Annotated in this window: 54 protein-coding genes (2 of these 54 cut by a window edge); 23 read left to right on the forward strand and 31 right to left on the reverse strand. The window is 40.4% G+C overall.

Annotated features, from left to right (window positions below):
• The 3 genes in view from FLM47_RS08050 to bioB are tightly spaced (at most 14 nt apart) and all read right to left on the reverse strand, a layout consistent with a single transcriptional unit that may run on beyond the window.
• Positions 1 to 520, reverse strand: partial view of a methyltransferase domain-containing protein gene (locus FLM47_RS08050; protein WP_178956112.1) — the 5' portion only. 314 nt of this gene lie to the left of the window's left edge; 520 of the gene's 834 nt are visible here — the first part of the coding sequence; its start codon is at positions 518 to 520; the stop codon falls past the left edge of the window.
• Positions 517 to 1,671 carry an 8-amino-7-oxononanoate synthase gene (locus FLM47_RS08055; RefSeq protein WP_178956113.1) on the reverse strand — a complete coding sequence of 385 codons (1,155 nt, stop codon included), beginning with the start codon at positions 1,669 to 1,671 and terminating at the stop codon, positions 517 to 519. The genes FLM47_RS08050 and FLM47_RS08055 overlap by 4 nt, the downstream gene beginning before the upstream one ends.
• 14 nt (positions 1,672 to 1,685) lie before the next feature.
• A complete protein-coding gene (gene bioB, locus FLM47_RS08060) occupies positions 1,686 to 2,726 on the reverse strand; it encodes a biotin synthase BioB (protein WP_010390068.1) in 1,041 nt (346 codons plus the stop codon).
• A 95-nt stretch (positions 2,727 to 2,821) separates the two neighbouring features.
• Here bioB and bioA point away from each other — a divergent pair, with 95 nt between their 5' ends.
• From bioA to FLM47_RS08090, 6 genes are all read left to right on the forward strand, one after another.
• Positions 2,822 to 4,123, forward strand: a complete 1,302-nt coding sequence (gene bioA, locus FLM47_RS08065; protein WP_178956114.1) for an adenosylmethionine--8-amino-7-oxononanoate transaminase — start codon at positions 2,822 to 2,824, stop codon at positions 4,121 to 4,123.
• A 179-nt stretch (positions 4,124 to 4,302) separates the two neighbouring features.
• Entirely contained in the window at positions 4,303 to 5,115 is an 813-nt protein-coding gene (locus FLM47_RS08070; protein ID WP_178956115.1) for a hypothetical protein, read from the forward strand.
• Positions 5,116 to 6,156, forward strand: coding sequence for an ABC transporter substrate-binding protein (locus FLM47_RS08075; RefSeq protein ID WP_178956116.1), 1,041 nt, complete (start codon positions 5,116 to 5,118; stop codon positions 6,154 to 6,156).
• Positions 6,156 to 7,655: an iron ABC transporter permease gene (locus FLM47_RS08080; RefSeq protein WP_178956117.1), complete on the forward strand. Its 1,500-nt coding sequence runs from the start codon at positions 6,156 to 6,158 to the stop codon at positions 7,653 to 7,655. Before FLM47_RS08075 ends, FLM47_RS08080 begins: the two co-directional genes overlap by 1 nt.
• A 13-nt stretch (positions 7,656 to 7,668) precedes the next feature.
• Positions 7,669 to 8,679 carry an ABC transporter ATP-binding protein gene (locus tag FLM47_RS08085; protein ID WP_178956118.1) on the forward strand — a complete coding sequence of 337 codons (1,011 nt, stop codon included), beginning with the start codon at positions 7,669 to 7,671 and terminating at the stop codon, positions 8,677 to 8,679.
• 30 nt (positions 8,680 to 8,709) lie between these two features.
• Positions 8,710 to 9,339 (forward strand): Vat family streptogramin A O-acetyltransferase, encoded by a 630-nt coding sequence (locus tag FLM47_RS08090; protein WP_178956119.1) that lies wholly within the window; start codon positions 8,710 to 8,712, stop codon positions 9,337 to 9,339.
• A 3-nt stretch (positions 9,340 to 9,342) separates the two neighbouring features.
• Here FLM47_RS08090 and FLM47_RS08095 read toward each other — a convergent pair whose 3' ends face one another.
• Positions 9,343 to 9,777 carry an ATP-binding protein gene (locus FLM47_RS08095; RefSeq protein WP_008113825.1) on the reverse strand — a complete coding sequence of 145 codons (435 nt, stop codon included), beginning with the start codon at positions 9,775 to 9,777 and terminating at the stop codon, positions 9,343 to 9,345.
• A gap of 286 nt (positions 9,778 to 10,063) precedes the next feature.
• On the opposite strand from FLM47_RS08095, the gene asnS reads away from it, so the two are divergent.
• Positions 10,064 to 11,461, forward strand: a complete 1,398-nt coding sequence (asnS, locus tag FLM47_RS08100) for an asparagine--tRNA ligase (protein ID WP_008113822.1) — start codon at positions 10,064 to 10,066, stop codon at positions 11,459 to 11,461.
• Positions 11,462 to 11,587: 126 nt separating this feature from the next.
• Here asnS and FLM47_RS08105 read toward each other — a convergent pair whose 3' ends face one another.
• The 3 genes from FLM47_RS08105 to FLM47_RS08115 form a co-directional block, all read right to left on the reverse strand.
• Complete coding sequence (locus FLM47_RS08105) at positions 11,588 to 12,667, reverse strand: acyltransferase family protein (protein WP_178956120.1); 1,080 nt, start codon at positions 12,665 to 12,667, stop codon at positions 11,588 to 11,590.
• Between the two features lie 185 nt (positions 12,668 to 12,852).
• A complete protein-coding gene (locus FLM47_RS08110) occupies positions 12,853 to 13,779 on the reverse strand; it encodes an electron transfer flavoprotein subunit alpha/FixB family protein (RefSeq protein WP_178956121.1) in 927 nt (308 codons plus the stop codon).
• A complete protein-coding gene (locus FLM47_RS08115) occupies positions 13,780 to 14,529 on the reverse strand; it encodes an electron transfer flavoprotein subunit beta/FixA family protein (protein WP_109874613.1) in 750 nt (249 codons plus the stop codon).
• A gap of 220 nt (positions 14,530 to 14,749) precedes the next feature.
• Between FLM47_RS08115 and FLM47_RS08120 the strand changes: the two genes are divergently transcribed.
• The 5 genes from FLM47_RS08120 to FLM47_RS08140 all read left to right on the forward strand — a co-directional run bounded on the left by FLM47_RS08120 (position 14,750) and on the right by FLM47_RS08140 (position 20,501).
• Entirely contained in the window at positions 14,750 to 16,396 is a 1,647-nt protein-coding gene (locus FLM47_RS08120; RefSeq protein WP_109874612.1) for an electron transfer flavoprotein-ubiquinone oxidoreductase, read from the forward strand.
• A 101-nt stretch (positions 16,397 to 16,497) separates the two neighbouring features.
• Entirely contained in the window at positions 16,498 to 16,962 is a 465-nt protein-coding gene (locus FLM47_RS08125; RefSeq protein WP_008113812.1) for an acyl-CoA thioesterase, read from the forward strand.
• 245 nt (positions 16,963 to 17,207) lie between these two features.
• Entirely contained in the window at positions 17,208 to 17,777 is a 570-nt protein-coding gene (locus tag FLM47_RS08130; RefSeq protein ID WP_178956122.1) for an outer membrane beta-barrel protein, read from the forward strand.
• A gap of 165 nt (positions 17,778 to 17,942) precedes the next feature.
• The gene (gene tsaA / locus FLM47_RS08135; protein WP_054200984.1) at positions 17,943 to 18,647 is read left to right on the forward strand and encodes a tRNA (N6-threonylcarbamoyladenosine(37)-N6)-methyltransferase TrmO; all 705 of its coding nucleotides are present in this window, start codon (positions 17,943 to 17,945) and stop codon (positions 18,645 to 18,647) included.
• Positions 18,648 to 18,776: 129 nt separating this feature from the next.
• On the forward strand, positions 18,777 to 20,501 hold the full coding sequence (locus tag FLM47_RS08140) for a proline--tRNA ligase (protein ID WP_178956123.1): 1,725 nt from the start codon (positions 18,777 to 18,779) through the stop codon (positions 20,499 to 20,501).
• Between the two features lie 192 nt (positions 20,502 to 20,693).
• On the opposite strand, the gene FLM47_RS08145 is transcribed toward FLM47_RS08140, so the two are convergent.
• Genes FLM47_RS08145 through FLM47_RS08155 form a run of 3 tightly spaced genes read right to left on the reverse strand, consistent with a single transcriptional unit; the run spans position 20,694 to position 23,492 of the window.
• Positions 20,694 to 21,902 carry an ABC transporter permease gene (locus FLM47_RS08145; RefSeq protein ID WP_178956124.1) on the reverse strand — a complete coding sequence of 403 codons (1,209 nt, stop codon included), beginning with the start codon at positions 21,900 to 21,902 and terminating at the stop codon, positions 20,694 to 20,696.
• Positions 21,895 to 22,683 (reverse strand): ABC transporter ATP-binding protein, encoded by a 789-nt coding sequence (locus tag FLM47_RS08150; protein WP_075169185.1) that lies wholly within the window; start codon positions 22,681 to 22,683, stop codon positions 21,895 to 21,897. Before FLM47_RS08150 ends, FLM47_RS08145 begins: the two co-directional genes overlap by 8 nt.
• Positions 22,680 to 23,492, reverse strand: coding sequence for a DUF3025 domain-containing protein (locus FLM47_RS08155; RefSeq protein WP_178956125.1), 813 nt, complete (start codon positions 23,490 to 23,492; stop codon positions 22,680 to 22,682). The genes FLM47_RS08150 and FLM47_RS08155 overlap by 4 nt, the downstream gene beginning before the upstream one ends.
• 107 nt (positions 23,493 to 23,599) lie before the next feature.
• On the opposite strand from FLM47_RS08155, the gene FLM47_RS08160 reads away from it, so the two are divergent.
• Together FLM47_RS08160 and FLM47_RS08165 are read left to right on the forward strand one after the other, a co-directional pair.
• Positions 23,600 to 25,225 (forward strand): M28 family metallopeptidase, encoded by a 1,626-nt coding sequence (locus tag FLM47_RS08160; protein WP_178956126.1) that lies wholly within the window; start codon positions 23,600 to 23,602, stop codon positions 25,223 to 25,225.
• An 88-nt stretch (positions 25,226 to 25,313) separates the two neighbouring features.
• Positions 25,314 to 26,483 carry a putative manganese transporter gene (locus FLM47_RS08165; protein ID WP_178956127.1) on the forward strand — a complete coding sequence of 390 codons (1,170 nt, stop codon included), beginning with the start codon at positions 25,314 to 25,316 and terminating at the stop codon, positions 26,481 to 26,483.
• 79 nt (positions 26,484 to 26,562) lie between these two features.
• Here FLM47_RS08165 and FLM47_RS08170 read toward each other — a convergent pair whose 3' ends face one another.
• From FLM47_RS08170 to seqA, 6 genes are all read right to left on the reverse strand, one after another.
• Positions 26,563 to 28,137 carry a dihydrolipoyllysine-residue acetyltransferase gene (locus FLM47_RS08170; protein WP_178956128.1) on the reverse strand — a complete coding sequence of 525 codons (1,575 nt, stop codon included), beginning with the start codon at positions 28,135 to 28,137 and terminating at the stop codon, positions 26,563 to 26,565.
• 8 nt (positions 28,138 to 28,145) lie between these two features.
• Positions 28,146 to 29,123: an alpha-ketoacid dehydrogenase subunit beta gene (locus FLM47_RS08175; RefSeq protein ID WP_010390106.1), complete on the reverse strand. Its 978-nt coding sequence runs from the start codon at positions 29,121 to 29,123 to the stop codon at positions 28,146 to 28,148.
• Positions 29,123 to 30,337: a thiamine pyrophosphate-dependent dehydrogenase E1 component subunit alpha gene (locus tag FLM47_RS08180; RefSeq protein ID WP_178956129.1), complete on the reverse strand. Its 1,215-nt coding sequence runs from the start codon at positions 30,335 to 30,337 to the stop codon at positions 29,123 to 29,125. The genes FLM47_RS08175 and FLM47_RS08180 overlap by 1 nt, the downstream gene beginning before the upstream one ends.
• Positions 30,338 to 30,602: 265 nt before the next feature.
• On the reverse strand, positions 30,603 to 31,655 hold the full coding sequence (astE, locus tag FLM47_RS08185; protein WP_075169178.1) for a succinylglutamate desuccinylase: 1,053 nt from the start codon (positions 31,653 to 31,655) through the stop codon (positions 30,603 to 30,605).
• 82 nt (positions 31,656 to 31,737) lie between these two features.
• Positions 31,738 to 33,375, reverse strand: coding sequence for a phosphoglucomutase (alpha-D-glucose-1,6-bisphosphate-dependent) (gene pgm / locus FLM47_RS08190; protein ID WP_109874605.1), 1,638 nt, complete (start codon positions 33,373 to 33,375; stop codon positions 31,738 to 31,740).
• 9 nt (positions 33,376 to 33,384) lie between these two features.
• A complete protein-coding gene (seqA, locus tag FLM47_RS08195) occupies positions 33,385 to 33,969 on the reverse strand; it encodes a replication initiation negative regulator SeqA (protein ID WP_010390110.1) in 585 nt (194 codons plus the stop codon).
• 221 nt (positions 33,970 to 34,190) lie between these two features.
• On the opposite strand from seqA, the gene FLM47_RS08200 reads away from it, so the two are divergent.
• The 5 genes from FLM47_RS08200 to fur all read left to right on the forward strand — a co-directional run bounded on the left by FLM47_RS08200 (position 34,191) and on the right by fur (position 36,722).
• Positions 34,191 to 34,958 (forward strand): alpha/beta fold hydrolase, encoded by a 768-nt coding sequence (locus FLM47_RS08200; protein ID WP_178956130.1) that lies wholly within the window; start codon positions 34,191 to 34,193, stop codon positions 34,956 to 34,958.
• A 95-nt stretch (positions 34,959 to 35,053) separates the two neighbouring features.
• Complete coding sequence (locus FLM47_RS08205) at positions 35,054 to 35,275, forward strand: DUF2788 domain-containing protein (RefSeq protein ID WP_008113777.1); 222 nt, start codon at positions 35,054 to 35,056, stop codon at positions 35,273 to 35,275.
• A gap of 2 nt (positions 35,276 to 35,277) precedes the next feature.
• On the forward strand, positions 35,278 to 35,556 hold the full coding sequence (ybfE, locus tag FLM47_RS08210; RefSeq protein ID WP_008113775.1) for a LexA regulated protein: 279 nt from the start codon (positions 35,278 to 35,280) through the stop codon (positions 35,554 to 35,556).
• Between the two features lie 13 nt (positions 35,557 to 35,569).
• Complete coding sequence (gene fldA, locus FLM47_RS08215) at positions 35,570 to 36,097, forward strand: flavodoxin FldA (RefSeq protein ID WP_008113772.1); 528 nt, start codon at positions 35,570 to 35,572, stop codon at positions 36,095 to 36,097.
• A gap of 181 nt (positions 36,098 to 36,278) precedes the next feature.
• On the forward strand, positions 36,279 to 36,722 hold the full coding sequence (gene fur / locus FLM47_RS08220) for a ferric iron uptake transcriptional regulator (RefSeq protein ID WP_010390113.1): 444 nt from the start codon (positions 36,279 to 36,281) through the stop codon (positions 36,720 to 36,722).
• Positions 36,723 to 36,787: 65 nt separating this feature from the next.
• On the opposite strand, the gene glnS is transcribed toward fur, so the two are convergent.
• Entirely contained in the window at positions 36,788 to 38,452 is a 1,665-nt protein-coding gene (gene glnS / locus FLM47_RS08225; RefSeq protein WP_178956131.1) for a glutamine--tRNA ligase, read from the reverse strand.
• 216 nt (positions 38,453 to 38,668) lie between these two features.
• On the opposite strand from glnS, the gene FLM47_RS08230 reads away from it, so the two are divergent.
• A complete protein-coding gene (locus FLM47_RS08230; protein WP_178956132.1) occupies positions 38,669 to 39,739 on the forward strand; it encodes a DUF3083 family protein in 1,071 nt (356 codons plus the stop codon).
• Between the two features lie 89 nt (positions 39,740 to 39,828).
• Here the strand turns inward: FLM47_RS08230 and sucD are convergent, their stop codons facing one another.
• From sucD to sdhC, 8 genes are all read right to left on the reverse strand, one after another.
• Entirely contained in the window at positions 39,829 to 40,701 is an 873-nt protein-coding gene (gene sucD / locus FLM47_RS08235) for a succinate--CoA ligase subunit alpha (protein ID WP_010390118.1), read from the reverse strand.
• Positions 40,701 to 41,867 (reverse strand): ADP-forming succinate--CoA ligase subunit beta, encoded by a 1,167-nt coding sequence (gene sucC / locus FLM47_RS08240; protein WP_008464053.1) that lies wholly within the window; start codon positions 41,865 to 41,867, stop codon positions 40,701 to 40,703. The genes sucD and sucC overlap by 1 nt, the downstream gene beginning before the upstream one ends.
• Positions 41,868 to 42,043: 176 nt before the next feature.
• Positions 42,044 to 43,561, reverse strand: a complete 1,518-nt coding sequence (gene odhB / locus FLM47_RS08245) for a 2-oxoglutarate dehydrogenase complex dihydrolipoyllysine-residue succinyltransferase (protein ID WP_008112094.1) — start codon at positions 43,559 to 43,561, stop codon at positions 42,044 to 42,046.
• Between the two features lie 3 nt (positions 43,562 to 43,564).
• Positions 43,565 to 46,384, reverse strand: coding sequence for a 2-oxoglutarate dehydrogenase E1 component (sucA, locus tag FLM47_RS08250; RefSeq protein WP_075169173.1), 2,820 nt, complete (start codon positions 46,382 to 46,384; stop codon positions 43,565 to 43,567).
• Between the two features lie 87 nt (positions 46,385 to 46,471).
• Positions 46,472 to 47,188, reverse strand: a complete 717-nt coding sequence (locus FLM47_RS08255; protein WP_010390121.1) for a succinate dehydrogenase iron-sulfur subunit — start codon at positions 47,186 to 47,188, stop codon at positions 46,472 to 46,474.
• 10 nt (positions 47,189 to 47,198) lie between these two features.
• Positions 47,199 to 48,971 carry a succinate dehydrogenase flavoprotein subunit gene (sdhA, locus tag FLM47_RS08260; RefSeq protein WP_008112088.1) on the reverse strand — a complete coding sequence of 591 codons (1,773 nt, stop codon included), beginning with the start codon at positions 48,969 to 48,971 and terminating at the stop codon, positions 47,199 to 47,201.
• A complete protein-coding gene (sdhD, locus tag FLM47_RS08265) occupies positions 48,972 to 49,319 on the reverse strand; it encodes a succinate dehydrogenase, hydrophobic membrane anchor protein (RefSeq protein ID WP_055012091.1) in 348 nt (115 codons plus the stop codon). It lies immediately after the preceding gene.
• Positions 49,310 to 49,687 carry a succinate dehydrogenase, cytochrome b556 subunit gene (gene sdhC, locus FLM47_RS08270; RefSeq protein WP_010390126.1) on the reverse strand — a complete coding sequence of 126 codons (378 nt, stop codon included), beginning with the start codon at positions 49,685 to 49,687 and terminating at the stop codon, positions 49,310 to 49,312. The genes sdhD and sdhC overlap by 10 nt, the downstream gene beginning before the upstream one ends.
• 406 nt (positions 49,688 to 50,093) lie before the next feature.
• Here sdhC and FLM47_RS08275 point away from each other — a divergent pair, with 406 nt between their 5' ends.
• From FLM47_RS08275 to FLM47_RS08285, 3 genes are all read left to right on the forward strand, one after another.
• The gene (locus tag FLM47_RS08275) at positions 50,094 to 51,380 is read left to right on the forward strand and encodes a citrate synthase (protein ID WP_138606097.1); all 1,287 of its coding nucleotides are present in this window, start codon (positions 50,094 to 50,096) and stop codon (positions 51,378 to 51,380) included.
• A gap of 114 nt (positions 51,381 to 51,494) precedes the next feature.
• Positions 51,495 to 52,721 (forward strand): aminotransferase class V-fold PLP-dependent enzyme, encoded by a 1,227-nt coding sequence (locus FLM47_RS08280; RefSeq protein ID WP_178956133.1) that lies wholly within the window; start codon positions 51,495 to 51,497, stop codon positions 52,719 to 52,721.
• 12 nt (positions 52,722 to 52,733) lie between these two features.
• Positions 52,734 to 53,150, forward strand: coding sequence for a SufE family protein (locus tag FLM47_RS08285; protein ID WP_178956134.1), 417 nt, complete (start codon positions 52,734 to 52,736; stop codon positions 53,148 to 53,150).
• Positions 53,151 to 53,185: 35 nt separating this feature from the next.
• On the opposite strand, the gene tcdA is transcribed toward FLM47_RS08285, so the two are convergent.
• The 6 genes in view from tcdA to msbA are tightly spaced (each overlapping or abutting the next) and all read right to left on the reverse strand, a layout consistent with a single transcriptional unit that may run on beyond the window.
• The gene (gene tcdA, locus FLM47_RS08290; protein WP_178956135.1) at positions 53,186 to 53,983 is read right to left on the reverse strand and encodes a tRNA cyclic N6-threonylcarbamoyladenosine(37) synthase TcdA; all 798 of its coding nucleotides are present in this window, start codon (positions 53,981 to 53,983) and stop codon (positions 53,186 to 53,188) included.
• Entirely contained in the window at positions 53,984 to 54,664 is a 681-nt protein-coding gene (locus FLM47_RS08295) for a TIGR01621 family pseudouridine synthase (protein ID WP_178956136.1), read from the reverse strand.
• A complete protein-coding gene (kdsB, locus tag FLM47_RS08300) occupies positions 54,661 to 55,422 on the reverse strand; it encodes a 3-deoxy-manno-octulosonate cytidylyltransferase (RefSeq protein WP_178956137.1) in 762 nt (253 codons plus the stop codon). The genes FLM47_RS08295 and kdsB overlap by 4 nt, the downstream gene beginning before the upstream one ends.
• The gene (locus tag FLM47_RS08305; protein WP_138606085.1) at positions 55,410 to 55,607 is read right to left on the reverse strand and encodes a Trm112 family protein; all 198 of its coding nucleotides are present in this window, start codon (positions 55,605 to 55,607) and stop codon (positions 55,410 to 55,412) included. Before FLM47_RS08305 ends, kdsB begins: the two co-directional genes overlap by 13 nt.
• Positions 55,597 to 56,577 carry a tetraacyldisaccharide 4'-kinase gene (lpxK, locus tag FLM47_RS08310; RefSeq protein ID WP_178956138.1) on the reverse strand — a complete coding sequence of 327 codons (981 nt, stop codon included), beginning with the start codon at positions 56,575 to 56,577 and terminating at the stop codon, positions 55,597 to 55,599. Before lpxK ends, FLM47_RS08305 begins: the two co-directional genes overlap by 11 nt.
• Positions 56,574 to 57,671, reverse strand: partial view of a lipid A export permease/ATP-binding protein MsbA gene (gene msbA / locus FLM47_RS08315; RefSeq protein WP_041709516.1) — the 3' portion only. It continues 648 nt past the right edge of the window; the window shows 1,098 of its 1,746 coding nt (coding positions 649-1,746); the start codon falls outside the window, past its right edge — the gene reads right to left on this strand; its stop codon occupies positions 56,574 to 56,576. The genes lpxK and msbA overlap by 4 nt, the downstream gene beginning before the upstream one ends.

A 57,671-nucleotide genomic window follows, 5' to 3' on the forward strand; every position in this document is an offset into this window, starting at 1 on the left:
CAAACGCCGTTTTTATTTCATGTAGTGAGCCTTCAACCACCATACTTATGTACGCCTGCCCGCCAGGCTTTAAAGCTGAATGTAATGAATACATTAGCATTTCAAAATTAGCCGACCACTGCATCGCAAAATTACTAAATACCACATCAATACTATTTTGTTGAAATGGTAAGTTATCCATGTCGGCGCAAATACGCGGGGCGTTTACTGCACTATTTTTAAGCATGGTAAGGCTTAAATCCATGGCAATTACCTGTTTATATATTCCTTGTAACTCTTCGGTATTCACTAACGGCCCCGCGCCTAAATCAACACAGTGTTTGTGCTTTGTGCTCACATCAAGCTTAATGAGTTTAATTAAATCAATTGCGGCTTGTTTTTGCACATGTGCGTGGGCTACATATTGGCTTGCCGCCGTTGAAAACTTGCGTTGCGTTACCTGCTTTAAACTATTAACAGCTAAACAAGCTAACGGTGACTTTATACGCGAGTTCGTATTTGCAGCGTGTGCGCTTATCATGCAATGGCCTTTTTTAAACAATTTACCAATGTTGTAATATCTTGCTCGGTATGGGCGGCGGTTAAAATAACGCGTAGCCTTGAGGTATTATGCTGCACCGTGGGCGGACGAATAGCGGTTAGCCAAATCCCCTGTTGTTTGAGCTGCTCACAGGCTTTTAAAGTCTGTTCGGCACACCCTAAAACTAAGGGTTGAATGGCAGTGGTCGAATCCATTAAGGCAATTTTGTGCTCATTGGCTAAACGTTTAAATAAAGCAATATTGGCGTTTAATTTTGCTCGCTTGTCGTTAGCATCACGTATGGTTTTAATTCTTGATAATGTATGCGAAGCAATAAAAGGCGACATTGCGGTCGAATAAGTGTAATCGCGGTTAAACTGCAGCATGTAATCAATAAATTCACTCGAACCTAATACACACGCCCCGCTACTTGCCACCGTTTTACCAAAGGTGATCACTAAAATATCTGGCAAATTCTCTGCCGCTATAAGTGGCTCACAGCTCCCCAAACCCGATTTACCCAGTACGCCAAAGCCATGCGCATCGTCTATCATTAACCAGGCGTTATGTGCTTTAGCTAAACTCAGTAACTCAATTAAAGGTGCTTGGTCGCCATCCATCGAGAATACACCCTCACTCACGATCAATTTATACTTAGCATTGGACTTTTCGAGCCGTGAACGTAAATGATTCATGTCGTTATGGTTAAAGCGTACAAGTGCCGCGTTTGCATGCAGTGCACCGTCGATTAAGCTCGCATGATTAAGTTTATCCTGAAAAATCGCACTTTGCTGAGCAATGGCTTTATCTTGAAATAGCGCTTTTATAACACTGCTATTAGCACTAAAGCCCGAATTAAACAGCATGGCATTTTTATAGCCCAACTGAGCACATAAGTATTTTTCGAGCTGTTGCTGCGCACCTTGATAGCCTGTTACTAAAGCAGAGCTATGACTTCCTAGGCTCTGCATGCCATCAAGCAAAGTGGGTTCATCGGCAAAGCCTAGGTAGTCGTTACTGGCAAAGTTAAGATAGCGTTTATTATCAACTATAATTTCACGCGCACTGGCTTGCTCAATAACATAACGCTTGCGGTTAAGCGCGCTTTGCTGGCGCGCTTGTAAATGGCTATTTATAAAATCAAATGACATAGCAATACACAATATTAAGCAGGATAAAACAATTCTGAACTGGCTTTATCGGCCACTTTAGAGGATAACGACGCAGCAACGGCTTCATCTGAATAGTCTTCCGCCGTTTCAGGGTTCATACCCAGCTTTTTAATTAATTGCATATCGGCATCTGCTTCTGGGTTTTCGGTAGTCAGGAGTTTATCACCATAAAAAATGGAATTAGCACCGGCAAAAAAACACATCGATTGCATTTGCTCATTCATTGCGCTGCGCCCTGCCGATAAACGTACATAGCTATGCGGCATCATAATACGCGCGGTGGCAATAGTACGAATAAACTCAAACTGATCTAAGTCGTCTACGTTTTCAAGCGGTGTCCCTTTTACTTTTACTAGCATATTAATAGGGACGCTTTCTGGTTGCTGCGGTAAATTAGCCAATTGCATTAATAACCCATAACGATCGCTGGGTTGCTCACCCATACCGACAATACCGCCAGAACAAACTTTCATACCGGCATCACGCACATGATCAATAGTGTTTAGTCTGTCTGCAAAGGTACGGGTAGATATAATTTGTTCGTAGTATTCAGGTGAGGTATCTAAATTATGATTATAGTAGTCAAGCCCTGCATCACTCAATGCATGGGCTTTTTCATTGGTAAGCTTACCTAGGGTCATACAGGTTTCAAGGCCAAGCTCTTTTACTTCTTTAACCATTTTTGAAATGTACGGCATATCACGGTCTTTAGGATCTGACCACGCAGCGCCCATACAAAAACGGGTTGCACCCTTTTGTTTTGCAAGGCGTGCTTGCTCTACTACTTTTTCTACTTCTAGCAGGCGCTCTCGTTCTAGGTCGGTTTTATAATGACCCGACTGCGGGCAATATTTACAATCTTCAGGGCAAGCACCTGTTTTTATTGATAGTAAAGTAGAAATTTGCACCTGATTAGGATTAAAATTAGCACGGTGTACGGTCGCGGCTTTAAAAAGCAGATCGTTAAACGGCATTTCAAATAAGGCTTTAACCTCGCTATGGGTCCAATCGTGGCGAACTGTTGCAAGCTCCATAATACTCTCTTTTATTTTTTGCTCTTGGTGTTATTGGCTTAGAATACGTATTGCCGTACCATTGTCAACGAAGCTAACTTAATTAAAGTTTACATATGAACACAAAACACACAATAGACCTTGATTTTGACCGAAATCACATTTGGCACCCTTATACATCAATGACTCAACCAATTCCGGTTTATCCTGTTACACACGCCAATCACGACCTTATACACCTAGAAACAGGCGAGAAACTCATTGACGGTATGGCCTCTTGGTGGAGCGCAATACATGGCTACAATCATCCCGTTTTAAATAATGCGATGACAGAGCAAATCAATAAAATGAGCCATGTAATGTTTGGCGGCATTACCCATTACAGCGCAGTGGAGCTTTGTAAAAAGCTAGTAGCAATAACGCCCGAGCATTTAAATAAAGTATTTTTAGCCGACAGCGGCTCGGTAAGTGTTGAAGTAGCGATTAAAATGGCGCTGCAGTATTGGTTAAGCCAAGGCATTAATACTAAACAAAAGTTAATGACTCCGTTTAAGGGCTATCATGGCGATACCTTTGCGGCCATGAGTGTGTGCGATCCGGTTAATTCTATGCATAGCTTGTACTCTGGCTTTTTACCTGAGCATGTATTTGTACCTGCACCTGTTAGCCAATTTCATGACGAGTTTAATCAAGCCGAGGCGGATGAACTAGAACACTATTTTTTAAAACACCACCAGCATGTTGCCGCCTTTATTATTGAACCCATAGTACAAAACGCAGGAGGAATGAACTTTTATCACCCTGAATATTTAGCCTGTGTGCGCAAGTTATGTACTCAATACGATGTATTGCTCATTTGTGATGAAATTGCCACAGGCTTTGGCCGTACAGGTAAAATGTTTGCTGTAGAGCACGCCAATGTACAGCCAGATATACTTTGTATTGGCAAGGCACTCACCGGCGGCACCATGACCTTATCAGCCACGTTAACGACCGATAAAATAGCGATAGGCATTAGCGAAGGTGAAGCCGGTGTTTTGATGCACGGACCTACATTTATGGGCAATCCACTCGCCTGCGCTGTGGCATGTGCCAGTATAGACTTATTGCTTGAACAAGATTGGCAAAAACGAATTTGTGAAGTAAACCAAGCACTTCAACAATTACATCAGTGTGGCTCACTTACTGATGTAGCTAATGTGCGCACTTTAGGTGCAATTGGCGTGGTAGAGCTGACAGATGAGGCAGGAATAGTAGATGTAGCTAAAATACAGGCTTATTTTGTTAGCCAAGGAGTGTGGATACGCCCATTTGGTAAGTTAATTTACTTAATGCCACCGTATATAAGTGACGATGCCAGTATTAAACAGCTTTGCGATGCTATATATAACGCCATAAAGGGTAAACATTACGTATAGATGGTTAATTATTTTAGCCACTAAAGTTAAAATTAAATTGATATTTCTATTTAGTTATTATTCCTCTGTAAAGTTTAGTAAATTTAACCCTTTGGCTTGATTTAGTGTGTTGATCTAAGGGATGTTTAGGGATATGATAATGACTATCATTTACAATAACATTTATGGACTCACTTGCTATGAAAATATTACTTAAGCCTGCCAAGACATTAAGTGCAACTTTTTTACTCGCTTCTGCGATTTTTGCACAACCGGCACTTGCTAACGGCCCAATTGGTGAGCATGTTAATCACCTTCAAGCTAATTTAAAAACCTACAACGAAGACGTTGAGTGGATGGTTTCAAAGGTTGATACCCTAGTAAGCGATTACGAGAAAAAAGGCGCTAAAGCAGTTAACACTGATGACTTAATTGAGTACTGGGAATCGGTTAAATTTCACAGCGCTATAGAAACAAATTACGTTCCTGTGTATGCCTCTATATGGCAAGGTTTGTATGGCATAAAAATGGCTATTGATAACAAAAAGCCAGCCTCAGAAGTACGTTTGCAGCAACAAGCAATGAACAATGCTTTATGGCAAGGCCTAGGCGCAGTTAAGTTAGCGGCTCAGTTTCAACAAAAAGGGTTATTAAAAAGCGTTAAAGCCACAGCAACAAAAGAAATGACGCAAAGCGCGACCATTGACGAAATTAAACACAAATTAGACCGAGTGGTTGCTAAATACGCAGAACGTTTAAGCGATGAAGCAACCAGCATAGTTCACGATACTTACTTGCATTTATTTGAAGGCGTTGAAGGCACACTCATTGAGCAAGACGCTAACTTAGTAGAAGTACTTGAAAAAGACTTTAACGTAACCCTACCGCAGGCTATTTCAGCTAATAAAACAGTAGACCAAGTACGTGACGTAGTTGTTGATATGCAAACTAAGTTAACTCGTGCACAAACGCTAATTGAAAAAGCAGAAAAGTCACGTAAGGATGTATTTTAAGTGGAACGCAGAACCTTTATTCAAGGCTTAGCTGCGTTAGGGATAGCTGGCGCTTTGCCGCTATCGCTTTCACACGCGTTTGCCGCTGATATTGCCAACCCCGTGTCGGTAGATACATTACCTAAACTAAAAGGCGCACTCACCCTTTATTTGGGACGTGGTGAAGGTGGCTTATACGAAAACGTTTTACAAGCCATTCAAAAAAAGAACCCGGATTTAGACCTAGCTATTCGACGCGGCCCAACTGCAGCTTTGGCTAATACGATTGTTGCCGAAGCTAAAGCGGGTGTTAAACGTGCAGACTTATTTTGGGCTGTCGATTCGGGCGCTATTGGTTTAGTAACCGATGCAGGGCTTGCTAAACCTATGCCTAGTGATTTATCTGCACAACTACAACCACAGTTTAGATATGATGAGTGGGCACCTGTAACTGGTCGTATACGTACTTTGCCATTTAATACTGAGCGTTTAACCAAAGAGCAAATTCCAACAAGCATTATGGAAATAGCCGACAGTGATTTAAGTATTGGTTGGGCACCCGCTTATGCTTCTTTTCAATCGTTTGTTACCGCTATGCGAATTTTAGAAGGCGATGATAAAACTGCTAAATGGCTTAAAAAAGTGCAAAAACGCTCAAAAACTTACGCTGGCGAACTCGGTGTAGTAATGGGCGTTGAACGTGGTGAAGTAGATATTGGTTTTGCTAATCACTACTACACGTTACGTTTGAAGTCTGGTAAGCCCGACGCTAAACTCGATCTTGCATTTACAGAGCAAGATGCCGGTTGTTTAGTGAATGCCTCCGGTATTTTATCGCTATCTGACGACCCACTAGCAACTAACTTTATGCGCTATTTACTCAGCGTTGAAGTACAGAGTTATTTAGCGAGCGAAGCGTATGAAATTCCGCTAGTAAATGACATAAAGCAACCTGATGGCTTGCCTAAATTAACCAGTATTTCGCCACCTAAAATAGACTTAACCCAGTTGGCTGACTTACGTCCAACTATTGACTTAATGCGCAGCAGCGGCGTTTTATAATGCGAATACCACCATCTTATCCTATGGCGCTGCTTGCAGCGCTTGTTACCCTTACCCCTATTTTTGTTTTAATAACGCTTGCCAGTGACGCAAGCTCTTTTTTTGATAGCCATAATTTAACCATTTTAGGAAATACCCTGTCGTTAATGGGCTTAACTGTATTAGGCTCAATTTTAATTGGTGTGCCACTGGCGTTTATTAGCGCTTATGTGCAGCTGCCATTTAAAAAGTTTTGGTTAGTAGTATTTGCCGCCCCTTTAGCTATACCAAGTTATATTGGTGCATTTACGCTTTATGCTGCATTTGGCCCTGGTGGTGAAATACATAACTTACTTGGTTTTGAAACCCCTTCTATGTATGGCTTAACTGGCGCCGCCATTGTAATGACCCTATATACCTTCCCGTTTGTAATGATGACAACCCGCTCCTCCCTACTTAGCTTAGATGCGAGCATGGTCAATGCAGCGCGTACATTGGGGATGTCGATGACACAAAGCGTGTTTAAAGTTATTTTGCCCCGTGTTGTAAATGGTATTGCTGCGGGCTCGTTACTCGTTGCCTTATATACGCTATCAGACTTTGGTACACCGGCAATAATGCGTCTAGATACCTTCACTCGCGTTATTTATGTAGAATATAACGCCTTTGAACTGAGCCGTGCGGCTATGCTGTCTATGCAGTTAATGGTGATTGTTGGCTTTTTACTAATGATTGAATCGCAAATTAAAACTGCGTCTGAACGCCAAGGCCGGCCCCTTATTTTATTCCCAAAAAAATGGCAATTAGGCGCGATGTTTGCCACCTTTGCACCAATTTTATTACTTGCTATTGGCTTACCACTCGCAGTATTTACACTTTGGCTAATGCGTGATGGTTTTAGTTCGTTTGATTTTAGTATTGCTTGGCACTCTACTTACGCTTCAGCCATTGCAGCTATTGTTACAGTTATTGTGGCTATTCCTGTAGCGCATGCAGCATTAACTGGAAAAGCAGGTAAAGTAATGGAACGCGTTACTTACTTTGGTTTTGGTATTCCGGGGATTGTTATGGGCACAGCGCTTGTATATGGCGGCTTACAACTGCCATTTTTATATCAAACACTGGGCTTGTTGATCATTGCTTATATGCTACGTTTTTTACCGCTTGCGGTTGGCTCTGTGCGTACCAGCACCGAGCACCTTGATCCAAGCTTAGTAAAATCAGCCCGTGTGTTAGGCGCAAGCCCACGTGAAGCTTTCACACGTATTACTTTACCACTGACTATGCGTGGTATTATTGCAGGGGCCGCTTTAGTCTTTTTAGAGTCGATGCGTGAATTAGAAGCCACACTATTATTGGGTCCAACTGGTTTTGAAACCTTATCTACGTATTTATGGCGTGTTTACGAAGCTGGTTATTTTGGCCGCGCAGCAATACCTGGTTTATTGTTAGTGGTGATTTCGGCGGCGGCTTTAGCTATTATGATGTCTGGCGAGAAACGCAACCAGTTTGAACATTAAGGATTTTATATAAATGCTATCTGTAAGTAAGTTGTCTATAGATTATGGCAGTAATCGTGTTGTTAGTGACTTAAATTTCACTTTAGGTGAAAGCGAAATTTTAATGCTTGTTGGTCCAACAGGTTGTGGTAAAAGTACTATTTTACAAGCCCTAGCTGGGCTTTTACCAATTAGCGAGGGTGAAATTAAAGTTGCTAAATGGACTGCTACACCAAAGTATACTGTAGCCCCTGAAAAACGCAGTGTGGGTATGGTGTTTCAAGACTTTGCGCTGTTTCCCCATTTAACGGTTGAGCAAAATGTGTGTTTTAAACTAAAAGACACAAACCCTGCTGATCATTGGATAAAGCTACTCGGTTTAGATGCGTTTAGACATAAAAAACCAGCGACACTTTCAGGGGGGCAAAAACAGCGTGTTGCATTAGCGCGCACCCTAGCCCACCAGCCAGACTTTGTATTACTTGATGAGCCACTATCAAACTTAGACGCGGCTTTAAAAGACATGCTACGTTGGGACATACGTAATGCGCTTAAAGAAGCCGGCGTACCCGCTATTTGGGTAACGCACGATCAAGAAGAAGCACTTTCGGTGGGCGATCGCGTGGGTGTACTAAAAGGCGGAAAAATACAGCAAATTGATAGCCCAGAGCAATGCTTTAGTGCACCCAACAATCGCTTTGTGGCACGCTTTCTAGGTGAAGCTAGTTTTATAAAAGGAACGCTGAATAACGGCCAAGCACTTACCGATATTGGTAATGTTCCCGCTCATGGTGTTGACTGTGAAAACGGTGAGGTAGAGGTGTTACTTCGTCCAGATGATGTATTATTAGTACAAAGCAGTGTAGGAAATAATGGCGAAGTAATTTGGGTTCGCTTTGAAGGCGGCAGCAGATTATGCGCCATAAAACTAGCCTGTGGTACTGTGGTTACAAGTCGCGTGAGTCATGAAGTAGTGGTAAATCCTGGTGATAACGTACATGTATCGCTTAGTACCTCTCATCCACTGGCGGCATTTAAAAGCTAGCGCTTTATATATTCTACTTTGGAGGAAACTATGAACGGACCAAATCCAAACAATCCATCACCTATGGAAGGGTTTCCTCAAGTATGTTATTTAAAAGACTTTATCACCTCTGCGAATATAGAGGTTGGTGATTATACCTATTACGACGACCCTGATGGCCCTGAAAACTTTGAAAAAAATGTACTTTACCATTTCGATTTTATCGGGGACCGTCTTATCATAGGTAAGTTTTGTGCGATAGCTAAAGACGTTACTTTTATAATGAATGGGGCTAATCATCAAACCTCCGGCTTTTCTACCTATCCATTTTTTATATTTGGCAATGGCTGGGAAAAATCTGCACCTCAACAAGGTGATTTACCTTTTAAAGGTGATACTGAAATAGGTAATGATGTGTGGATAGGTTACAACGCTACTATTATGCCTGGGGTCAAAGTTGCTGATGGTGCCATTATAGCAAGTAAATCTGTGGTAACGTCTGATGTGCCCGCCTATAGCATTGTTGGCGGTAACCCTGCAAAATTGATAAAAAAGCGTTTTGATGATGCGACAATTAATAAACTTTTAGCAATTGCATGGTGGGACTGGAGCAGTGAAAAAATCACCGCTCATTTAGATGCCATTACACACTCTGATATAGACGTATTAGCTAAAATTTAATAATTACCACTCAAACATGTAGGCCATTTTACTAATGGTTTTTAACGGTATGTTATGGCTATTGCGTTTAGCGTATAAGTGTTGCATTGATTTATCTTTCACTTCGCCAACAATCACTTCTTTTACCTGGTAGCCTAAAGCAATGGCTGCTTGTGAATAGGCAATAAATTCCCACTTTTTGATATTGGTGTTATCCACTATTACCAGTTCAATGCCTTGTGCTAAGGCATTAATAAAACGGGCCAAGTTTAAATTATGATATTGCGATAATTTAAACTTATCAAAATGGTACTCACCCTGCTCGTTAACAAAGTAATCATCTGTTGAGCAAATAAAATATTGGCTTTCATCTGCTCCGGAAAGTTCCTCGGCGAGATTTTGCGCATAATATGACTTACCACTGCCTGGTAGCCCTCGTAAAATAAAAACTTGTTTCATAGCATCCATTTTTTATTAATACGTCACTTCGGTTTATTTAGTAATAATGCCACAAATTGATGAAATTTCAGAGCAACAAATGGTAATAGTGGTTATTTAACTGCAAAAATTGGTTAAAAAAACAACGTACCACTAAAAACTTTTAAAGAGTTGCCCACAACAGTTTTTTTATTTTACTTTACTAGGTATTATACAAGGTTCAAGTGCAGTGACCTCAAATGCTAAAAAGCATGAGTAACGCACAGTTAATTTATATAGTTAGGCAACTTATATCATTGGAGTGAAGATGAGCCATTTAGCGATTTCAGAGCTATTAAAAGGCAATGTTGCGGTAGACAGCCAAGTAACCATTAAAGGCTGGATCCGTACACGCCGCGATTCAAAAGCAGGAATATCATTTTTAGCCGTTCATGACGGTTCGTGTTTTGATCCTATTCAAGCGGTAGTTCCTAATTCACTGAATAATTATGATGAAGTTACAAGCTTAACAGCAGGCTGTTCTGTGTCGGTTACCGGTGTATTAGTACAATCAGCAGGACAAGGTCAATCTTTCGAAATTCAAGCTAACTCAGTGACTGTGTTGGGTTGGGTTGAAAACCCAGACACCTACCCAATGTCGGCTAAACGCCACAGCATTGAGTATTTACGCGAACACGCTCACCTTCGCCCTCGCACTAATATGATTGGCGCAGTAACACGTGTCCGTAACTGTTTAGCACAAGCAATCCACCGCTTTTACCATGAGCAAGGGTTTTACTGGATCAGCACGCCAATTATTACTGCAAGTGACTGTGAAGGCGCAGGTGAGATGTTCCGCGTATCAACGCTTGATATGCAAAATCTGCCAATGACAGACAAAGGCGAGATTGATTACAGCGAAGACTTTTTTGGTAAAGAAGCCTTTCTAACGGTATCTGGCCAACTTAATGGTGAAACGTACGCTTCAGCAATGTCAAAAATTTACACCTTTGGCCCAACGTTCCGTGCAGAAAACTCTAATACTTCACGCCACCTTGCTGAATTTTGGATGGTAGAGCCAGAAGTTGCGTTTGCTGATTTAGAAGACATCGCAAAACTGGCTGAAAACATGCTTAAGTACGTGTTTAAAGCCGTATTGGAAGAACGCCGTGACGACATGGAATTTTTCGCATTACGTGTTGAAAAAACAGCCATTAGCCGTTTAGAAGAATTTGTTGAAAAAGACTTTGCCCAAGTTGACTACACCGACGCTGTAGAGATTTTAAAAGCGTGTGGCAAGAAATTTGAGTACGACGTTGAATGGGGTGTAGATTTACAGTCTGAGCACGAGCGCTACCTAGCTGAAGAACACTTTAAAGCACCGGTTGTTATTAAAAACTACCCGCGTGATATTAAAGCATTCTACATGCGCCAAAACGAAGACGGCAAAACTGTTGCTGCTATGGACGTAGTAGCACCAGGTATTGGTGAGATCATTGGTGGTTCACAACGTGAAGAGCGTCTTGATGTATTAGATGCACGCCTTGAAGAGATGGGCTTAAACAAAGAAGACTACAGCTGGTACCGCGATCTACGTAAATACGGTAGCGTGCCACACTCTGGCTTTGGTTTAGGGTTTGAGCGCTTAGTTGCTTATGTTACCGGTATGGGTAACGTACGTGATGTAATTGCGTTCCCACGTACTAAAGGCAGCGCAACTTACTAAGCTAAGCTTTGTAACGTTAAATAAAAAAACCAACCCGCGGGTTGGTTTTTTATTGTCTGATATATTAATTTGCATAAATACTTGAACAATTTGCCTCCCGCTTAGGGAAGCAAATTGTTATAAATACTAAATCTTTATAAATATTTTTCGTTTATAAAGCATATTCGAAATTACCCAAAAGCCAATAACATGCAATAAAGCAAAGGTGAACGATGCCAATTTAGCGCTCATAACTAAGGCGAGTTGCTGATACATCCAATCCCCTAAGTTTAGCTCTCCAATATTAATCAGTGAATAGCTCAGTACCCACACAGCCGATAATACATATATAAACAGTGGGTTTGATCCATACACAATTAATGGATTAACAAGACGCTCAGGTTTAACAATGTCACAAAGCCAAACAAAAAATGCCAACACAAAACAAGCAATCCCGGATGTGTAAATAACAAAGCTACTGGTCCAAAGTGATTTATTAATTGGCATAACCATTGAGGTTAATTGCCCGATAACAACTGCAACTACACCAATAACTAATAAACGCTTAATGCTTGTCCACTGGCTACTTGTGCTCGTTAACAGGCGGGTCACTTCAAAACCAAACAAGACACTCACCACAGAGGGTAACGTACTGATCAGCCCTTCTGGATCAAATGCTAGCCCTTTGCCTTGCCATAAATGCGACTCACCTAGTACGGCAATATCAACCGCTCTAACTAGGTTATGTTCGAGTGTATAAGCGTTTTCAGCGCCAACGCTTAACAGTAATAACCAATAAGCAACTAAGATAATAACCGATAGCGTTAACACCCCTCGCCTATTTAAAAACAACACACAGATAGACGCTAAAATATAGGCTATCCCTATACGTTGCAGTACACCTAATATTCTCAAGTTTTCAATATTGGTAGTAAAGGGATAAATATTTAAAGCTAGACCAATGGCAAATATAATTGCTCCACGTTTAACTAGTCTTAATACTTGGCTAGCACTGGCTGCACTGTTCGTTTTTTTGAACGAAAAAAACATCGCAGAGCCAATAATAAACATAAAAAACGGAAAAATTACATCTGTAGGGGTACAGCCATGCCAATCTGCATGAAGTAAAGGGGCATACACATGGGACCACGATCCCGGAGTGTTTACCAGTATCATTAACGCTATGGTTAGCCCACGCATAGCATCAAGTGCTTTATACCTTGTCATTTTGGCTCCTATTTAATAATTTGTATTTCTACAAATGACAACGCTGTCACTTTGTAGTAAAAAAACTTAAATCGCAAGTAATTTAGATAAGTGGAGTTGTTGAATTAAAAAAGCCGCAGAATCAATAATGAAACGGCGGCTTTAAATCAGAATTTGTTACTTTAGGAGCGGTTTATTGCTTTCCTTTATAGTGCTTGCTCTAACTGTGGTAAAACATCAAATAAGTCAGCAACTAAACCGTAATCAGCTACTTGGAATATTGGCGCATCAGGGTCTTTATTAATGGCAACAATAACTTTTGAATCTTTCATACCTGCAAGATGCTGAATGGCACCACTAATACCCACAGCAATATATAAATTAGGCGCGACAATTTTACCTGTTTGCCCTACTTGCATATCGTTAGGCACAAAGCCCGCGTCAACCGCTGCACGTGATGCACCAATAGCGGCACCGAGTTTATCGGCAATGCCATTTAATAATGCAAAATTTTCACCATTTTGCATACCACGACCACCCGAAATAACCACATCTGCAGCCGTTAGCTCTGGACGCTCTGATTCAGTTTGTTCAACACTAACAAAACTGCTTAACTGTGAATCAGAGACTGCATCTACAGCGGTTACATTAGCTGGAGCTTGCTCGCCTTGTAAATCAAAGCTACTTGCACGTACTGTGATCACTTTTTTACTATCGAGCGATTTAACCGTTGCAATAGCATTACCCGCGTAAATTGGACGTTTAAATGTATCAGCGTCAATTACATCAATAATTTCTGAAATTTGCGCTACATCTAATAATGCGGCAACACGCGGCATAAAGTTTTTACCTGTAGTAGTTGCACTTGCCATAATATGGCTGTAACTATCTGCAAGTGATAACACTAGATCTGTCATGCTTTCAGCAATTTGATGCTCATAAACTGCATTATCAGCAAGTAAAACATTCGCAACACCCTCAATGCTCGCGAGTGACTCACTCATGGCGCCAAGGTTTATGCCTGCTAATAATACATCTACGTCAAAGCCTAATTTTTTAGCGGCATTAATCGTTTTTGAGGTTTCTGGTTTTAAGGCACCGTTATCGTGCTCTGCAATTACAAGAGTTTTCATTTAAATCACCTTTGCCTCTGTTTTAAGTTTTTCTACAAGCTGTGCAACATCTTCAACAATAATCCCGCCGCTACGTTTTGCTGGCTCTTCTACACTGACCAATTCAATACGCGGGGCTAAATCTACACCTAGCGAATCAGCCGCAATAACTTCTAACGGTTTGCGTTTGGCTTTCATAATATTAGGTAGCGACGCATAACGTGGCTCATTCAAACGTAAATCTGTGGTGACTATTGCGGGTAAATTAAGTGCAACGGTTTGTAAACCGCCATCGACTTCACGAGTGACATTTACTTTGTCATTTTCAATAACCACTTTAGAAGCAAACGTACCTTGACCACGGTTAGTCAGCGCCGCTAGCATTTGACCTGTTTGATTATTATCAGAATCGATTGACTGTTTTCCTAAAATAACCAGTTCAGGCGATTCTTGTTCAACTACTTTGGCAAGCAATTTTGCTATATGTAAAGACTCTAAGTTTTCTTCTGTTTCAACATGAATCGCTTTATCTGCGCCCAAAGCCAGTGCTGTGCGTAATTGTTCTTGAGATGCTTTAGCGCCAATAGTAACAACAACTACTTCAGTTGCAGTACCCGCTTCTTTTAAACGAATCGCTTCTTCTACAGCAATTTCACAAAATGGGTTCATGGCCATTTTAACGTTAGTTAAATCAACACCGCTGTTGTCAGGTTTAACGCGAGCTTTTACGTTGTAGTCGATCACTCTTTTTATTGGTACGAGAACTTTCATAGGGACTCCATAATTATTTAAACCTATAAGCTAACGTCTACGTCAACCTATTTATTTTATGAAATCAGACTACTTCCTGTTGACGTAAACGTCAACCTAAAATAACCTTAAACTATTCACAACCTGTAACGATTAATTTGCATAACAAAGAAACAGGTTGCTTAGCTTACTTTTTGCCAAATAATGCAAAGGTGAGTCCGTCATAGATAAAGAGGTTATTATGATTGAACGCGAAACCATGGAATTTGATGTTGTAGTTGTAGGGGCAGGTCCAGCGGGGCTTTCAACAGCAATTAAACTCGCGCAGCAAGCACAAGAAAAACAACAAGAGTGCATGATATGTGTAGTTGAAAAAGGCTCAGAAGTTGGTGCACATGTATTATCAGGTGCCGTTTTTGAAACCAAAGCACTTGACGAATTACTGCCAAATTGGCAGGAACTCGGCGCTCCTGTTTCGACTAAAGTGGTAAATGATGAGATTTACTGGTTTAACAACGAACATAAAGCAACCTCAATTCCTCACTTTGCTACACCAAATACATTTCATAACAAGGGTAACTACATTGTTTCTATGGGTAATGTATGTCGCTGGTTAGCAGAGCAAGCAGAAAACCTTGGAGTAGAAATATTTCCAGGCTTTAGTGCGCATTCAGTCATTATTGAAGATGATGTTGTAAAAGGCATCATTACTGGCGATATGGGTGTAGATAAAAATGGCAATGAAAAAGACGGTTACATGCCAGGTATGGAGCTACGCGCTAAGTACACAGTATTTGCTGAGGGCTGTCGCGGTCATCTAGGTAAGCAACTGATCAATCAGTTTGCTTTAGACGATGAAAGTTCACCACAGCATTATGGTTTAGGTTTTAAAGAAATTTGGCAAGTTGATGAATCTAAACATCAATTGGGTAAAGTTGTACACGGAACTGGTTGGCCATTAAGCGGTGACACTGGCGGTGGCGCCTTTATGTATCACAGCGAAAACAACCAAGTGGTTGTGGGGTTAATTGTTGATTTAAATTACTCTAACCCACACTTAAGCCCGTTTGATGAATTTCAACGATTAAAACATCACCCTATTTTCAAAAATACGCTTGAAGGTGGAGAACGCATTGCTTACGGTGCACGTGCTATTGCAAAAGGCGGTTTACATTCATTACCAAAAATGCATTTCCCAGGTGGTTTATTAGTAGGTTGTGACGCTGGCACGCTTAATTTTGCAAAAATTAAAGGCAATCATACGGCTATGAAATCAGGCATGATAGCCGCTGAAGTTATTTTTAATGCGCTACAAAACGATTTAGCTAATAATGATTTAACCCAGTACACCGCTGAGTTTAAAAAGTCATGGGCGTATAAAGAGCTGTATCAGTCTCGTAATTTTGGCCCTGCTATGCATACCTTAGGTAAATTTGCAGGCGGCGCATATAACACGCTTGATCAAAATATATTTAAGGGTGCCCTACCGTTTAGCTTTAAAGATAACGTACCTGACCATGCAACTTTAAAAGACGCTAACCAAGCTGAAAAAATTAACTACCCTAAGCCTGATGGCAAACTCAGTTTTGATAAGCTTTCTTCGGTATTTTTATCTAATACTAATCATGAAGAATCGCAGCCGTGTCACTTAAAACTAAAAGATGCATCAATTCCGATTAACGTTAACTTAGTTAAATTTGACGAGCCAGCACAGCGCTACTGCCCTGCCGGCGTTTACGAAGTACAAGAAGTAGAAGGCGAGCAATCCTTTGTGATCAACGCGCAAAACTGTGTGCATTGTAAAACCTGTGATATTAAAGATCCGAGCCAAAATATTACCTGGGTAACTCCCGAAGGTGCTGGTGGCCCTAACTATCCCAATATGTAACAACCTTTCTATAGAAATTATAAACTTATCCTAAATTGCAGGGGCTTCGGCCCCTTTTTTGCGCTATGCTGTTAAGTAATATGAATGAATGAGAGTGTGTTATGGCGTCGTCGAGTGTAATTTTTCGTTTTTTAGCAGAACCAACCGATGTAAATTTTGGTGGTAAGGTGCATGGCGGTGTGGTCATGAAGTGGATTGACCAAGCGGGTTATGCCTGTGCTGCGGGCTGGAGCGGCCACTACTGTGTAACGGTATCGGTTGCAGGCGTTAAGTTTAGCCGCCCTATCTTAGTTGGCCAAATTGTTGAGGTTGAAGCAAAAATTGCACACACCGGCAAAACCAGCATGCAAATTTTTATTCAAGTTCGCTGTGGCGACCCGAAAACGCAAAACCTAGTTGAAACCAATCACTGTGTTATTAGCTTTGTTGCTATGGATGAAACGGGTTACCCTGTGGCGGTACCAGAATTTAAATCGGTTACCGACGAAGACAAAAAGCTTGAGAACTACGCAATTAAAATGAAGCAAATAGCCATAGAAACAGAAAACTTATTAGATAAAGTTTAATTTAGTTGCTTTTATAGGTATGTAGAAACTACAACAACTTGTAAAAGCTACAATTTTTAATTTTTATGGATTAACTGCACGCTGAACACCTGATTGTTTTGCGTGCCAAAAAAAACAAAACAGCTCAACAAACACACATAAAGGCCAGATATTATGCGAAATAATACTTGGCACGCTCACTGCAATTAGTAAATCGACGTTTGATGAAATAATTCATCGATATTACTTTTTAAAGGAGCTATATAATGATTAAAACACTTTCTCTTTCTGCACTTGCTTTAGCAACACTGGGTTTTAATTCAGCGGCACAAGCTGATGTTACCGACATGGACTCTCCGCGTATTTACACTGGTATTGGTTATGGCCAATATTCATTTCAGTTTGAAGATAGCGAAAACGACACCGACTTTGATGACGACGCGCAAATGTTAAAAGGTTACATTGGTACCCAATTTAATGAACATTTAAGTCTTGAGGTTGCCTATCTAAATTTTGATGAAGTGAGTGATATAGACAGCAAAGCTGAAATTGATGGCGTATCGTTAGCAGCACGTTTTGCAGCGCCGATCACTGAAGACTTTTCTGTTTATGCAAAAGGTGGTTGGTTTGAATGGGATGCAGACGTTACTCAAGAACTACCGGTTGGCAGCATCAGCGCATCTCAAGATGGCGGCGACGTGTTTTACGGTGCAGGTATTGAATATGCATTTACAACCAACATGCAAGTGCGTTTAGAGTATGAGCGTTACGAATTAGAAGATGACATTGATCCAGAAATGGATGTTGCGTCAGTATCATTCCAATACATGTTTTAATAATAGCTCAATTATTAAAACGTTAGGTAAGGCTATTTTTAGCCTTACCTTTTTTATTTTACATTTAAACCTATCAGTCTAAAAATACCCCCCCCAAATTAAGCTAATGCCAGCAACGTCAATAAAAGGTAGAATAACGCTCTATTTTTTCTATAACCGAGCATTATGAGCGATTATCAAATTTCGGCTATTGGCCATATTCAATCTCCGTATAAACAAAAATTTGCCATTCCTAGGCAACCTAGATTAGTACCCGAGGCTAAAGCCAAACTGATTTTTGCCAAAGAATTTAATCGTGAAGAGTTTGTTCGCGGATTAGATGAATTTAGCCATATTTGGCTGTTATTTCGTTTTCATGAAACTGCTGATAAAGGCTATTCAGCAATGGTTCGCCCGCCGCGCCTTGGCGGTAATGAGCGTAAAGGCGTATTTGCTACTCGTGCTACTTTTCGTCCAAATGCTATTGGCATGAGTGCAGTAAAGTTAGAGGGAATTGAGTATAAAAACGGCCAGTTGGCGTTATTGCTCGCCGGTATTGATTTACTTGATGGCACACCCATCGTAGATATAAAACCTTATTTACCCTATTCAGACTCATTACCCGATGCAAGCGCTGGATTTGCCGATACGCGCCCAGAGACTCAAATGAGTGTTGAATTTAGCCAGCAAGCTTTAGAATTTATAAATAAACAAAGCCACTACCCTGAGCTACAAGCGTTTATTAGTAATGTGCTAAAACAAGATCCACGCCCTGCCTACAAAAAGCAAAAACAAGGCGTGCAAAGCTATGGTATGAATTTGTATGAATACAACATTACTTGGCAAGTGACTGATTCTCATCACCTGGTTACTCATATAGAGCTCAGTTAAGCTAACTTTAAAGCCCTGCTATGGCTATAAAATTCGATAAAAAATCACTTAGCGCTTTAGTGTCAATGCAACCGCTGGTAAACTGAGCGCCTTAATTAAAAGAACATATCACTCTATTTCGGAAAAAACATGCGTACTAGTCAATATATACTCGCTACACTTAAAGAAACGCCATCCGATGCGGAAATTGTCTCGCATCAATTAATGCTTAGAGCCGGAATGATCCGTCGCGTCGCTTCGGGTTTATACACTTGGCTTCCCTCTGGCTTACGTGTGCTAAGAAAAGTAGAAAACATAGTACGCGAAGAAATGGATAAAGCCGGCGCAATTGAAATGCTTATGCCTGTTATTCAGCCTGCTGATTTATGGGAAGAGTCTGGCCGCTGGAGTGAGTTCGGTCCTGAATTAATGCGCTTTACCGACCGTCATAATCGTGAATTTGCCATGGGCCCTACCCATGAAGAAGTGATCACCGATTTTGTTCGTAAAGAAATTAACAGCTACAAACAACTACCAATTACTTTGTACCAAGTACAAACTAAAGTACGTGACGAACGCCGCCCACGTTTTGGTGTTATGCGTGCCCGTGAATTTACTATGAAAGATGCCTACTCATTCCATTTAACCGATGAATGTTTAGATGCAACGTATCAAGTTATGCACAAAGCCTACTGTAATATTTTTGAACGTTTAGGCTTAGATTACCGTCCAGTAATTGCAGATACAGGCTCTATTGGCGGTAGTGTATCGCATGAGTTCCATGTACTTGCTGAATCTGGCGAAGACGCCATTGCTTTTAGTGATGCCAGCGACTACGCCGCTAATATTGAAAAAGCCGAAGCATTAGCGCCAACTGAAGCGCGCCCACAAGCAAGCAAAGAGTTAAAAGCATTCCCAACGCCTGATGCAAAAACAATTAATGAGCTTAAAAAACACTATGGCGTAAAACCCCATCGCGGTGTTAAAACATTAGTGGTTTATGGTACTCCTAATGAAGACGGCGTACGCGGGCTTGTTGCATTAGTACTGCGTGGCGATCATGAACTTAATGAACTCAAAGCTGAAAAGCACCCATTGGTTGATTCTCCACTTGAAATGGCAACCGAAGCAGATATTGTTGCTGCCATTGGCGCAAAACCAGGCTCTTTAGGGCCTGTTGGCTTAAACATGCCTATTATTGTTGATAGAACAGCGAATGTAATGGCTGATTTTGTAGCCGGTGCCAACAAAGATGATGAGCACTTTAGTGGCATTAACTGGGATCGCGACGTAACAAACTACGAAGTTGCTGATATCCGTAATATTGTAGAAGGCGATCCTAGCCCGTGTGGTCAAGGCACGTTGCAAATTAAACGCGGTATTGAAGTGGGTCATATTTTCCAACTAGGTACTAAGTACTCAGAAGCATTAAAAGCAGGTGTACTGAGCGAATCAGGTAAAAACCAAATAATGACTATGGGTTGTTATGGAATTGGTGTATCACGTATTGTTGCTGCAGCTATTGAGCAAAATAACGACCAATACGGTATTACATGGCCTAAAGCTATCGCGCCTTTCGATTTAGCAATTGTGCCAATGAATATGCATAAATCGCATCGTATTCCTGATATTGCTAATAACCTCTATCAAGGTTTAAAAGATGCAGGTTTGGACGTGTTATTTGATGACCGTAAAGAGCGCCCTGGTGTTATGTTTAACGACATGGAATTACTTGGTGTACCTTACACACTTGTTATTGGTGAGCGTAACCTTGATGAGAATAAGGTAGAACTTAAAAACCGTCGCACCGGTGAAAAACTTATGATAGATATTGATAGCGCGATTGAAACTATTAAAGCGCAATTTAAATCATAAATAATAATCTAATTAAAAAACCGCTGTATGGTTTTTCATACAGCGGTTTTTTTATTAATAGCTTATAAACCAAGGTTCGCTTATCTAGTACTAGATAAACACTAAAGCTAAGCATATAGCACTCTCTCTTAATGATAATTTATAAAAAAAGGTCGCTGTGCGACCTTTTTTTATACTTTGCAATTAAAATGGTTATCTAAACAACACGTCTTCGCGGTTAAACCATTTAACACAAAATGCTAGTAGCGCCCCAGCTATCAGTGCCGTAGCCAAAAATATCAATCCCACCAGCGTGTAATCGACTGTGCCTTTAATAATTTCTTTAATCGCTAAGGCGACGTTAGTAACCGGAATAAAGGCTGTTTTAGTAGTAAGTTCCATATTAGGCATAACAGAAATAACAATTGGGAAAAACACCACTATACTTAACGGCGTCATGTAATTTTGTGCTTCTTTAAACGAACGTGCATAAATTGATATAGCCAATGCTAATGCAGAAAAAATGGCTGCAACTGGCAATAGTAATACAAAAATCATTAGCAAGTCTGTAATGCCTAAAGTGCTAAACGCAGCTTTAATAAACTCTAGATCAGCAAATGCCAGTGCTAAGGCTATCCACCCACCCATACTAATCACCGTAATAGTAGTTGATGCGATTGAAGTAGTGAGTAGAGTAATAAATTTACCCAATACGAGCTCGGTACGAGTAATTGGTGTAAGTAGTAAGGTTTCTAACGTGCCACGTTCTTTTTCACCAGCGCCTAAATCAATTGCTGGGTAACTTGCCCCCATTAGCACTAACGGGATAAGTAAATAAGGTAAAAGCCCACCCATCTTTTCACCTAAGTTTTCACGTTTGTCTGCAGTATCAACTTTAACCACATTAATTGGCTTTAAGATAGATTGTTGTGCGCTTTTATCAATACCAAAGCTTAATAGTTTGCTTTCTTGAAGTGTATCGCTGTACTCTTTAGCAAGCTCTTTTACACGCTCAAATAAGAAGTTAATTGATTTTGAATCATTAAATACAACTTGCCATTCACTTTGCTTTTTATCATCTAATGTTTGCACTGCATCGCTTGGTAAGTATATGCCCATGTCGATATCGCCAGCAGTTACGCCTGCTTTTAGCTCCTCAACACTATTGAAGGTTTTATCGCCTTTATATAACTCAAAGCTTTTATGATAAAACACTTTATCAGTAAATTCTGGGGCAAAGTCGCCATTGATAATCGCATAAGTATTCACTTTTTGCTCTGCATCAAGCGCGGCTTGCGAAGAAATAAACGCAACCACAGCAAATAACAACGGAAAAACCACAATCGGAAATACTACCACGAACAACAAGGTTTTTTTATCGCGTAGCAGCTCGGTTAATTCCTTTTTAAAAACTTCAAACATCTTGCTTCTCCGTTAATATGTTCATAAACGCTTGGTTTAATTCTTCGCTGTTACCCGCTTGTTTAAATTCAGCGAGGGTGCCATCAAAACAACTTACACCTTCATTAATAACCGCTACACGGTCACATAAAAGCGCAACTTCATCTAAATGGTGCGTAGAAAAAATAACAGGAGTGCCTTGTGCTTTTAAGCCTTTAATAAAGTTAATCACTGTTTGCGTGGTCATAATATCAAGCCCGGTAGTTGGCTCATCAAGAATAACCACGTCTGGGTGATGCACCACAGCACGCGCAATGTTGGCTTTTTGCTTCATACCGGTTGATAAGTTTTCAGCACGCTTATCAATAAATTTATGCATATCGAGTAAGGTAAATAATTCTTCACAGCGTGCCTTGATTGCCTGCTTGCTCATGCCATGTAGCTTTGCAAAATATTCGATATTTTCTTTTACCGTTAAACGGCCATATAAACCAGTAGAGCCAGACAAAAACCCGATAGATTTACGCCCAATGAGTGGCTTTTTAATTATGTCATTTCCAGCAATAGTAATACTGCCATCATCCGGTTTTAATGCGGTTGAAATCATTCTTAAGGTGGTGGTTTTACCCGCGCCATTAGGCCCTAACAACCCTAATACTTCGCCTTTTGCACAGCTAAAGCTGACATTTTTTACTGAATGAAAAAAGTCTTTATCTTCGCGTGGGTCTACTTCATCTATTTTATTTTTTTTATGATCTTTAGTGAGCTTAAACTTCTTCTTAAGCGCGGTGACTTCTATCATTTTCGTGTCCTTCGTTTCGGTCTAAAATAGTCCGTGTTGTCGTAAAATGATGAATTGTTATTCTCCTCACACCAACCAGGAACACCTAATAAGGGTAAGGGTGAAAGCTGTTTATTATCGGCTAAACAATCATCATTTTTAATCATCTCATAAAGTTGCTTATCTAGGTACTGATATTGCTTTACTAAATCTTTACAAAATATTTCATCGGGTACATTCACAAATAATGCTTTGCCTGTGAGCCCAATATAAGGTTTGGTCAACATTTCGTAATTAGCGTGGCCAAACATGAATGGCGCTATAGTTTTACCCCACTGCTCTCTATGCATTATAAATGCTGTTTTCCATTGGTGGTCTCTTAAGCATGCTTTCCAATTTGAATCACTAATAGCTAAAACTACGCCACACTCGTCAAACAGGGTTAATGCGTTACGATGTTTACTGCGTTGTTTTAAACCATGCACTGCTATTTCATCTACATGACGCTGATTGATTAGGGCTTTTGTTTTTGGAAATAAGCACCAAATAAAACCACCAAACAGATCATGCCAGTTTTGTTGGCGCGTGGGGACTTCCCCTGTTTCAAAAATTACTTGTTCATAATAGCGCTCAGCAAAGTCAACCTTGGCATCATCGACAAAACGAATGGGGAGATTATGTGCGTTTATGGCATTTAAGTACGGGGCAAAATACGCAGGTTCTGGCCAGTCTGTTTGTTGATGAATTTTAAACAGCTGACGTAAGTGAGCAAATGCCCCTGTGTTTAGGCTCGTTGCTTGGAATTGTTCTGGGGGAGTAAAACGCTTCATTGTTACCTTTACTGTACATTTTTATCCCTAACAGTTTACCGCAAAAACTGGTTCTAATTAACAGAAGTTCATATACTAGGGCCACTTAGAACAAAAAAAGAGCCAATATGAAACGTTATTTTTCTTTGACCTTAATCACAACCGCGATTCTAGCGGGTTGTGCAACAACAAGTATCACTTCTGACGATGTCGCGAAAGGCTATAACAGCATTCAAGCCGATGAAATTGCTAAGCATGTAAAAGTGTTAGCTTCTGATGAATTTGGTGGTCGTGCTCCTTCATCTGAAGGTGAAAAGCTTACGCTTGACTACTTAACAAAAGAATTTACTGTATTGGGCTTTGAACCGGGTAACGGTGATAGTTTTTTTCAAGAAGTCCCGCTTGTGTCATTAGAAGCAGACTCTGACATGGTGCTTAATATTGGCGGTAAAGACTACCAATACAAAAAAGACATGGTTATGGGTAGTAGCCGCATCAGTGCACAAGAAGGAATTGAAAATTCAGAGCTGGTATTTGTCGGCTACGGTGTTAACGCACCTGAATATAATTGGAATGATTACGAAGGCCTAGATGTTAAGGGCAAAACCGTCGTAATGCTGGTAAACGACCCTGGTTTTGCAACTAAAGATCCTGATTTATTTACCGGTGATGCCATGACCTACTATGGCCGTTGGACTTATAAATACGAAGAAGCAAGCCGTCAAGGTGCAGCGGGCGCTATTATCATTCATGAAACAGCACCGGCGTCTTACCCTTGGTCAGTGGTTGAGAACTCGTGGAGTGGCGAGCAGTTTGGTTTTGTAAAAGATAATAACAACATGGATCGTGTTGCTGTTGAAGGTTGGGTTACTGTTGATGTAGCAAAAGAGCTATTTACTAAAGCAGGCCTTGATTTTGATACTGCTAAAGCAGAAGCAGCTAAAGGCGCTTACCATGTAGATATGGGCGATTTAGCTGCCACTGTGAATGTAAAAAATACCATCAAAAAATCGGTATCTTATAACTTTATTGCCACTCTTCCTGGTAGTAAAACGCCAGACGAGCATATTATTTACTCTGCGCATTGGGATCATTTAGGAACGGATAAAAATCGTAAAGGCGATCAAATTTATAATGGTGCCCACGATAATGCGACAGGTACAGCCGGTATGTTCGAAGTGGCTGAAGCCTTTACTAAACTAGGTAAACGCCCTGACCGCTCAATGACCTTTTTAGCGGTAACCGCTGAAGAACAAGGTTTGCTTGGCTCAAAATATTACGCCGCTAACCCGGTTATTCCAGCAAATAAAACCGTTGCTAATATTAATATGGATAGCTTAAACCTATTAGGAAAAGTAAAAGATATTAGTGTGGTGGGTATTGGTAAATCGCAAATGGATGAAATACTAGCAACGGCTGCTAAAGAGCAAGGCAGAACAGTATCAGGCGATCCTAAGCCATCTTCAGGTGGTTACTACCGCTCTGATCACTTTGCCTTTGCCAATATGGGCGTACCTGCTATGTATGCTGGTGGTGGTTCAGAAGCGTTTGATGAAGAAACGGCTAATTATCGCAAGCGTATGAGTTTAGTATTGCGCGGTTGTTACCACCAGCCTTGTGATAGATATCGTGATGAGTGGGATTTATCAGGTGCGGTTCAAGATTTACAACTATTTTATAAAGTAGGCTTTGATATTTCACAGCAAAATCAATGGCCTACTTGGAATGAAAACTCGGAGTTTCAACGTAAATAAGCTTTTTCAAGCAACCACTTAAATGATATTGATTATCATTTAATAAAATAGTACAGTGCGATCTAGTTTATTTATTAGGTCGTACTTTATGCTTTTAACAAAACATTTAGGAGTTATTTCGCCAGCTGCAAAACGTGTTTTTCATCAAAATAAACGCCTAATTTTACCCCTGTTAATTTTAGTTTGTTTAGCCCTGCCCAGCTTACGCACTATAACAATCACTGCACTTAGTGATGCTTTTTTTCAAGTCAGTGTGTTTGTTGCTGCAACCCTATTTATTTACTACTACGCGATTGATTATTTACCCCAACTAGAGCTTCGTTATCTAAATGCTAAGTCTCCTGTGTTAGAGGTCAGCTTTGCTGCATTTTTAGGAATGCTGCCAGGCTGTGGTGGTGCAATCATTGTGGTTACCCAATTTACTAAGGGACAAGCCAGTTTTGGGGCTATTGTTGCGGTATTAACGGCTACAATGGGTGATGCCGCATTTTTATTATTAGCTACTCGCCCTACTGACGGCTTAACAATAATGGCAATAGGCTTAGTCGTTGGTACGCTAACAGGCTTACTGGTTAATAAACTGCATAAAACAGGTTATTTATGCCCTACCAATCAAAAGCAAACACAACCAGTGACTGTATTGCCAACCAGAATAATAAAGTTGAGCAAGCCTATTTGGTTAATTGCTATTATTCCAGGGTTACTGATTGCTTTTGTACTGGCGTTTAATATTGATTTAAGCCAATTTGGTAATCATGTAGTAAATGCGGTCAGTTTTTTTGGCGCAGTAATGGCATTGTTTGTGGTGTTTATGTGGGCGCTATCATCAAAAGGTGAAAGCTATAAGGAAGTAACCTCAGAAGATGATGTATGCAGTCCGCCTTCAAAAATAACAAAAGTACTGCAAGATACTCATTTTGTAACCGCGTGGGTGGTTGCCTCCTTTATATTGTTTGAACTACTGGTGAGCGTGTTTGGTCTTGATTTAAAAACATGGTTTTTAAATTATGCCTATTTAGCACCTTTAATTGCGGTATTAATTGGTTTTTTACCCGGTTGTGGGCCGCAAATCATTGTCACCACGTTATACATTCAAGGTGTGATACCGTTTAGTGCTTTAGCAGCGAACGCCATTTCCAACGATGGCGATGCGCTTTTCCCTGCCATTGCTATGGCACCCAAAGCGGCCATTATTGCCACACTATATACCGCAGTTCCGGCGTTATTAGTTGGATATGGACTGTATTTTTTCAGCTAAATCGATCTACCTTTTATTCATTACTTTTCAAGATATAAAAAAACCAGCTAATAAGCTGGTTTTTTATTAATGAAAAAAATTAGCGCATTGCCATCATCATTTTAGCTGGCTGCTCTAAGTATTCTTTCCATAAATTATTAAAGCGCGCTATCGTGCCGCCATCAATTACACGGTGATCACCTGACCAACTTACTTGCATAATTGCACGTGAAACTACATGCCCATGCTGATCAAAGCGTGGAAGGTGCTGTAATTTACCAAGTGCAACAATCGCGACTTCTGGCTTATTTATGATTGGCGTTGCAATAGTGCCGCCAATTGCACCAATGTTAGAAATGCTAATAGTACCGCCCTTTAAATCATCAGGTGCAACTCGCCCTTCGCGAGCAGAATCAGTAAGCTGAGTTAAACTGTTAGCAACCTCTACAATGCTTTTAGTTTGACAAGCTTTAATATTAGGCACTAATAAGCCCACTTTAGAATCTACCGCAACCCCAATATTATGATCGTCATAGTAAGTAATTTCGCTACAATCATCATTTACTTTTGAGTTAAGTACTGGAAATTGACTCATTGCCAACGATAACGCCTTAATAAAGAATGGCATCATAGTTAACTTAACGCCCTGAGCTTTATATTGCTCTTTTAGATCTGCTCGAAGTGCAATTAAATCAGTTAAGTCAATTTCATCACTGTAGGTAAAGTGTGGAATAGTTGAAACCGACGCCACCATTTGTTTTGCCATTGCCGCTTTAATGCCTTTAATCGCTTCTGTTCGCGTTCCACCTGTGCTCGTTACATGTTCAGTGCTGCTGATTTTTTTACTCTCAGAAGCTTGTGGTTTATTAAGCTCAGAAGTATCCATACCAGATGGCACTTCATTTTTTATAAACGCTTCAATATCTTGTTTATAAATACGACCATTTTTACCACTGCCTGGTACGCAAGTTAAATCTACATCAAGCTCTCGCGCTTTACGTCTAACCGCAGGTGAGGCAACTGCTTTTTCGTTAACAATCGCAGTTTGTGGTTGTGTTTGTTTAGCCGGTGAATCGGTAGTTGCATTGCTTTGTGCTTTTACGACCGCTTGATTAACATCAACATCTTCTTTTGCGGCTTGACCTGCTATGGTCATTTGAAACAACGGGCTATGTACTTTGGCAATTTCACCTTTTTGATAATATAGCTTTTGTACAGTACCGGTATATTTAGCCGGTATCTGTACCAACGCTTTATCAGTCATTACATCACAAACAGCTTGATCTTCTTCAATCTCATCGCCTTCTGCTACTAACCACTCTACAATTTCACACTCAACAATACCTTCACCAATATCGGGTAAGATAAAATCTTCTAAGTGTTCACGAGTAGATGTTGGTGCAGATGATGTTTCAGTCTTTTCGCTGGGTGCTTCCCCGGCAACATCCATTGCAAATAACGGCGCATGCACTTTAGCAATATCGCCTTTTTTGCAATGCAGCTTAGTGATCACTCCATCGTGTACCGCAGGAATTTGTACTAAGGCTTTGTCTGTCATCACATCACAAATAGGCTGATCTTCTTTTACTGTATCGCCTTCTTGTACCAGCCATTCGACTACTTCGCATTCAACAATGCCTTCACCAATGTCAGGTAATATAAAATCTTTAGCCATGGAAACCTCTAAAAGTTCACTGATTGTTTAATTGCGGCCATTACTTTCAATGCATCTGGAACATATTCTTTTTCAAGCGCCAGCGGATATGGTGTATCTAAACCACAGACACGTAAAATAGGCGACTCTAAATGTAAGAAACACTCTTGAGCGATAGTTGCCGCAATTTCAGCGCCAAAACCATTGGTAATAGGTGCTTCATGACTAACAATAAGACGGCCTGTTTTTGTCACTGACTTAGCAATCGTTTCAACATCCCATGGTAGAATACTGCGAAGGTCAATTACCTCACAGCTTATACCTTGTTCGCTGGCTTGTTTAGCAGCTGCTTCTACAATTTCCATTTGTGCCCCCCACGCCAATAAAGTAACGTCAGTGCCCTCTTGAACTACCTCAGCTTTGCCTAGTTCAATGCTGTAATCTTCTTCTGGCACTTCACCCGTAGATGCACGATATAAACGTTTTGGCTCAAAAAATAGCACAGGGTTATCGTCTTTAATACATGCGCGAAGTAAGCCTTTAGCTTGATAAGGATTACGCGGCACGACAATTTTTAACCCTGGCGTATGAGCAAAATATGCTTCTGGCGATTGCGAGTGATACAAACCACCAGCAATACCGCCGCCGTAAGGTGTTCGTATTGTTAGATTACCTACGTTAAATTCATTACCGCTACGGTAGCGAAACTTAGCAGATTCATTCACAATTTGATCAAACGCAGGAAAGATGTAATCAGCAAATTGAATCTCAGCAAGCGCTGGTGCACCAAATGCGGCCAATCCGTTAGCAAAACCTAAAATGCCTTGCTCTGTAAGCGGCGTGTTAAATACTCGGTGCTTACCGTATTTTTCTTGTAAGCCTGATGTTGCTCTAAAAACACCGCCAAAATAACCCACGTCTTCACCAAAAATACACGCTTGAGGGTGCTCATTCATAGTGATATCTAAAGCAGAATTAATTGCATGTAGCATGTTCATTTTAGCCATTACTTAATTCTCCCTGCTGTTGTTGGGTAGGCATCAGGATGGGCTTTTATATGTGTTTTAAGCTCATCATATTGGCGTTGTAAAGATGGAATTGGTGTATCGTACACATCAGAAATCAGCTCTTCTAAGGCTGGTTTATCAATTACTTCAGCGCGTTTAAGTGCCGCCAAAATATCATCACGAATTGTTTCTTTCGCTTTTATATCTTCTGCGTCATCTAACCAGTTTTGTTTTACTAGCCATTTTCTAAAGCGCTCTATTGGGCACGCCTTATAGTTTGCTTCTTCATCTTTTGAACGGTAGCCACTAGGATCATCTGACGTTGAGTGCGCGCCTAAACGATAAGCTATCGATTCAATAAGTACAGGTTCACCTTGGGTTGCTGCAATTTCTCGGGCTTTTTTAGTTGCTGCATAAACAGCGAGTGCATCGCTGCCATCAACACGTATGGTTTTAATACCATACCCTACGCCACGCGATGCAATACCATCACCTTTAAATTGTTCATCAGCTGGGGTAGAAATAGCATAACCATTGTTACGTGCAAAAAAGATAACCGGTGCCTTGTGCACTGCAGCCATGTTAAGACCTGCGTGAAAATCACCTTCTGAAGCAGCACCTTCACCAAAATAACAAATGGTGACTTTATCAATAGTACTTGCTAGTTCACCTGTTTTAGCATCGATATGTTTTACTTTTTGACCGTATGCATAACCGGTGGCCTGTGGGATTTGAGTTCCTAATGGCGATGAAATTGTCATGTAGTTAAGTGCTTTAGAACCGTAATGGATCGGCATTTGACGGCCTTTACCAAGATCTAGTTCGTTAGAAAACATCTGATTCATAAATTGGTCAAGCGTAAAACCACGGTAGTGCAACGCCGCTTGCTCACGGTATTGCGCCATAATCATATCATCTTGATCAAGGGCTGCCGCAGAGGCTGTTACCGCCGCTTCTTCACCTAAACACTGCATGTAAAAGCTAACACGGCCTTGGCGTTGAGCACCCTGCATACGTTCATCCAATAAACGAATAAAACGCATGGTTTCGTATAATTTAATAGCGGTTTGTTTAGAAATGTCAGGTGCAGGGGCACTAGGATGAATGTCGCCGTCCTCAGTTAAAATACTAAGGGTTGGAATATTAAGCGCGTGACCGTCGATAAACTCAAGCTCATGGTTAATATTCAGCGATACGTTATTGGGATTACTCATAACCTACCTTCTCTTGTTGTCGGTATCACAGTGCCCCTTTAAATTGTTATTATGGGTGATTGTTGCTGAATAAACTTTGCAACATCTGCACTGTATTTAATTAAAGCTGCCAACACTTTACGTTAACGTAAAGTGTTATTCAACAAAACTGTGACCAAACAAAAGTAAATATTGAGCAAAAAACTGGCAAGTTAACTATACATATAATTAACCACTTATTAATCAGTTGGTTAAACTTTCATAACAAGTGGTCTGATGTGTTGAATTAGCTAAAACGACTATCCACCTGCATAGGCACAACCGTTAATAGTGCACGTTGTCCAATAGCAACTTGTGCGTTAGGAAAAATAATCGCTTCCCCTTCTACGTCCGCATAAATTGCATTATCACCATCAGTTGCTAAAAGCTCACCCTTTGCAAAGCCTGTAAAGTTCTCGGCATCATCAGAAAACGGGAAGCTAAAGTTTTGCTCTGTGCGGTTAATTGTGCGATGAACAGAAAACAACTCAAAGTCACTTGCATTAAATTTAGGGTATTCCACTTCTTTTTGACTAATTAATGCAGTTAATGTTTGCTTAGTTTTTGCAAAGCGCGACATGTCGTTTTCACCAAAGGGTTTTACTTGCCCAAGCTCAACGGTAAACGAATCAGCCCCATGCACAAACGATGAATAGTAGCTAAACGTGGTAGCGGGTGATTTCATCATTAATACCGTATTAACTCCGCAACTCAATAAAAACTGCAGTTGCGACTTTTTCCAAGGCTTGCCATGTAAAAATGGGTAAACAGCAAACTTCTCATTTTTAGAACCACGAATAGCGGTATGTAAATCATAATGACAGCGATACGTGTCCTGCTCTGAGCGTGCATAAAAATCGCTAACGTACTGTTCAAGTTTTGCAGCACGAATACGTTCGTCGTTCATCGCGATGCCATCAACAGTGTGGTGCCCATTAAATAAGCGGTTTAAGTTCTCTTCTACAAAGCGTTTACCAATATTAATTGACTGAGGGTTACCAAAAATAAATAAAACCCGTTGTTGTAATTCAAGTTTTCCACTAATAATGTGTTTAATCAGTTCATCGCAAATTTCTATAGGGGCTGTCTCATTGCCATGAATTGCACTTGAAAGCACCACATTCTTTGACGTTATACAATCAGGCTCAAATTCAATTACACCGGTATCATGCACGGTTACTTGCGTATTATTATTAAGAGTAAATTGGCCTGCATCCAAATGCCATTCATGGTTTCGAGAAAGCGTTAAAAAATCACCATCATGTTTTAATTGATTAATATATTCTGAAGTGGCTGACATCACTATAAAGCCCTTTTTGTTTTATAAATTGTAGATACAAAAACGGCTGAATAAATCAGCCGTTTTTAATTTTAATTGCAGATTAGCTAATTACTGAATCAACCAGTTTTTTAGCTTCTTTTTCTAATAAGGCTAAATGCTCTTCGCCTTTAAATGATTCTAGATATATTTTATATATATCTTCAGTACCTGACGGACGCGCTGCAAACCAGCCACTTTCAGTTACTACTTTTAATCCACCAATTGCTGCATTATTACCTGGCGCATGAGTAAGCTTTTGCATAATTGGCTCACCGGCTAAGGTATCGGCTTTAACATCGTCAGCACTGAGCGCTTTTAAACGTGATTTTTGCTCAGGCGTCGCTGGCGCATCTAAACGTTTATAAATTGGTGCACCAAATTCTTGCTCTAGTTCTTTATATAACGTAGACGGTGTTTTACCTGTAACTGCAAGAATTTCAGCAGCAAGTAGCCCCATGATAAAGCCATCTTTGTCTGTACACCATACGGTGCCATCAAAACGTAAGAAGGCTGCCCCAGCGCTTTCTTCACCACCAAAAGCCAACTTGCCTTTATTTAACCCCTCAACAAACCATTTAAAACCAACAGGTACTTCTTTTACTTTACGCTTATTACGCTCAGTGACTTTATCAATCATTGAGCTAGAAACGAGGGTTTTACCAATTTCAACGCTGGCATCCCAGTCACGATGCGTTAGTAAGTAATCAATGGCTACTGCTAAAAAGTGATTTGGATTCATTAATCCATCAGGTGTTACTATGCCATGACGGTCATAATCTGGGTCATTGCCTATCGATAGATCAAAATCATCTTTAAGGGCAATTAAATTCGCCATTGAATAAGGTGATGAGCAATCCATACGAATTTTGCCATCTTTATCAAGTGGCATAAATGCAAAACGCGGATCAACACTGTCATTTACAACGGTTAAATCTAGATTGTATTTTTTCGCAATCACTGGCCAAAAGTTGATGCCTGAACCACCTAATGGATCAATACCTACTTTAATACCAGCATCACTAATCGCTTTTAAGTTAACAATGTTTTCAAGATCATTAATGTACGGTGTCATTAAATCTTCATAGCGGATAAAACCAGAACGCGACGCTTTAGCAAATGGAAACAGTTCTACTTCAACTAAGTCTTCCATTAAAAGCTGATTGGCTCTATCTTCAATCCATTTTGTTACATCTGTATCTGCAGGGCCGCCATTAGGTGGGTTATATTTGAACCCGCCATCTTCAGGAGGATTATGAGACGGAGTAACAACAATACCATCGGCTAATTCATTTGGGTGATTTTTATTATAACTAACAATAGCGTGGCTAATTACCGGCGTTGGTGTGAAGTCGCCATTTTCTTGGGTGATCACTTGCACTTCGTTAGCAACCAGCACTTCTATCGCTGAGTTAAAGGCGGCTTCGCTTAATGCGTGGGTGTCTTTACCCAAAAATAATGGGCCAAATATATCGTTTTGCTTTCTGTAATCACAAATAGCTTGGGTGATTGATAATATGTGGGATTCATTAAATTTCACATCATATGCACAACCACGATGCCCTGAGGTGCCAAAGGCAACACAATGCTCAGGGTTTTGCTCTAGATCAGGCTCATTTAAATAATACGCAGACACTAACTTTGGTACATTCACTAAAACCGATTGTGGTGCAGTTTTCCCTGCGCCGGAATGAATTGCCATGGTATTTCCTTAAAGATAATCACGAATTTTTTCAGCTTGCTCATTGCTATAGCCCAAGCTAAGTGCAACTTCATGCAGCATCATTTTTTTACGTGTAGTATTTGAATTAGTCATCACCCAATATTCACTATCGGTGATGTTTTTAGGGTTCATACTACTACCGCTATTCACTAAGTCTTCTTTACTGGTCGCAAAATAAACACGATCGCGGCCTTTGATATCAAGCACTGCTGAAAAGTCAGTTTTGTGCGTTCGGTAAAATGCACTTAATATAAATAAGAAACGACCAACAACACCTTTTTGCATTGCCAGCTCTTCTTTATTTAAAATATTAAATACGTTCGCATTCTTTTTATTTACCGGCGGTTTCGCCACAGAGGCTGGCTGTTCAACGGCAGCAACTTGTTGTTCTTCAGATGGATTAGACACACTAACAGTTTCATTTTTATGATCAGTGTCTGATTTTGTAGTGTGAATTTTTTCGCCGCTGAGATTTAATAAACGACGTAAAATAGTCGATGCACTTTCACCAATACTCTGGGTATTGCTAGCAATGTACTGATATAACTCGTCGTCTATGTCGATTTGTTTCATGTTCTTCCTGTCATTACGGGTCACATTTTTCTTTCGATATGATTATACCCAATCCAGTTAGAAATGCGAGTTACAACCCACGCTACCCTAAACATATAATTAATAATGACCAAATAATCAGAGAGCTAGGTATTTTGCATCCAGCGTTTAAATAATATCTGTATTTTTTGCTTTTTTAGTTAATGCTCGGCAAACTATGCGCAAAATTATGGGAGACGTTTATGCAATTAAATTACAAACAAATTGGTCAAGGTCCTGATGTTGTTTTGATCCATGGACTGTTTGGCTCATTAGAAAACCTTAATGTGATTGCAAAACCATTAAGTGAACACTTTTGCGTAACCAATGTCGATTTACGTAACCACGGCCTTTCCCCACACAGTGGTGAAATGGATTACCTAGCCATGGCCAATGACATTGTGGAATTAATGGCGAAATTGAAAATACAAAAAGCCCACCTTGTAGGGCATTCCATGGGCGGTAAAGTGGCTATGCAAGTTGCATTAACCCATAGCGAATTGGTCGATAAATTAGTGGTACTTGATATCGCCCCAGTTAGCTACCCGGCTCGTCATACCCAAATCATTGAGGCATTAAATGCAGTAAAAAATGCCGATATTGGTGATAGAAAGCAAGCTGATTTAGTAATGCAACCGTATATAGAAGAGTTAGGTGTACGTCAATTTTTACTAAAGAGTTTATATAAAAATGATGCAGGGAAATTTGTTTGGCGATTCAATTTATCAGTACTTGATAATAAATATTCAACAATTACCGACAACATTAATGCAAATAATTCTTGTTTATGCGAAACTCTGTTTATTAAAGGTAATGACTCTGACTACATATTAGCTGAGCATCGTGAAGCAATTAATGCGCTGTTTAAAAATGTAAGTGCAAAAATCATTCATGGTGCGGGTCATTGGTTGCACGCCCAAAAACCACAGGCTGTAAACAAAGCAATCAATGATTTTTTAATGGCAATTTAAAGTTATTTTTGTGGCGTGTTTTTGATTTATCACACTAAATAATTAAAGATTTATGTGCTATAGTACGCGCCGTTTAATTTAAAGGTTATACGTCGATGGTCAGTCAGTTTATTAACGAATTTGATACCTTAGGGTTGTATTTTGGCTTAGCAGGTATTTTTATTTTTATCGGCTTGGCAATTAAAGATGTACTGAAAAGCGGCAATGTGCCTAAATTTGGTCGTTATATTGTGTGGCTGGTACTTTTTTTAGGTTGCTCTGGCTTTATTGCCAAAGGACTTATTCAGGTATTTTGGCAAGGTGCGGGTGTAGGTTAAGCATGGCCAAGTCAGAAACAGATAGAACAACGCTTGATTTATTTGAATACGAGAAACGTCCAGGTAGACCGAAAACCAATCCCCTTCCACGGGATATGCAGTTAAAGGTCAATAAACGTAATCAAATAAAAAGAGATAAAGCACGTGGTTTAAAGCGTGTTGAATTTAAAGTTTCGTCACAGTTGTATCAGGCTTTGAGTGATATGGCAGATGCACAAAATATTAGCCGTAGTGCGTTGATCGAAACAATTTTACAAGAAAGATTGGCTATTGATAGATAAAAGGTTTAAATCCATGGCAAGTGTAGGCATTTTTTTCGGAAGTGACACAGGTAACACAGAACACGTAGCAAAAATGATCCAAAAAGAATTGGGTAAAAAGCTCGTTGCTGTGCATGACATTGCAAAAAGCTCTAAAGAAGAGATTGCTGAATTTGATCTGATCTTATTCGGTATTCCAACTTGGTACTATGGCGAAGCGCAGTGTGATTGGGATGACTTTTTTCCTGAGCTTGAAGAAGTAAGCTTTGAAGGCAAGCTAGTGGCTATTTTTGGCTGTGGCGATCAAGAAGACTATGCAGAATACTTCTTAGATGCAATGGGTATGATCAACGATATCGTAACAGAGCGTGGAGCTATTGTTGTTGGACATTGGCCAACAGACAGCTATGATTTTGAAGCATCAAAAGGCATGGCTGATGACAAGCATTTTGTAGGCTTAGGTATTGATGAAGACCGTCAGCCTGAACTAACCGAGCAACGCGTTAAACAATGGTGTGCTCAAGTATATGATGAAATGTGCTTAAGTGAGTTAGCAGATTAATCCCCCCTTATTATGCTAACTGTTTAAAATATTATCAAACAGTTAGCATTTTCCGCGTTAATATTGATATAGATCAATTGTTCTTTGCACTTCCTGCTAAGGCACGTTATCCTAACTATTATTGTGACGAGTACATCTTGCAAGATGTCTAGTATAACTAAATAAAATTGAGACAGATTTAATGACTGATCATAACTTGGAACTTAAAAAAGCCGGGCTAAAGGTAACTTTACCGCGTATTAAAATTTTAGAGATTCTTCAATCTCCAGATAACCAACACATAAGCGCTGAAGATGTTTACAAGGTTTTATTAGATCTAGGCGAAGAAATTGGTCTTGCGACTGTTTACCGTGTTTTAAACCAATTTGATGATGCAGGTATTGTTAGCCGTCATCATTTTGAAGGTGGCAAGTCTGTATTTGAACTTTCGGGCAGTACTCACCATGACCACTTAGTGTGTTTAAAGTGTGGCAAGGTTGTTGAGTTTGAAGATGACTTGATTGAACGTCGTCAACTTGAGATTGCTGAAGAAAACGGTATTAAGCTAACTAACCACTCTCTTTACCTATACGGTGAGTGTGAAGATAAAGATGCATGTAAGGCGTTTGCACAAAACAACAGTTAATTTTTATGCAATTAATAAAAAAACCTGCTAAAAGCAGGTTTTTTTGTGTCTAAAATAGAACAGAATTACTTCTGATCTATTTTAGCCCACGAGTCGCGAAGACCCACAGTTTGGTTAAATACCACATTCTCTGATTTAGTATCACGTGAGAAATAACCAGTACGCTCAAACTGAAAACCTTGCGCAGGCTGTGAATTTGCCAGTGAAGGTTCTAGTTTTGCATTATTAATAACAACTAACGACTCTGGGTTTAATGTGCTTTCAAAATCTTCTGATGCTGCAGGGTTAGGCACACTAAACAGACGGTCATATAAACGCACTTCTGCTGTTACCGACTCTGGTGCAGATACCCAATGGATCACCCCTTTTACTTTACGCCCATCGCTTGGGTTTTTACCCAATGTTTCAGGATCGTAAGTACAGTAAATAGTGGTAATTTCACCGTTATCGTCTTTTTCAACACGCTCGGCTTTAATTACATAAGCGCCACGTAAACGTACTTCTTTATCAAGTACTAAACGTTTAAATTTATTGTTTGCTTCTTCGCGGAAATCTTCACGTTCAATAAAAATTTCACGGGTAAAAGGCACATCACGACGACCCATTTCTTCTTTATTTGGGTGATTAGCAACTGACAATGTTTCAACAGTGTCGGCTTGATAATTCTCAATCACGATTTTAACCGGATCAAGTACAGCCATCGCACGCGGTGCATTTTCGTTTAAATCATCACGGATACACGCTTCAAGCATACCCATTTCAACCATATTTTCTTGTTTAGTAATACCAATACGTAAACAAAACTCACGAATTGAAGCCGGTGTATAACCTCGACGACGAAGACCCGCAATCGTTGGCATACGCGGGTCATCCCACCCTTCTACCTTGTTATTTACCACTAAGTCATTAAGCTTACGCTTTGACATAATTGTGTATTCAAGGTTTAACCGTGAAAATTCAATTTGCTGTGGATGGCATTCAAGGCTGATATTATCAAGAACCCAGTCGTAAAGACGACGGTTATCTTGGAATTCTAAGGTACATAATGAATGTGTTATACCTTCTAGCGCATCAGAAATACAATGCGTGAAGTCGTACATTGGGTAAATGCACCACTTATCCGCAGTTTGGTGATGATGTGCAAAACGAACACGGTAAATAATTGGATCGCGTAGCACCATAAATGAGCTTGCCATATCAATTTTTGCGCGCAGTACACATTCGCCCTCTTTGAATTCACCATTGCGCATCTTTTCAAATAATGCGAGGTTTTCTTCAACCGAAGTATCGCGATAAGGGCTATTCTTACCTGGCTCTTTTAATGTGCCACGGTATTCACGCGCTTGATCGGCAGTTAAAAAACACACATACGCTAAACCTTTTTCAATTAACTCAACTGCATAGCCGTAAAGCACATCAAAATAGTTTGACGAATATTTAATCTCACCATCCCAATTAAACCCTAACCACTGTACGTCTTCTTTAATTGAATTAACGTAGTTAATATCTTCTTTTTCTGGGTTTGTATCGTCAAAACGAAGGTTACATAAACCGTTATAGTCTTTGGCGATACCAAAATTTAGGCAAATTGATTTTGCATGGCCAATATGTAAAAAGCCATTTGGTTCTGGTGGAAAACGGGTATGCGTTGTGGCATATTTTCCACTTGCTAAATCTTCATCAATTCGGGTTCTAATAAAGTTACTTGGGCGATTCTCGATTTCCGCCATAGGAGTATAAACCTCTGTATATTGCGTGATAACAAAACTAATGCATTATTACAAAAACCAAGCGTAACATACAGTAATAGATACGGGTTTATGCTGGTAATTAACAAAGTTTGTTTAATAAGGGATAGTTTATGAACAAAATTTGTTTTAGCGCAATATTTAAGTCATCAAAGCATTCTATAGTATAAAAATAAACCCAACTTACAGGAACGAAAGATGGCTTCATTAAATCAACACCGTGTTTATATCCCAAGCAATGCTAGAGCAAACCATTATTTATTAGCTGAAATCACGCCAAACGATGAGTTTTATAAGAGCTTTAGTAATATTAATGCGTGTTATCAGCGTATTGCTCGCCAACTATTTGCCGCTTGTGATGAATATGAACTTCACAATGTGCATTTACTCGCCAATGATAAACTGCCGGTCGTGCGATTTCATGATGAGTCTTATCAACTTGAAACCGATAAGCAAATGTTGTTTTTCTATAACCCTCGTTACCATGAAGCACATAAACTTCATTACACCGAAGATCAGCAAAGCAAAAAGATTCGCTTACTGTTTTTAGCCACTGGGGATGATATTCGAGCTCACTCCGCCCAATTTCATAATAATGTACAAAAAGTTTTAGATCTTCTACAACAGCAATTATTTGTAGAGCAACCGAGCTTTAAATTGCGTGATCATCAGCATTTGACCTATGACTTATTCGCTAAAGAAAAAGGCAATAAAGAAAGTTACGGTTATAAATTAAGAAGTTTATATCCTCGTTATCAATCAAGACAATGCGAGATACCAAGCACACACGCAGAGATGACCTATGTCACCTTCTCGGTACCGGTAACACGTAATATTAAAACGCAGTTTCAGAGCGAGGTTAACAGCCAAACTTATCAGCCGTTCTACTCTCACTTTTCAAAACTATTTACCCAATTATGTGAAGACAATAAACTCACCCATGCTGCAATGGTTGCCAATGGCGCAATGCCAATAATTCGCAACAGCCAAGTTGATAGAAATGAAGGAAATGAAGAGCTACAAAAAATTAGTTTTGATATAGAAGGTTCAGCACCACAAATAAAAGTATTCTTTGAAGCCGATAAATTAGTCGAAACACTGAATTTTGTCATTGTGGCAGCTGAGCATAATAAACATGAAATTGGCTATGGTCGCTTTATGAACCAAGTAGAAAAAACTATTCATGGATTATGCGATGAGTTAGCAATTAATAAGCAACGCCAAGACTTATCAGTACGCTTTTTTCAGCATATAAGTTACCCATATTAATTAAACTGAACTGTGGTTAATTAGGTATCTGAACTCTAGATAACAAAAAGGCTCGCAATTGCGAGCCTTTTTTAAAGAATAAACGCTGATTACCAGCCTGTTTTTTCTTTAAGTGCTTTACCGATATCAGCAAGTGAACGTACAGTTTTTACGCCCGCAGCTTCTAATGCAGCAAATTTCTCATCAGCAGTACCTTTACCACCAGCGATGATTGCGCCAGCGTGACCCATACGCTTACCTTCTGGTGCAGTAACACCAGCAATGTAAGAAACAACAGGTTTAGTAACGTTAGCTTTGATGTACTCTGCAGCTTCTTCTTCTGCAGTACCACCAATTTCACCAATCATTACGATTGCTTCAGTTTGTGGATCTTTTTCGAACAATTCTAGAACGTCGATAAAGTTAGTACCTGGAATTGGATCACCACCAATACCAACACAAGAAGACTGACCAAAACCAGCATCTGTAGTTTGCTTAACTGCTTCGTACGTTAAAGTACCAGAGCGAGAAACAATACCTACTTTACCAGGCTTGTGGATGTGACCAGGCATGATACCAATCTTAGTCTCACCAGGAGTGATAACACCTGGACAGTTTGGACCAATCATACGAGTACCTGTTTGATCTAGTTTAACTTTAACGTCAACCATATCAAGTGTAGGAATACCTTCAGTGATACAAACAATCAGCTCGATACCTGCATCGATAGCTTCTAAGATTGCATCTTTACAGAAAGGTGCTGGTACGTAAATCACAGATGCAGTTGCACCTGTTGCTTCTACAGCGTCACGTACTGTGTTAAATACTGGAAGACCAAGGTGCGTTTGACCGCCTTTACCTGGGCTTACACCACCAACCATTTGTGTACCGTACTCAAGCGCTTGCTCTGAGTGGAAAGTACCTTGACCACCAGTGAAACCTTGACAGATAACTTTTGTATCTTTATTGATTAATACAGACATTATTTGCCCTCCGCAGCAGCAACAACTTTTTCAGCCGCGTCTGTTAATGATTCAGCAGCGATGATGTTAAGATCAGACTTAGCAAGTACTTCACGGCCTAATTCAGCATTAGTACCTTCTAAACGTACAACTACTGGAACTGTTACACCTACTTCTTTAACTGCGCCAATGATGCCTTCAGCAATCATGTCACAACGAACGATTCCGCCGAAGATGTTAACTAAAACAGCTTTAACGTTGTCATCTGAAAGGATGATTTTGAATGCTTCAGAAACACGTTCTTTAGTCGCGCCGCCACCAACATCTAGGAAGTTAGCTGGCTTGCCACCGTGTAGGTTTACGATGTCCATAGTACCCATTGCTAGGCCTGCACCGTTAACCATACAACCTACGTTACCATCTAGGGCTACGTAGTTAAGCTCGAAGCTTGCTGCGTGAGCTTCACGTGCATCTTCTTGAGATGGATCGTGCATTTCACGGATTTTAGGTTGACGGTAAAGTGCATTACCATCGATACCAATTTTACCGTCTAGACAGTGAAGGTTACCTTCATCTGTGATTACTAGTGGGTTGATTTCAAGTAATGCGAAATCGAAATCGTTGAACATGTTGCCAAGACCCATAAAGATCTTAACGAACTGTTTCATTTGTGTTGGGTTAAGACCCAATTTAAAACCAAGCTCACGAGCTTGGTAAGCTTGAGGACCTACTAAAGGATCAATCTCAGCTTTGTGGATAAGTTCTGGTGTTTCTTCAGCAACAGTTTCAATTTCAACGCCGCCTTCAGTAGACGCCATGAACACAACTTTACGAGAAGCACGGTCAACAACAGCACCTAGGTACAGTTCGTTTGCGATATCTGTACAGCTTTCTACTAAAATTTTAGCAACTGGCTGGCCTTTCTCGTCTGTTTGGTAAGTAACTAGGTTTTTACCTAACCAGTTAGCTGCAAACGCTTTAACTTCGTCGATAGTTTTAACTAGCTTTACACCGCCAGCTTTACCACGTCCACCTGCGTGAACCTGAGTTTTAACAACCCACATATCGCCGCCAATTTTTTCAGCAGCTGCTGCAGCTTCTTCAGGTGTATCGCAAGCGAAACCTTGAGAAACTGGTAAACCATATTCGGCAAAAAGTTGTTTTGCCTGATACTCATGCAAATTCATGATGCTTTATCCAATTTTTTATATTAAAAGAGCTGAATATTTATGCAAATAAACAACTATCCCAAATTGCGTGCCTAGTATAGATCTCATGGCGCTACATGAAAACCCCAGTATGACCTTAGGCGCAAAAAAAAAGCTGTGATTTTAACTCACAGCTTATATTTCATACTACTTAATTAAACATCTAGCAGTAAACGTGTTGGATCTTCAAGTAACTCTTTAATTGTTACTAAGAAACCAACTGATTCTTTACCATCGATTTGGCGATGATCGTAAGATAACGCTAAATACATCATAGGTAAGATTTCAACTTTACCATTAACAGCCATTGGACGATCTTGGATTTTGTGCATACCTAAGATTGAAGACTGCGGTAAGTTAATGATTGGTGTTGATAGTAATGAGCCGAATACACCACCGTTAGTAATAGTGAAATTACCGCCAGTCATATCATCAAGTGTTAGCTTGCCATCACGACCTTTAAGGGCTAGTTCACGAATACCTTTTTCGATTTCTGCAACTGATAATTTGTCACAATCTTTAAGTACTGGCGTTACTAAGCCACGTGGCGTAGAAACAGCAATACTGATGTCGAAATAGTTGTGATAAACAATATCATCGCCATCAATTGATGCATTTACATCTGGGAAACGCTTTAACGCTTCAGTTACCGCTTTCACATAGAAAGACATGAAGCCTAAACGGATACCGTGACGCTTTTCAAATACTTCTTGGTACTGCTTACGAAGGTCCATAATTGGCTTCATATTAACTTCGTTAAACGTGGTTAACATTGCAGTTGAGTTTTTCGCTTCAAGAAGACGATTAGCAATCGTTTTACGTAAACGTGTCATAGGCACACGTTTTTGAGTACGGTCACCCATTGGTGCTGCTGGTGCTGCTTCTGCTTTTGCTGCTGGAGCAGGTGCTTTTAAGAATTGATCAACATCTTCTTTAGTCACACGGCCATTTTTACCTGAGCCTTTGATTTTTGAAGCATCAAGGCCTTTCTCAGCAATTAAACGACGAACTGATGGCGTTAGCACATCTGAACTATCGCTTGAGCTTTCTTCTTTGGCTGCTGGTGCATCCGCTTTAGCTTCAGATTTAGCTGGTGCAGCGCCTGCTTTTACCTTACCAATTACTTGCTCACCAAGAACGGTATCGCCTTCGTCATGGATTATTTCACCCATAACGCCGTCTTCTTGGGCAACAACTTCAAGTACAACTTTATCTGTTTCGATATCTACCAAGTTTTGGTCACGTGTTACCGCGTCACCTGGTTGAACATGCCAAGTAGCAATTGTTGCATCTGCAACTGATTCTGGAAGTACAGGTACTTTAATATCCACTTCTTTACCTTCTGATGCTGGTGCTGATTGCGCCGCAGGCGCGTCTTCTGATTTATCTGATGCTGAGTCATCTTCTTTTGACTCTTTAGTTGCCGGTGCTTCATCTGCATCGCCAATTAAACCGATCACTTGGTCGCCAAGTACCGTAGCACCTTCTTCTTGTGAAATTTCAGTGATTACACCATCGTTTTGTGCAACCACCTCTAAAACCACTTTGTCTGTTTCAATATCTACTAAGTTTTGGTCACGGCTTACTTTGTCGCCAACACTTACATGCCATGTAGCAACGGAAGCATCTGCAACCGACTCAGGAAGAACAGGAACTTTAATCTCTGTGCTCATTGCTTATCCTTTCTTTTCTATAGTAAGCGCGTCGGCAACGAGCGCTTGTTGTTCTTTAGTATGTACTGACATATAACCACATGCAGGTGATGCTGAAGCTTTACGACCAGCATATTTTAATTTTGCATCTTGTGGAATTGCATCAATAAAGTGATGTTGAGAACAGTACCAAGCACCTTGGTTTTGCGGCTCTTCCTGACACCATACAAAATCAGTAACATGCTGATAACGCTCAATAATCGTCTTCATTTCGTCATGTGGGAACGGGTATAGCTGTTCAACACGAACAATAGCAATGTTGTCTTGCTCAAGTTTACGACGTTCTTGCAATAATTCGTAGTAAACTTTACCACTACAAAATACAACACGTTCTACTTTCTTAGCATCAATATCATCAATTTCATCGATCACATTGTGGAATACGCCCTCTGATAGTTCTTCAAGCGATGATGTAGCTAATGGATGACGAAGCAATGATTTTGGCGTCATAACAATCAATGGGCGACGAAGAGGTCTAACCGATTGACGACGAAGCATTGCATAAACTTGTGCAGGTGTAGATGGTACACATACTTGCATATTATGATCAGCACACAGCTGTAAAAAGCGCTCAAGACGTGCAGAGCTATGCTCAGGGCCTTGGCCTTCATAACCATGTGGTAGCAAACATGTCAGGCCACATAAACGACCCCACTTTTGCTCACCTGAACTTAAGAATTGGTCAAAAACAACTTGTGCACCATTGGCGAAATCACCAAATTGCGCTTCCCATAAAACAAGTGAGGTCGGCTCTGCTGTTGCATAACCATATTCAAACGCTAATACCGCTTCTTCAGATAGCACCGAATCAAATACTTCAAACGTACCTTGATCTTCACTAATGTTTTGTAGTGGTAAGTATGTTGCACCGTCTTGTTGACCGTGAACAACCGCATGGCGATGGAAGAAGGTACCACGGCCAGAGTCTTGACCTGTTAGGCGAATGTCAGTGCCCTCAGCTGCAATAGTTGCATACGCTAAAGTCTCCGCCATACCCCAATCAAGTGCTTTTTCACCAGCTGCCATAGCTTTACGATCATCGTATATTTTCTTAACACGAGATTGCGCTTTGTGATCTTCAGGGTAGCTTGCGACAATGTTACCGAGCTCTTTGAGTTTCTCTACAGAAACGCTCGCGTCGTAGTCAACATTCCAATCATGACCAACGTATTTAGCCCAATCAGAAGAATGTGACGTTTCTGGTTGAATTTCTTCAACTACGCAGTTGCCATCATCTAAGCCATTACGATAATCATCTGCAAGTGCTTTCACTTCGTTTTCTGTGAAAGAACCTTCCGAAATTAACTGATCTGCATAGATTAAGCGAGGAACTGGGTGTTTTTTAATTTTTTGATACATAACAGGCTGTGTAGCATTAGGCTCATCAGCTTCGTTATGACCATGGCGACGGTAACAAACAAGGTCAATCACAACATCACGTTTAAACTGGTTTCTGAAATCAAGCGCTAATTGCGTAACAAACGCAACCGCTTCAGGATCATCAGAGTTTACATGGAAGATTGGTGATTGAACCATTTTTGCAATATCAGTACAGTAATCAGTAGAGCGTACATCGTCTTGCTTGCTTGTTGTAAAACCAACTTGGTTATTAACAACAATACGAATGCTACCACCACAACTAAATGCATTAGTTTGTGATAAGTTAAACGTTTCTTGTACTACACCCTGACCTGCGATTGCAGAGTCGCCGTGAATAGTAATAGGAAGTGCTTTGCTGCCCGTTTTGTCGTTTAGACGATCAAGGCGTGCGCGCACAGACCCCATAACCACAGGATTTACGATTTCTAAGTGCGATGGGTTAAACGCAAGTGCCATGTGCACATTGCCACCTTTGGTCGCGAAATCTGAAGAGTAACCCATGTGATACTTAACATCACCAGAGCTTAAAGTATCTTTGTGTTTACCAGCAAATTCATCAAATAATTCTGATGGATTTTTACCAAGTACATTCACAAGTACGTTCAAGCGTCCGCGGTGAGCCATGCCGATTACGGCTTCTTTTTGGCCACTTTCACCCGCGCGGTGTATAAGCTCTTTAAGCATAGGCACTAACGCATCGCCACCTTCAAGTGAGAAACGCTTAGCACCCGGGAACTTAGCCCCTAAATATTTTTCAAGACCATCAGCCGCTGTCAATCCTTTAAGGATACGAAGCTTTTCATTTTTATCGAATTTTGGCCTAGACTGAACAGACTCTAAACGCTGTTGTAACCAACGTTTTTCTTCTGTTGATGTGATGTGCATATACTCTGCGCCAATAGAACCACAATATGTAGTTTTTAGTGCTTGGTATAACTCACCTAAAGGCATAGTATCGCGGCCTACGGCAAACGATCCTACGTTAAATTCGCGGTCAAAGTCAGCATTTGATAAGTCGTGGTACTCTAGCTCTAAATCTCGTACACGTTCGCGTTGCCAAATACCTAGTGGATCTAGGTTTGCATTTTGGTGTCCACGAAAACGGAAAGCATTAATAAGTTGCAGAACTTTAACCTGTTTAAGGTCACCGCCACTGCCCTCTGCTACCACTACTTCTCTATGCTTGTTTTTAGCAAGCGCCGCAAATTGTGAACGAACTTCTGAATGTTTTACTTCAACATCCACACCATCTACTTTTGGTAATTGTTCGAACACTTCTCGCCATTCTTCTGGCACCGAAGTCGCATCGTCTAAATACGCTTCATAAAGCTCTTCAACATAAGCAACGTTACCGCCGTTTAAATGTGAAGATTCTAGCCATGCCTTCATCACACCTTCGTGCATTTATAAGCCCTTTTTTTTAGCGCAGAAATTAATAGTTATATAACAAGATGGCTAATAAAATATTAGCCATCTTTCGTCTACTTGAAATTAAACCGAGCGGTTTAATAACATAGATTTTATTTGCCCAATTGCTTTAGTCGGGTTAAGACCCTTAGGACAAACGCTAACACAGTTCATGATACTGTGGCAACGGAACACACTGAATGCATCGTCTAAGTCAGCTAAACGCTCTTCTGTTGCAGTATCTCGGCTATCAGCTAAGAAACGGTAAGCATGAAGAAGGCCTGCTGGACCTATAAACTTATCTGGATTCCACCAGAAAGAAGGACACGATGTAGAACAACATGCACATAAAATACACTCATAAAGCCCATCTAATTTATCACGTTCTTCGATAGATTGAAGACGTTCGCCTGCAGCAGGCTCGTCATTTATTAGATACGGTTTTACTTTTTCGTATTGAGTGTAGAACTGACTCATGTCAATAACAAGGTCACGAACAACAGGAAGTCCCGGTAATGGACGTACTACGATTTTACCTTTGCCATTTTTTTGTAGCGTAGATAAAGGAGTAATACATGCTAAGCCGTTCTTACCATTCATGTTTACACCGTCTGAACCACACACGCCTTCACGGCATGAACGACGGAATGATAGTGTAGGATCTTGCTCTTTTAATAATAAAAGTGCATCCAATACCATCATGTCTTGGCCTTCCTCAGTTTGCAAAGTGTATTCTTGCATACGAGGTGCGTTGTCAACATCCGGATTGTAACGATAAACTGAAAATTGTACTTGTGCCATCGTCTCGCTCCTAGTAGGTACGTGCTTTAGGTGGGAATGCTTCACGTAGCTTGGGCTCGTAGTTTACTTTACGCTTGCTCATTTCATCCGTTACCGGATTAAATACTGAGTGACATAACCAGTTTTCGTCATCACGATCTGGGAAGTCAAAGCGAGAGTGTGCACCACGGCTTTCAGTACGGAAGTTTGCAGCTACTGCAGTTGAGTAAGCTGTTTCCATTAAGTTGTCTAATTCTAAACATTCAATACGCATGGTGTTGAAGTCTGATGATTTATCATCAAGACGTGCATGCTGTAAGCGTTCACGAATTTCTTTAAGCTCAGTAAGACCAGTTGCCATTGAGTCACCTTCACGGAATACCGAGAAGTTAAGCTGCATACACTGCTGTAGGTCTTTCTTGATTTGTACTGGGTCTTCACCTTGACCAACTGTTGAGCTTTCCCAACGGTTAAAGCGAGCTAAAGACGCTTCTAAATCAGACTCAGAAGCCGCTTTAGAAATTTCAACGTCATTTAGGTATTTACCTAAGAAGTTACCAGCAGCACGGCCAAATACAACTAAATCAAGTAATGAGTTACCACCTAAGCGGTTAGCACCGTGAACAGATACACATGCAATCTCACCAACAGCAAATAAACCCTGTACTACTTTTTCGTTACCAGCGGCATCGATATTAAGTACTTGACCATTTACGTTAGTTGGCACACCACCCATCATGTAGTGACATGTTGGGATAACTGGAATTGGTTCTTTTGCAGGATCAACGTGAGCAAATGTTTTAGCAAGATCGCATACACCTGGAAGACGTAAATTAAGCGTTTCTTCGCCTAAGTGGTCAAGTTTCAACTTAAGGTGAGGACCCCAAGGACCATCACAACCACGACCTTCACGAATCTCTGTCATCATTGAACGAGCAACAACGTCACGAGATGCTAAATCTTTAGCATTTGGTGCATAGCGCTCCATGAAGCGTTCGCCATCTTTATTTAAAAGATAACCACCTTCACCACGACAACCTTCGGTTACTAGTGTACCAGCACCTGCAATACCTGTCGGGTGGAATTGCCACATTTCCATGTCTTGCATAGAAATACCAGCACGAGTCGCCATACCAACACCGTCACCAGTGTTAATGTGAGCATTAGTTGTTGATGCAAAAATACGACCTGCACCACCAGTAGCTAACACAACTGCTTTTGATTTGAAGAAAGTGATTTCACCTGTTTCAATTTCAATCGCTGTACAACCTACTACATCGCCATTATCGTTTTTAACTAAATCAAGTGCATACCATTCAGAAAATACATTTGTTTTGTTTTTAACGTTTTGTTGATATAGAAGATGTAATAATGCGTGACCAGTACGGTCAGCAGCTGCTGCGGTACGTGCAGCTTGTTCACCACCAAAGTTTTTCGATTGACCACCGAAAGGACGTTGGTAAACACGGCCATTTTCAAAACGAGAAAATGGTAGACCCATGTTTTCTAGTTCAGTAATAGCTTCTGGGCCTGTATTACACATGTATTCGATAGCGTCTTGGTCACCGATAAAATCGGAACCTTTGACGGTATCATACATATGCCATTCCCAGTTATCTTCATGCGAATTACCTAACGCTACTGTAATACCACCTTGAGCAGATACAGTGTGTGAGCGTGTCGGAAAAACTTTAGAGATTAGTGCACATGTTTTGCCAGATTCAGTAATAGCAAGAGCAGCGCGCATACCTGCACCACCGGCACCAATTACTACGGCGTCAAATTCACGAACAGAATATTTCACTTAAACACCCCATAAAACGATTAAACCTACAGCTACGTAAGCAACAGCCATTAGGTTTAGTACAAAGCCTAAGAAAGCACGCAATTTAGCGCCCTTTACATAGTCGGTTAGAACCTGCCAAAGGCCGATACGGGTATGAACCATAATGCAAACTAGGGTGATTAATGTCGCCCCTTTCATTGCTAGGTTAGAGAATAGGCCTGTCCAGGCGTCATATGTGACTTCTGGCATTGCTAAAAAATAGCCAATAATAAAAATTGCATATGCACTGATTATTAATGCCGTTGTGCGTAGAGATACAAAATCTTGTACGCCATCACGTTTAAGAGTTGCTTGATTTAAGACCATATCCACACCCCTGCCAATACAGCAAACACAACGCCAAGTGCCATTGCAATTTTAGCGCTAGTGTTGCCTGATTCAAGTTCTTCCCAATGCCCCATATCCATAATGATGTGACGGATACCACCGATAAGGTGATAACCCAGTACAGAAAGGGTGCCCCAAGCTATAAATTTGGCAATGAATCCGTTAAACAGACCCTTGACGAATTCAAAACCTTCAGCTGAAGAAAGAGACTCTGACCAAGCCCAAATGACAAACGTTAAAGCAAAAAATAATGCAACACCGGTGACGCGGTGAAAAATTGAAGCTTTAGCCGTTGCCGGCATAGATATAGTTGTTAGATCTAGATTTACAGGTCTTTGCTTTTTCACAGTTACTTGCCCATCTTGCCCGCAGTGGGGCTCATCTACTTGTTTTTCTAAAACCCACCAAATGTTTCTGGTGGAACTATCAAAATAAACGTATTAATACTAATAAAGTTCACTTTTTATGAAAAATATTATGTAAAAAAAAGTTTACCCAAATACAAATCGGTTAAAAACCTCCGTTAGTATATATAGCCGGAGGCTCTTTTACAATTCTTGTTTACTTTGAGTCGTTTGCGAATTAGCCAATGGTATAATATTCAATCTATACCGAATATTTATTATACATATATGCATAATACTTATAAAAATTGACTTTAACCCCCTCTTTCACGTTAAAATGTAAAAATGTGCTTAGAATAGATTTTAGAATATAAAAATCAGAATAGTTATCTTAATAGGAGATACATAGATGGCAGATAAGAAAGCCACAGTCCATATTGATGGGCTAGATCCAATCGAACTTCCAATTTATCAAGGTACTGCTGGCCAAGATGTAATTGATGTACGTACACTCGGCTCACATGGTCACTTTACTTATGATCCAGGTTTCATGTCGACTGGTTCTTGTGAATCTACCATCACTTACATCGATGGTGGTAAAGGTGTTTTACTACACCGTGGTTACCCAATCGAGCAGTTAGCAGAAAGCTCTAACTACATTGAGTTATGTTACTTACTATTAAATGGTGAGTTACCAACTAAAGAGCAGTACGATGATTTTGCTACAAAAATCACTCGTAGCACCATGCTAGATGAGAAAATAGCAAACTTCTTCCAAGGTTTCCGCTTTGATGCTCACCCAATGGCAATGCTTTGTGGTGTGGTTGGTGCTTTATCTTCTTTTTACCATGAAGATCTTGATATCACAGACGCAGTTCAACGTAAAACAAGCGCTATTAAATTAGTTGCTAAGTTACCAACAATTGCAGCAATGGCATACAAAACAAACATCGGTCAACCGTTTGTATACCCACGCAATGATTTAAGCTATGCAGAAAACTTCTTACACATGATGTTTTCTGTGCCTGCTGAAGAATACAAAGTAAACCCAGTAACAGCTAAAGCAATGGATAAAATCTTCATGCTTCATGCTGACCACGAACAAAATGCTTCAACGTCAACAGTACGTTTAGCAGGTTCTTCTGGTGCTAACCCTTATGCATGTATTGCTGCGGGTATTGCATCACTTTGGGGCCCTGCTCACGGCGGTGCTAACGAAGCATGTTTAAACATGTTAGAAGAAATTGGCTCAGTTGATCGCATTGACGAATACGTAGCAAAAGCAAAAGATAAAGCGGACCCGTTCCGTCTTATGGGCTTTGGACACCGTGTTTACAAAAACTTCGATCCACGTGCAACAGTAATGCGTCAAACGTGTCATGAAGTGTTAGAAGAGCTAAACATTCAAGATCCATTGCTTGATATCGCAATGAAGCTTGAGCAAATTGCACTTGAAGACCCGTACTTTGTTGAGAAGAAACTTTACCCTAACGTAGATTTTTACTCAGGTATTATCTTAAAAGCGATTGGTATTCCTACAAGTATGTTCACTGTAATTTTTGCAATGGCACGTACTGTAGGTTGGATCTCACACTGGGATGAGATGCTTTCTCAACCTGGCCACAAGATCAGCCGCCCACGTCAGCTTTACACAGGTGAAACAGCCCGTGATTACAAAGCAACTGACAAGCGCTAAGCTTTAAAGTTAGCTTTAAAAGGCCGCTATTGCGGCCTTTTTTATTACATGTTACTTGAGAATTATCTTAAACCGATTACAATTCTTGCCCGAATTGATTAACTTTATGAGCCTATGTCTGTGTCCTTGTTTGATCCTAAAACAATCCGTAATGATTTCCCTACTCTAAATCAGACAATCAATGGCTACCCTTTGGTTTATTTAGACTCGGCTGCAACAACGCAAAAGCCACAATGCGTGATTGACGCTACTAACAAGTTTTACACCTATCAGAATGCAAATGTTCATCGCGGCCGTCACACCCTTAGTGAGCAAGCTACAACGGCTTATGAGCTAGTACGTCAACGCGTTGCTGATTATTTTCAGGTAAGCGGTAATGAAATTGTCTGGACTAAAGGTGCTACTGAGGCGATTAACTTAGTTGCACATGGCCTAAGAAATACATTAACAACTAACGACACCATTTTAATTAGCCCAATCGAGCATCACGCGAATATTGTGCCATGGCAAGAACTCGCGGCATACACTGGTGCAACGTTAAAAGTGCTGCCACTCAATGACGATGCCACCTTTGATATTAACCAGTGCTGTGACGTGATTAAACTCACAAAGCCTGCGCTTCTAGCTGTTACACAAGCCTCTAATGCGCTGGGCAATATTACCGATTTAACCCCGCTGATCACCGCTGCAAAGGCAGTAGATGCGTTAACTTTAGTCGACGGCGCACAAAGCGCTTTGCATTTAAGACCTAATTTAACAAAGCTTGATTGTGATTTTTACGTGTTTTCAGCTCACAAAATGTTGGGGCCAACCGGGTTAGGCGGTTTATATGGCCGCTACAGCGCACTTAATACATTATCACCTTACCAAACAGGTGGTGAAATGATTGAAAAAGTGACCCTAACGCAAAGCACTTATCGTGACGCTCCCGCTAAATTTGAAGCAGGGACGCCAAATATAGCCGGTGTTTTAGGCTTTGGTGCGGCGCTTGAGTATTTAATGGCACTTGATCAGCAAACATTAAAACAATATGAACAACAGTTGTTTATTTATGCAGCGAACGCACTGAATCAAATAGACGGTATTAGTATTTATAGCGACCTAAAATCGAACATTGGTACATTGTGCTTTAATTATAAAAATGAACATCCGTACGATCTGGCAACTTTACTTGACGGCTATGGTGTTGCAGTGCGAAGTGGTCATCATTGTACCCAACCGTTGATGACCCATTTGAAACTAAATGGCTCACTCAGAGCAAGTTTTGCATTTTATAATACGACTAAAGATGTAGACCAATTTATTACTGCGCTTAAAGAATGCATCGCTTTATTAGACTAATTTGGATAAATAATGACTCACACATACCAACTGGTAAGTAAAAACATTGAAAACAGTGCAAGCTGGCAACAGAAATACCGTGAAATTATGTTGCTTGGTAAAACACTCCCGCCATTAGCCGATATATTAAAAACCGACGATGCGCTTGTGCAAGGGTGTGAAAGTAAAGTGTGGATGTTTGTTGAATTTGATTTGACAGAAAATGCATTGGTTGTGATTGGTGATTCTGATACGCGCATAGTAAAAGGCTTATTGGCGTTAATTTTAGCTCTGTATAACGGTTTAACACCAGAAGAGGTGTTAAACATTAATGCCTATGAAGAATTTGAAAAGCTTGGCTTAATTAGCCACTTAAGCGCTTCTCGCGGCAATGGGGTAAAAGCCATGGTTGAAAAAATACAAACCTTAGCTAAACAAAAAGCGCGTTAAGCGCTTTTTATAACAGTATGATAAGCAGCCTGTAGTTAAATATTTAAACGTGCACGCTTATCTAAATATTTTCTCACTGCTTTAGCGGCAACAAAGAAGCCAAAACTTCCAGTGATCATCGTCACTGAGCCAAAGCCATTATTACAGTCCATATTCATACTGCCATCTGCATTTTGTTTCGCATGACACACACTGCCATCGTTACCTGGATAAACAAGCTGCTCTGTTGAATATACACAGTCAATATTAAATTTACGTTTTGGATTAGAACTAAAATTATACTGCTTACGCAAAATATAACGCACTTTTGCAAGCAATGGATCTTGAGTCGTTTTTGCCACATCACCAAAAGTAATTTGACTAGGATCGGTTTGCCCACCTGCACCGCCCGTGGTGATTATAGGCATTTTATTACGCTTACAGTGTGCGATTAATGCTGCTTTTTCTTTTACCGCATCTATACAATCTATTACATAATCAAAACCTTGAATATGCTGTTGAATATTATCAAGGGTAATAAAGTCATCAATCACACTCACTACACACTCAGGGTTGATAAGCTCGCAGCGAGCTTTCATCGCCTCAACTTTAGCTTCCCCTATTGTGCCTGTTAAGGCATGAATTTGACGATTTACATTGGTTGCACAAATATCGTCTAAATCAATTAAGGTGATTTTACCCACGCCTGTACGCGCTAGTGCTTCAGCAGTCCAACTGCCTACACCACCAATACCTACAACACAAAAATGTGCTTGCTGTAACCACTCAAATTGCTGTTGACCATATAGTCGTTTAATACCACCAAAGCGGATATCAGTTACTTGTTCACTCATTTACCAATCCAATTTCCACGGCGTTTGCCAAGAATCAAAATCTTGATGTTTAATCAATTGCGCATACTCTTTACCAGATTGTGGCAACAGGGTATGTTGTATTTTTTGCCCTTTCCATAAAAAATCCAACGCAAATGCATGCAAATAGATGCGATCAGCGGCACTCCCAGAATAACTAGCATCGCCTAATATAGCGGCACCTATACTCTTTAATGCCACCCTGAGCTGATGGGTTTTTCCCGAATAGGGTTTTAATAGGTAAGCTCTAAAACCGCTTTTAAAGCTAAACGAATAAAAACGTGTAATAGCGGGGTTACTCTGTGAGTTTAATAATTTATACGTGCCACGGCGAGACTTAGCCATATCACCTTTAACCCAGCCTTGCTTTTTTTTAGGCTTGGTATCACCAACCGCTAGATAAAACTTGTTAATAGCATGCTGAGTAAATAATTGCGTAAATTCTGCTGCTGCCGCTTTGCTTCGCGCGAGTATAATCAATCCAGAGGTGACCTTATCTAAACGGTGTACCGCAAATAATTTTTCGTTTAACTGTTGCTCAGCTAGTACCACAAAACCGGGGCCTTCTTCAGAATGAAAATTAAGCCCTTGCGGTTTATTTATGATGTAAAAATCATCATGCGTATATTGCACTTTTAATATAGGCGTTTGTGCTGTATTCACACGCTTTTACTTTGAATATGGGCAACCACTTTAGCTAAATCTTCTGGTGTGTCGACTCCTGCATGAGGGGTAACTAATGCTTGCTCTATTTTAATTGCATAACCATGGTATAGCACGCGTAACTGCTCTAACGATTCAAGTATTTCTAATGGTGAAACGCTTAATTCAATATATTGCTTTATAAATCCTGCACGGTAAGCATAAATACCTACGTGGCGTTGGAAAGGCGCTAAATTCAGTGGTTGCTGCTCTGCCATCATGGCGCTTCTATCAAAAGGAATGCTCGCTCTTGAAAAATACAAGGCATTTTTATTAATGTCACTGACCACTTTAACCGCATTAGGATTAAACACTTCATCACGCTCTTCAATAGCAACACTTAAGGTTGCCATTGGTGCCGTTGATTGCGCTAATAATGTTGCCACTTGTGATACGTTATCAGGGGATAACAAAGGTTCATCACCTTGTACATTTACCACGATAGTGTCATCGGCTAAATTAAGTAAATCCACTACTTCGGCTAAGCGCTCTGTGCCTGATTGGTGATCTTCACGCGTCATCAAAACATTACTAGTAAAACGTTTAGCAGCATCAAATACTCTTTGATGGTCGGTAGCAATAACCACCTTGCTGGCTCCTGACAAACAGGCTTTTTCATACACATGCTGTATCATTGGTTTGCCACAAATATCAGCGAGTGGTTTACCTGGCAAACGAGTAGAAGCGTAACGCGCAGGGATAACAACTACGAATTCCACTTTTCTACCTCTTCAAGAGTCAATTCACGAGCTTCATTTTCAAGTAGCACCGGAATATCATCACGTACCGGGTAAGCTAGCTTTGCTGCTGTACTGATCAGCTCTTGGTTTTGTTTATCAAAGCGCAACTTACCTTTACACACAGGACAAGCAATAATTTCGAGTAATTTTGTATCAAAGGCCATGGTGGATCCCTTTTTCTTTTAATAATAAATTTAATGTGTTTATTACTGCTGCAGTTGGTTGAGCGTCAACCGGCAGGTAATACCAATTTGGCTTGGCAAAGTCACGGCACTTAACCGCATCTTTTTCTGTCATTAATATACAATCCTCACCAAATTGAGCAAAGTCATTGGCGGTATAAGCATAATGGTCGCGAAAATGATGTGTTGATAACAACGCTATACCTTGTGCTTTTAATGATGCTTCAAAGCGCTGAGGGTTACCGATTGCACTTACAGCATGCGCTGTTTTTATAGTCGTTTTTATCTCAGTATTATCAGCAACACGTTTAATAATTGATGGCTGCAAGCGATAGCTAAATTCATGTTCAGAACCATTTTCAATGACTAAATCAACACTGTTTAAACGAGAAACCGTTTCACGAAGTGGTCCTGCTGGCATTAAAAAACCATTACCAAATTTTCTTTCGCTATCAACAATACAACATTCAATACTGCGTGCCATTTTGTAGTGTTGCATGCCATCATCAGAAATGATTACATCAAGCTGAAACTGATGATTGAGCATTTCTATATTCTGCTGTCTATTTGGCCCCACAACTAACGGACATTGTAAACGGTTAAATAAAAGTACCGGTTCATCCCCAGCTTCTAAAGTCGTCGTATTTGCAGTTACTAATAATGGATAATGAGCTGCTTGCCCACCATAGCCGCGACTAATTAAACCAACAGATAAGCCTTGAGCGGTTAAGTAATCATGTAGCCACAATACAAATGGAGTCTTACCATTGCCGCCAACACTTATATTGCCAACAACAATTACTGGAGTATTACTAACAAATGGCTTAAAAACACCCACTTCGTAGCAGTATTTGCGCACTAGAGCAACACAGCCAAAAAAAGCGGACAGTGGTAATAACAATAAGGTAATTAAGCTAAAAGGTTTGTACCAGCTTTGCTCTATTTTACTCACCCCTGCTCACCAAACTGCATTTTACAAAGAGCTGAGTAGGTACCATCGTTAGTCAGTAATTCAGTATGCGTACCACTTTCTATCACTTTACCGTTATCAATCACATAGATACGGTCACTATTTTCAATAGTCGATAGCCTATGAGCGATAACAATAGAGGTTTTATCTTTCATTAATATATCAAGAGCATGTTGGATAAGCTTTTCAGACTCAGTATCCAAGGCCGAGGTCGCTTCATCTAAAATTAAAATAGGCGCGTCTTTTAAAATAGCACGGGCAATCGCAATACGTTGACGTTGCCCGCCTGAAAGCATTACCCCATTCTCGCCAACCATAGTGTTAAGTTGCTCAGGTAAGTCTTTTACAAACTCCCACACATGGGCTTGTTTTGCAACGTCATGAAGCTCTTCGATAGAGATTTCGCGTTGTAAACCATAACAAATATTATTGGCAATCGTGTCATTAAATAGCACCACTTGTTGCGACACTAACGCAAATTGACGGCGAAGATCAGTAAGCTTATATTCATTAAGAGCAATGCCATCGAGTAAAATTTCGCTTGGCGCTTCTAAGTCATAATATCGGGGTAACAAGTTAGAAATAGTCGATTTACCCGAGCCAGAGCGGCCAACAAGGGCAATACTCTCACCGGCTTTTATGTTCAGTGATAAATCGTTAAGCACGGCTTCATCCTTGGTTGGGTATTTAAAGGTCACATTTTTCACCTCAATATGCCCTTTTACCTTATCAACCGAAAAGGTACCCGTGTCTTTTTCAATTTCTTCATCTAACACTAAAAAAACACTCTGAGCAGCTGAAATACCTCGCTGTAAGTCACTGTTTACATTGGCAAGTTGCTTTAATGGGCGCAGTAGCATCATCATCGATGAGATGAGTACGACAAAATCCCCAGAGCTAATACTGTCTATCATAGAGGGCATCGACACAACCCATAAAATAACAGCCATAGCACTGGCAGCCAAAATTTGAATAATAGAGACACTTAGCGCTTTAGTCGCATCCATCTTGATACGTTGTTGGCGGTTATGATTATTAATTTTAGAAAATTGATCAATTTCTTGTGTTTGCCCACC

The sequence above is a fragment of the Pseudoalteromonas sp. Scap06 genome (genome assembly GCF_013394165.1).
GTDB lineage: Bacteria > Pseudomonadota > Gammaproteobacteria > Enterobacterales > Alteromonadaceae > Pseudoalteromonas.

Bases quoted from the DNA above. Each gene is read 5' to 3' on its own strand.
- FLM47_RS08055 (WP_178956113.1), bottom strand. From the start codon at position 1,671: ATGTCATTTGATTTTATAAATAGCCATTTACAAGCGCGCCAGCAAAGC.
- bioB (WP_010390068.1), bottom strand. From the start codon at position 2,726: ATGGAGCTTGCAACAGTTCGCCACGATTGGACCCATAGCGAGGTTAAA.
- bioA (WP_178956114.1), top strand. From the start codon at position 2,822: ATGAACACAAAACACACAATAGACCTTGATTTTGACCGAAATCACATT.
- FLM47_RS08070 (WP_178956115.1), top strand. From the start codon at position 4,303: ATGAAAATATTACTTAAGCCTGCCAAGACATTAAGTGCAACTTTTTTA.
- FLM47_RS08080 (WP_178956117.1), top strand. From the start codon at position 6,156: ATGCGAATACCACCATCTTATCCTATGGCGCTGCTTGCAGCGCTTGTT.
- FLM47_RS08085 (WP_178956118.1), top strand. From the start codon at position 7,669: ATGCTATCTGTAAGTAAGTTGTCTATAGATTATGGCAGTAATCGTGTT.
- FLM47_RS08090 (WP_178956119.1), top strand. From the start codon at position 8,710: ATGAACGGACCAAATCCAAACAATCCATCACCTATGGAAGGGTTTCCT.
- FLM47_RS08095 (WP_008113825.1), bottom strand. From the start codon at position 9,777: ATGAAACAAGTTTTTATTTTACGAGGGCTACCAGGCAGTGGTAAGTCA.
- asnS (WP_008113822.1), top strand. From the start codon at position 10,064: ATGAGCCATTTAGCGATTTCAGAGCTATTAAAAGGCAATGTTGCGGTA.
- FLM47_RS08105 (WP_178956120.1), bottom strand. From the start codon at position 12,667: ATGACAAGGTATAAAGCACTTGATGCTATGCGTGGGCTAACCATAGCG.
- FLM47_RS08110 (WP_178956121.1), bottom strand. From the start codon at position 13,779: ATGAAAACTCTTGTAATTGCAGAGCACGATAACGGTGCCTTAAAACCA.
- FLM47_RS08115 (WP_109874613.1), bottom strand. From the start codon at position 14,529: ATGAAAGTTCTCGTACCAATAAAAAGAGTGATCGACTACAACGTAAAA.
- FLM47_RS08120 (WP_109874612.1), top strand. From the start codon at position 14,750: ATGATTGAACGCGAAACCATGGAATTTGATGTTGTAGTTGTAGGGGCA.
- FLM47_RS08125 (WP_008113812.1), top strand. From the start codon at position 16,498: ATGGCGTCGTCGAGTGTAATTTTTCGTTTTTTAGCAGAACCAACCGAT.
- FLM47_RS08130 (WP_178956122.1), top strand. From the start codon at position 17,208: ATGATTAAAACACTTTCTCTTTCTGCACTTGCTTTAGCAACACTGGGT.
- tsaA (WP_054200984.1), top strand. From the start codon at position 17,943: ATGAGCGATTATCAAATTTCGGCTATTGGCCATATTCAATCTCCGTAT.
- FLM47_RS08140 (WP_178956123.1), top strand. From the start codon at position 18,777: ATGCGTACTAGTCAATATATACTCGCTACACTTAAAGAAACGCCATCC.
- FLM47_RS08145 (WP_178956124.1), bottom strand. From the start codon at position 21,902: ATGTTTGAAGTTTTTAAAAAGGAATTAACCGAGCTGCTACGCGATAAA.
- FLM47_RS08150 (WP_075169185.1), bottom strand. From the start codon at position 22,683: ATGATAGAAGTCACCGCGCTTAAGAAGAAGTTTAAGCTCACTAAAGAT.
- FLM47_RS08155 (WP_178956125.1), bottom strand. From the start codon at position 23,492: ATGAAGCGTTTTACTCCCCCAGAACAATTCCAAGCAACGAGCCTAAAC.
- FLM47_RS08160 (WP_178956126.1), top strand. From the start codon at position 23,600: ATGAAACGTTATTTTTCTTTGACCTTAATCACAACCGCGATTCTAGCG.
- FLM47_RS08165 (WP_178956127.1), top strand. From the start codon at position 25,314: ATGCTTTTAACAAAACATTTAGGAGTTATTTCGCCAGCTGCAAAACGT.
- FLM47_RS08170 (WP_178956128.1), bottom strand. From the start codon at position 28,137: ATGGCTAAAGATTTTATATTACCTGACATTGGTGAAGGCATTGTTGAA.
- FLM47_RS08175 (WP_010390106.1), bottom strand. From the start codon at position 29,123: ATGGCTAAAATGAACATGCTACATGCAATTAATTCTGCTTTAGATATC.
- FLM47_RS08180 (WP_178956129.1), bottom strand. From the start codon at position 30,337: ATGAGTAATCCCAATAACGTATCGCTGAATATTAACCATGAGCTTGAG.
- astE (WP_075169178.1), bottom strand. From the start codon at position 31,655: ATGTCAGCCACTTCAGAATATATTAATCAATTAAAACATGATGGTGAT.
- pgm (WP_109874605.1), bottom strand. From the start codon at position 33,375: ATGGCAATTCATTCCGGCGCAGGGAAAACTGCACCACAATCGGTTTTA.
- seqA (WP_010390110.1), bottom strand. From the start codon at position 33,969: ATGAAACAAATCGACATAGACGACGAGTTATATCAGTACATTGCTAGC.
- FLM47_RS08200 (WP_178956130.1), top strand. From the start codon at position 34,191: ATGCAATTAAATTACAAACAAATTGGTCAAGGTCCTGATGTTGTTTTG.
- FLM47_RS08205 (WP_008113777.1), top strand. From the start codon at position 35,054: ATGGTCAGTCAGTTTATTAACGAATTTGATACCTTAGGGTTGTATTTT.
- ybfE (WP_008113775.1), top strand. From the start codon at position 35,278: ATGGCCAAGTCAGAAACAGATAGAACAACGCTTGATTTATTTGAATAC.
- fldA (WP_008113772.1), top strand. From the start codon at position 35,570: ATGGCAAGTGTAGGCATTTTTTTCGGAAGTGACACAGGTAACACAGAA.
- fur (WP_010390113.1), top strand. From the start codon at position 36,279: ATGACTGATCATAACTTGGAACTTAAAAAAGCCGGGCTAAAGGTAACT.
- glnS (WP_178956131.1), bottom strand. From the start codon at position 38,452: ATGGCGGAAATCGAGAATCGCCCAAGTAACTTTATTAGAACCCGAATT.
- FLM47_RS08230 (WP_178956132.1), top strand. From the start codon at position 38,669: ATGGCTTCATTAAATCAACACCGTGTTTATATCCCAAGCAATGCTAGA.
- sucD (WP_010390118.1), bottom strand. From the start codon at position 40,701: ATGTCTGTATTAATCAATAAAGATACAAAAGTTATCTGTCAAGGTTTC.
- sucC (WP_008464053.1), bottom strand. From the start codon at position 41,867: ATGAATTTGCATGAGTATCAGGCAAAACAACTTTTTGCCGAATATGGT.
- odhB (WP_008112094.1), bottom strand. From the start codon at position 43,561: ATGAGCACAGAGATTAAAGTTCCTGTTCTTCCTGAGTCGGTTGCAGAT.
- sucA (WP_075169173.1), bottom strand. From the start codon at position 46,384: ATGCACGAAGGTGTGATGAAGGCATGGCTAGAATCTTCACATTTAAAC.
- FLM47_RS08255 (WP_010390121.1), bottom strand. From the start codon at position 47,188: ATGGCACAAGTACAATTTTCAGTTTATCGTTACAATCCGGATGTTGAC.
- sdhD (WP_055012091.1), bottom strand. From the start codon at position 49,319: ATGGTCTTAAATCAAGCAACTCTTAAACGTGATGGCGTACAAGATTTT.
- FLM47_RS08275 (WP_138606097.1), top strand. From the start codon at position 50,094: ATGGCAGATAAGAAAGCCACAGTCCATATTGATGGGCTAGATCCAATC.
- FLM47_RS08280 (WP_178956133.1), top strand. From the start codon at position 51,495: ATGTCTGTGTCCTTGTTTGATCCTAAAACAATCCGTAATGATTTCCCT.
- FLM47_RS08285 (WP_178956134.1), top strand. From the start codon at position 52,734: ATGACTCACACATACCAACTGGTAAGTAAAAACATTGAAAACAGTGCA.
- tcdA (WP_178956135.1), bottom strand. From the start codon at position 53,983: ATGAGTGAACAAGTAACTGATATCCGCTTTGGTGGTATTAAACGACTA.
- FLM47_RS08305 (WP_138606085.1), bottom strand. From the start codon at position 55,607: ATGGCCTTTGATACAAAATTACTCGAAATTATTGCTTGTCCTGTGTGT.